Origin of the sequence: Stenotrophomonas sp. TWI1409, from assembly GCF_039673015.1 — a bacterium.
Taxonomy (GTDB): domain Bacteria; phylum Pseudomonadota; class Gammaproteobacteria; order Xanthomonadales; family Xanthomonadaceae; genus Stenotrophomonas; species Stenotrophomonas maltophilia_A.
On sequence record NZ_JBDJKU010000032.1, the window covers coordinates 1 to 49,890 of the forward strand.

General features: G+C 66.9%; 48 protein-coding genes and 1 tRNA gene. 34 read left to right on the forward strand and 15 right to left on the reverse strand.

Annotated elements, in window-relative coordinates; translation table 11 throughout:
* Positions 1 to 127: 127 nt before the first annotated feature.
* Positions 128 to 697 carry a Maf family nucleotide pyrophosphatase gene (locus tag ABE423_RS11960; protein ID WP_180838179.1) on the reverse strand — a complete coding sequence of 190 codons (570 nt, stop codon included), beginning with the start codon at positions 695 to 697 and terminating at the stop codon, positions 128 to 130.
* Between the two features lie 113 nt (positions 698 to 810).
* Between ABE423_RS11960 and ABE423_RS11965 the strand changes: the two genes are divergently transcribed.
* The 14 genes from ABE423_RS11965 to ABE423_RS12030 all read left to right on the forward strand — a co-directional run bounded on the left by ABE423_RS11965 (position 811) and on the right by ABE423_RS12030 (position 12,252).
* Positions 811 to 1,320, forward strand: a complete 510-nt coding sequence (locus tag ABE423_RS11965) for a YceD family protein (protein WP_032127767.1) — start codon at positions 811 to 813, stop codon at positions 1,318 to 1,320.
* Positions 1,321 to 1,427: 107 nt separating this feature from the next.
* Positions 1,428 to 1,622 (forward strand): 50S ribosomal protein L32, encoded by a 195-nt coding sequence (gene rpmF, locus ABE423_RS11970; RefSeq protein WP_004154640.1) that lies wholly within the window; start codon positions 1,428 to 1,430, stop codon positions 1,620 to 1,622.
* 91 nt (positions 1,623 to 1,713) lie between these two features.
* Positions 1,714 to 2,691 carry a beta-ketoacyl-ACP synthase III gene (locus ABE423_RS11975; RefSeq protein ID WP_032127766.1) on the forward strand — a complete coding sequence of 326 codons (978 nt, stop codon included), beginning with the start codon at positions 1,714 to 1,716 and terminating at the stop codon, positions 2,689 to 2,691.
* 77 nt (positions 2,692 to 2,768) lie between these two features.
* Positions 2,769 to 3,551: a serine/threonine protein phosphatase gene (locus ABE423_RS11980; RefSeq protein WP_125895270.1), complete on the forward strand. Its 783-nt coding sequence runs from the start codon at positions 2,769 to 2,771 to the stop codon at positions 3,549 to 3,551.
* A gap of 135 nt (positions 3,552 to 3,686) precedes the next feature.
* Entirely contained in the window at positions 3,687 to 4,631 is a 945-nt protein-coding gene (gene fabD, locus ABE423_RS11985; RefSeq protein WP_032127764.1) for an ACP S-malonyltransferase, read from the forward strand.
* An 82-nt stretch (positions 4,632 to 4,713) separates the two neighbouring features.
* Positions 4,714 to 5,457, forward strand: a complete 744-nt coding sequence (fabG, locus tag ABE423_RS11990; RefSeq protein ID WP_004146899.1) for a 3-oxoacyl-ACP reductase FabG — start codon at positions 4,714 to 4,716, stop codon at positions 5,455 to 5,457.
* Positions 5,458 to 5,609: 152 nt separating this feature from the next.
* On the forward strand, positions 5,610 to 5,849 hold the full coding sequence (gene acpP, locus ABE423_RS11995; protein ID WP_005415509.1) for an acyl carrier protein: 240 nt from the start codon (positions 5,610 to 5,612) through the stop codon (positions 5,847 to 5,849).
* Positions 5,850 to 5,992: 143 nt separating this feature from the next.
* A complete protein-coding gene (gene fabF / locus ABE423_RS12000) occupies positions 5,993 to 7,255 on the forward strand; it encodes a beta-ketoacyl-ACP synthase II (RefSeq protein ID WP_049463472.1) in 1,263 nt (420 codons plus the stop codon).
* A gap of 135 nt (positions 7,256 to 7,390) precedes the next feature.
* Positions 7,391 to 8,755 carry an aminodeoxychorismate synthase component I gene (locus ABE423_RS12005; protein ID WP_253143543.1) on the forward strand — a complete coding sequence of 455 codons (1,365 nt, stop codon included), beginning with the start codon at positions 7,391 to 7,393 and terminating at the stop codon, positions 8,753 to 8,755.
* A 261-nt stretch (positions 8,756 to 9,016) separates the two neighbouring features.
* A complete protein-coding gene (mltG, locus tag ABE423_RS12010) occupies positions 9,017 to 10,078 on the forward strand; it encodes an endolytic transglycosylase MltG (protein WP_049400647.1) in 1,062 nt (353 codons plus the stop codon).
* On the forward strand, positions 10,075 to 10,740 hold the full coding sequence (tmk, locus tag ABE423_RS12015) for a dTMP kinase (RefSeq protein WP_049400648.1): 666 nt from the start codon (positions 10,075 to 10,077) through the stop codon (positions 10,738 to 10,740). The genes mltG and tmk overlap by 4 nt, the downstream gene beginning before the upstream one ends.
* Positions 10,737 to 11,693: a DNA polymerase III subunit delta' gene (locus ABE423_RS12020; protein WP_346486149.1), complete on the forward strand. Its 957-nt coding sequence runs from the start codon at positions 10,737 to 10,739 to the stop codon at positions 11,691 to 11,693. The genes tmk and ABE423_RS12020 overlap by 4 nt, the downstream gene beginning before the upstream one ends.
* On the forward strand, positions 11,690 to 12,043 hold the full coding sequence (locus ABE423_RS12025; RefSeq protein WP_004146965.1) for a PilZ domain-containing protein: 354 nt from the start codon (positions 11,690 to 11,692) through the stop codon (positions 12,041 to 12,043). The genes ABE423_RS12020 and ABE423_RS12025 overlap by 4 nt, the downstream gene beginning before the upstream one ends.
* 134 nt (positions 12,044 to 12,177) lie before the next feature.
* Positions 12,178 to 12,252: transfer RNA gene (locus ABE423_RS12030), tRNA-Val, on the forward strand.
* Positions 12,253 to 12,336: 84 nt separating this feature from the next.
* On the opposite strand, the gene ABE423_RS12035 is transcribed toward ABE423_RS12030, so the two are convergent.
* The gene (locus ABE423_RS12035) at positions 12,337 to 12,900 is read right to left on the reverse strand and encodes a hypothetical protein (RefSeq protein ID WP_049463479.1); all 564 of its coding nucleotides are present in this window, start codon (positions 12,898 to 12,900) and stop codon (positions 12,337 to 12,339) included.
* Positions 12,901 to 13,188: 288 nt separating this feature from the next.
* On the opposite strand from ABE423_RS12035, the gene ABE423_RS12040 reads away from it, so the two are divergent.
* The 4 genes from ABE423_RS12040 (at position 13,189) to ABE423_RS12055 (ending at position 17,942) form a co-directional block, all read left to right on the forward strand.
* Positions 13,189 to 13,569, forward strand: coding sequence for a tautomerase family protein (locus ABE423_RS12040; RefSeq protein ID WP_336685094.1), 381 nt, complete (start codon positions 13,189 to 13,191; stop codon positions 13,567 to 13,569).
* 191 nt (positions 13,570 to 13,760) lie between these two features.
* A complete protein-coding gene (locus ABE423_RS12045; RefSeq protein ID WP_346486152.1) occupies positions 13,761 to 14,156 on the forward strand; it encodes a DUF2946 family protein in 396 nt (131 codons plus the stop codon).
* A 130-nt stretch (positions 14,157 to 14,286) separates the two neighbouring features.
* Positions 14,287 to 16,425, forward strand: coding sequence for a TonB-dependent receptor (locus ABE423_RS12050; protein WP_346486153.1), 2,139 nt, complete (start codon positions 14,287 to 14,289; stop codon positions 16,423 to 16,425).
* 11 nt (positions 16,426 to 16,436) lie between these two features.
* Positions 16,437 to 17,942 carry a PepSY domain-containing protein gene (locus tag ABE423_RS12055; RefSeq protein ID WP_346486155.1) on the forward strand — a complete coding sequence of 502 codons (1,506 nt, stop codon included), beginning with the start codon at positions 16,437 to 16,439 and terminating at the stop codon, positions 17,940 to 17,942.
* Positions 17,943 to 17,951: 9 nt separating this feature from the next.
* Here the strand turns inward: ABE423_RS12055 and ABE423_RS12060 are convergent, their stop codons facing one another.
* Both ABE423_RS12060 and ABE423_RS12065 read right to left on the reverse strand, forming a co-directional pair.
* Positions 17,952 to 19,085, reverse strand: coding sequence for an MFS transporter (locus tag ABE423_RS12060; RefSeq protein WP_125895247.1), 1,134 nt, complete (start codon positions 19,083 to 19,085; stop codon positions 17,952 to 17,954).
* Between the two features lie 11 nt (positions 19,086 to 19,096).
* Positions 19,097 to 19,873: a DeoR/GlpR family DNA-binding transcription regulator gene (locus ABE423_RS12065; RefSeq protein WP_049400656.1), complete on the reverse strand. Its 777-nt coding sequence runs from the start codon at positions 19,871 to 19,873 to the stop codon at positions 19,097 to 19,099.
* A 160-nt stretch (positions 19,874 to 20,033) separates the two neighbouring features.
* Here ABE423_RS12065 and smqnr point away from each other — a divergent pair, with 160 nt between their 5' ends.
* A complete protein-coding gene (smqnr, locus tag ABE423_RS12070; RefSeq protein WP_125895243.1) occupies positions 20,034 to 20,681 on the forward strand; it encodes a SmQnr family pentapeptide repeat protein in 648 nt (215 codons plus the stop codon).
* Between the two features lie 3 nt (positions 20,682 to 20,684).
* Here the strand turns inward: smqnr and ABE423_RS12075 are convergent, their stop codons facing one another.
* On the reverse strand, positions 20,685 to 21,359 hold the full coding sequence (locus ABE423_RS12075) for a class I SAM-dependent methyltransferase (RefSeq protein ID WP_004147038.1): 675 nt from the start codon (positions 21,357 to 21,359) through the stop codon (positions 20,685 to 20,687).
* A gap of 99 nt (positions 21,360 to 21,458) precedes the next feature.
* On the reverse strand, positions 21,459 to 22,838 hold the full coding sequence (locus ABE423_RS12080) for a PLP-dependent aminotransferase family protein (protein ID WP_180838198.1): 1,380 nt from the start codon (positions 22,836 to 22,838) through the stop codon (positions 21,459 to 21,461).
* A 133-nt stretch (positions 22,839 to 22,971) separates the two neighbouring features.
* Between ABE423_RS12080 and ABE423_RS12085 the strand changes: the two genes are divergently transcribed.
* The 3 genes from ABE423_RS12085 to ABE423_RS12095 all read left to right on the forward strand — a co-directional run bounded on the left by ABE423_RS12085 (position 22,972) and on the right by ABE423_RS12095 (position 25,792).
* Positions 22,972 to 23,835 carry a DMT family transporter gene (locus tag ABE423_RS12085; RefSeq protein ID WP_012510256.1) on the forward strand — a complete coding sequence of 288 codons (864 nt, stop codon included), beginning with the start codon at positions 22,972 to 22,974 and terminating at the stop codon, positions 23,833 to 23,835.
* 158 nt (positions 23,836 to 23,993) lie between these two features.
* The gene (locus tag ABE423_RS12090; protein WP_180838200.1) at positions 23,994 to 24,875 is read left to right on the forward strand and encodes an SDR family NAD(P)-dependent oxidoreductase; all 882 of its coding nucleotides are present in this window, start codon (positions 23,994 to 23,996) and stop codon (positions 24,873 to 24,875) included.
* A gap of 38 nt (positions 24,876 to 24,913) precedes the next feature.
* Positions 24,914 to 25,792, forward strand: a complete 879-nt coding sequence (locus ABE423_RS12095) for a LysR family transcriptional regulator (RefSeq protein WP_180838201.1) — start codon at positions 24,914 to 24,916, stop codon at positions 25,790 to 25,792.
* A 157-nt stretch (positions 25,793 to 25,949) separates the two neighbouring features.
* Here ABE423_RS12095 and ABE423_RS12100 read toward each other — a convergent pair whose 3' ends face one another.
* From ABE423_RS12100 to ABE423_RS12110, 3 genes are all read right to left on the reverse strand, one after another.
* On the reverse strand, positions 25,950 to 28,040 hold the full coding sequence (locus ABE423_RS12100; RefSeq protein ID WP_346486159.1) for a TonB-dependent siderophore receptor: 2,091 nt from the start codon (positions 28,038 to 28,040) through the stop codon (positions 25,950 to 25,952).
* Between the two features lie 99 nt (positions 28,041 to 28,139).
* Entirely contained in the window at positions 28,140 to 29,525 is a 1,386-nt protein-coding gene (locus tag ABE423_RS12105) for an ATP-binding protein (RefSeq protein WP_125895232.1), read from the reverse strand.
* Positions 29,503 to 30,186, reverse strand: a complete 684-nt coding sequence (locus ABE423_RS12110) for a response regulator transcription factor (RefSeq protein ID WP_032969121.1) — start codon at positions 30,184 to 30,186, stop codon at positions 29,503 to 29,505. Before ABE423_RS12110 ends, ABE423_RS12105 begins: the two co-directional genes overlap by 23 nt.
* A 153-nt stretch (positions 30,187 to 30,339) precedes the next feature.
* Between ABE423_RS12110 and ABE423_RS12115 the strand changes: the two genes are divergently transcribed.
* On the forward strand, positions 30,340 to 31,518 hold the full coding sequence (locus ABE423_RS12115) for an efflux RND transporter periplasmic adaptor subunit (protein ID WP_125895230.1): 1,179 nt from the start codon (positions 30,340 to 30,342) through the stop codon (positions 31,516 to 31,518).
* Between the two features lie 4 nt (positions 31,519 to 31,522).
* Positions 31,523 to 34,624 (forward strand): efflux RND transporter permease subunit, encoded by a 3,102-nt coding sequence (locus tag ABE423_RS12120; RefSeq protein ID WP_180854080.1) that lies wholly within the window; start codon positions 31,523 to 31,525, stop codon positions 34,622 to 34,624.
* A 269-nt stretch (positions 34,625 to 34,893) separates the two neighbouring features.
* Here ABE423_RS12120 and ABE423_RS12125 read toward each other — a convergent pair whose 3' ends face one another.
* On the reverse strand, positions 34,894 to 35,298 hold the full coding sequence (locus ABE423_RS12125; RefSeq protein ID WP_049421554.1) for a GFA family protein: 405 nt from the start codon (positions 35,296 to 35,298) through the stop codon (positions 34,894 to 34,896).
* A 171-nt stretch (positions 35,299 to 35,469) separates the two neighbouring features.
* Here ABE423_RS12125 and ABE423_RS12130 point away from each other — a divergent pair, with 171 nt between their 5' ends.
* Complete coding sequence (locus tag ABE423_RS12130; protein ID WP_125895274.1) at positions 35,470 to 36,444, forward strand: DUF4105 domain-containing protein; 975 nt, start codon at positions 35,470 to 35,472, stop codon at positions 36,442 to 36,444.
* Complete coding sequence (locus ABE423_RS12135) at positions 36,444 to 38,465, forward strand: alpha/beta hydrolase (protein WP_032127736.1); 2,022 nt, start codon at positions 36,444 to 36,446, stop codon at positions 38,463 to 38,465. Before ABE423_RS12130 ends, ABE423_RS12135 begins: the two co-directional genes overlap by 1 nt.
* Positions 38,466 to 38,552: 87 nt before the next feature.
* Here ABE423_RS12135 and ABE423_RS12140 read toward each other — a convergent pair whose 3' ends face one another.
* Positions 38,553 to 39,974, reverse strand: a complete 1,422-nt coding sequence (locus tag ABE423_RS12140; RefSeq protein WP_346486163.1) for an MFS transporter — start codon at positions 39,972 to 39,974, stop codon at positions 38,553 to 38,555.
* Between the two features lie 29 nt (positions 39,975 to 40,003).
* Here ABE423_RS12140 and soxR point away from each other — a divergent pair, with 29 nt between their 5' ends.
* Positions 40,004 to 40,438, forward strand: coding sequence for a redox-sensitive transcriptional activator SoxR (soxR, locus tag ABE423_RS12145; RefSeq protein ID WP_032127734.1), 435 nt, complete (start codon positions 40,004 to 40,006; stop codon positions 40,436 to 40,438).
* Between the two features lie 72 nt (positions 40,439 to 40,510).
* On the opposite strand, the gene ABE423_RS12150 is transcribed toward soxR, so the two are convergent.
* Entirely contained in the window at positions 40,511 to 41,113 is a 603-nt protein-coding gene (locus ABE423_RS12150; RefSeq protein WP_125895221.1) for a short chain dehydrogenase, read from the reverse strand.
* Between the two features lie 100 nt (positions 41,114 to 41,213).
* Between ABE423_RS12150 and ABE423_RS12155 the strand changes: the two genes are divergently transcribed.
* Entirely contained in the window at positions 41,214 to 42,089 is an 876-nt protein-coding gene (locus ABE423_RS12155) for a LysR family transcriptional regulator (RefSeq protein WP_049421550.1), read from the forward strand.
* A 59-nt stretch (positions 42,090 to 42,148) separates the two neighbouring features.
* Here ABE423_RS12155 and proC read toward each other — a convergent pair whose 3' ends face one another.
* Both proC and ABE423_RS12165 read right to left on the reverse strand, forming a co-directional pair.
* Positions 42,149 to 42,970, reverse strand: a complete 822-nt coding sequence (gene proC / locus ABE423_RS12160; protein ID WP_125895219.1) for a pyrroline-5-carboxylate reductase — start codon at positions 42,968 to 42,970, stop codon at positions 42,149 to 42,151.
* 18 nt (positions 42,971 to 42,988) lie between these two features.
* Complete coding sequence (locus ABE423_RS12165; protein ID WP_125895217.1) at positions 42,989 to 43,666, reverse strand: YggS family pyridoxal phosphate-dependent enzyme; 678 nt, start codon at positions 43,664 to 43,666, stop codon at positions 42,989 to 42,991.
* Between the two features lie 87 nt (positions 43,667 to 43,753).
* Between ABE423_RS12165 and ABE423_RS12170 the strand changes: the two genes are divergently transcribed.
* The 3 genes from ABE423_RS12170 (at position 43,754) to ABE423_RS12180 (ending at position 47,197) form a co-directional block, all read left to right on the forward strand.
* Entirely contained in the window at positions 43,754 to 44,791 is a 1,038-nt protein-coding gene (locus ABE423_RS12170; protein ID WP_006422551.1) for a type IV pilus twitching motility protein PilT, read from the forward strand.
* Positions 44,792 to 44,869: 78 nt separating this feature from the next.
* Complete coding sequence (locus ABE423_RS12175) at positions 44,870 to 46,033, forward strand: PilT/PilU family type 4a pilus ATPase (protein WP_049400675.1); 1,164 nt, start codon at positions 44,870 to 44,872, stop codon at positions 46,031 to 46,033.
* A 180-nt stretch (positions 46,034 to 46,213) separates the two neighbouring features.
* Positions 46,214 to 47,197, forward strand: coding sequence for an aldo/keto reductase (locus ABE423_RS12180; protein WP_182267359.1), 984 nt, complete (start codon positions 46,214 to 46,216; stop codon positions 47,195 to 47,197).
* A 40-nt stretch (positions 47,198 to 47,237) separates the two neighbouring features.
* Here ABE423_RS12180 and ABE423_RS12185 read toward each other — a convergent pair whose 3' ends face one another.
* Complete coding sequence (locus ABE423_RS12185; RefSeq protein WP_293799554.1) at positions 47,238 to 48,137, reverse strand: LysR family transcriptional regulator; 900 nt, start codon at positions 48,135 to 48,137, stop codon at positions 47,238 to 47,240.
* Positions 48,138 to 48,230: 93 nt separating this feature from the next.
* Between ABE423_RS12185 and ABE423_RS12190 the strand changes: the two genes are divergently transcribed.
* From ABE423_RS12190 to ABE423_RS12200, 3 genes are all read left to right on the forward strand, one after another.
* Positions 48,231 to 48,443: a DUF4287 domain-containing protein gene (locus ABE423_RS12190; protein ID WP_005408372.1), complete on the forward strand. Its 213-nt coding sequence runs from the start codon at positions 48,231 to 48,233 to the stop codon at positions 48,441 to 48,443.
* A gap of 96 nt (positions 48,444 to 48,539) precedes the next feature.
* Positions 48,540 to 48,989 (forward strand): GNAT family N-acetyltransferase, encoded by a 450-nt coding sequence (locus ABE423_RS12195; protein ID WP_100437447.1) that lies wholly within the window; start codon positions 48,540 to 48,542, stop codon positions 48,987 to 48,989.
* A gap of 93 nt (positions 48,990 to 49,082) precedes the next feature.
* Positions 49,083 to 49,790: a YitT family protein gene (locus tag ABE423_RS12200; RefSeq protein WP_012510275.1), complete on the forward strand. Its 708-nt coding sequence runs from the start codon at positions 49,083 to 49,085 to the stop codon at positions 49,788 to 49,790.
* Positions 49,791 to 49,890 lie beyond the last annotated feature (100 nt).

Consider the following 49,890-nt stretch of genomic DNA (forward strand, 5'->3'; position numbering starts at 1 on the left):
GTGGGGTCGTGTGTTTTGTTGGTGCCCGCCTCCCCCCCCTTTCTCCCACCCCCCCCCCCCCCCCCCCCCCGACTCTACAAAAAGGGCAGCCGAGCATGGGCTCGGCTCTACAGGTTGGCGGAAGCCCTCAGGGCACCGCGTATCCCGCCCTGCGCAGCAATCCGCATACCGCAATCAGCGGCAGGCCGACCAGCGCGGTCGGGTCGCGGTTGTCGATGGCGTCGAACAGGCTGATGCCCAGGCCCTCGCATTTGAAGCTGCCGGCGCAGTCCAGTGGCTGCTCGGTGGTCACGTAGCGGGCGATCTCGTCCGGTTCCAGTGCGCGGAAGCAGACTTCGGTCAGATCGACGGCCGTGAATGATTCTCCATCACGGCTGAGACAGACGGCGGTGTGGAAGCGCACGGTCTGCCCGGACATCGCTGCCAGCTGCGCACAGGCGGCCTCGACCGTACCGGGTTTGCCCAGCGGCTGGCCGTTCAGGTCCGCGACCTGGTCCGAGCCGATTACCCAGGCGCCCGGATGGCGGGCAGCCACCTCGGCGGCCTTGGCCGCAGCCAGGCGCGTGGCCAGAGCCCGCGGCGCTTCGCCATTCAACGGGGTTTCATCCACCTCCGGGCGCGCGCAGTCGAAGGCAAGGCCCAATCGCTGCAGCAGCTCGCGGCGGTAGCGGGAGGTGGAGGCCAGGACCAGTGACATGCGAGAATACCGGGGCAGGGCGCGGCAGTCTGGCGTGTCCGCAGCGCCAGCGGCAAGTCCTGTATGGCGGGCATTTGACAGCCGCCGCCCCGATCCTTAGTATTCAGCGGCTTATGTCCGCGAACGTGCCCGAAACGCTGGATGCCTGGCGGATGGTTGTAGCGCGAAGGCGCTTCGACGGTCAGGTGTCCCTGGCTGAATTGACCCGCCTGCAGGGGTTGGTCGCAGATACCGACGGTGAGTGCAATTACTCGCTTGAATTCGGTCGCGACGACGTCTTGCGGGTATCCTATGTGGAATTGACCATCGACACCGCGTTGCCGCTGACCTGTCAGCGCAGCATGCAGCGATTCCTGTTGCCGGTGAAGATGACCCAGAGGCTTGGCCTGATCCGCGACGAGGACGAGGAATCGTCCCTGCCGGAGGAGTACGAGGCGTTGCTGGTGCCGGAAGACGGCCAGCTGCGTCCGCTGGACCTGGTCGAGGACGAGCTGGTGCTGGCAGTGCCTGTGGTGCCGCTGTCGCCCGACGGTGAAGCAGTCGACAAGGACTGGGCGCCGAGCGAAGAAGAAACAAAGCAGGCCAACCCGTTCGCGGCGTTGGCGGCACTGAAGAAACAATAGCAGCCGGATTGTCGTCGGCGGCTGCGGCGAAAGCGAAAGTGTGCTGGGCGCTGGCGTCCTGCGCGACGATACGACGAAGCAAAACGAACCGAGTTTGGAGCAATCCCATGGCTGTGCAGAAATCCCGTGTCACCCCGTCCCGCCGCGGCATGCGTCGTGCGCATGACGCCCTGAGCGCCAAGCAGCTGTCGACCGACCCGACCACCGGCGAAGTGCACCTGCGTCACCACATCACTGCCGATGGTTTCTACCGCGGCAAGAAGGTCATCCAGACCAAGACCTCGGCCGTCGAAGAAGATTGATGTGCCGGGAAGGCCGCTGCCCCCGGGCAGCGGCCTTTGCCTTCTTTCCCGGGTGTGCCGGTGATCGGCGGCCCGCGCAACAGGAAACATGATGAGCAAGCGGATCTACTCGAGGATCGCGGGCACCGGTAGCTATTTGCCGGAAAAAGTCCTGACCAACGCCGACCTGGAAAAAATGGTCGAAACCTCGGATGAGTGGATCCAGTCGCGCACCGGCATTCGTGAGCGGCACATCGCGGCCGAAGGCGAAACCACCAGCGACCTTGGTTACAACGCCGCCCTGCGCGCGCTTGAAGCCGCAGGCATCGACGCCTCGCAGCTCGACATGATCGTGGTCGGCACGACCACCCCTGATCTCATTTTCCCGTCCACCGCGTGCCTGATCCAGGCAAAGCTCGGTGTGGCCGGGTGCCCCGCCTTCGACGTCAACGCCGCCTGCTCGGGCTTCGTGTTCGCGTTGGGCGTGGCCGACAAGTTCATCCGCTCCGGCGACTGCAGGCACGTGCTGGTGATCGGCACCGAAACGCTGACCCGCATGGTCGACTGGAACGATCGCACCACCTGCGTGCTGTTCGGCGATGGCGCCGGTGCTGTCGTGCTCAAGGCCGACGAAGACACCGGCATCCTCAGCACCCACCTGCATGCCGATGGCAGCAAGAAGGAGCTGCTGTGGAACCCGGTTGGCGTTTCGACCGGCTTCAAGGACGGCGCCAATGGCGGCGGCACCATCAACATGAAGGGCAACGACGTGTTCAAGTACGCCGTCAAGGCGCTGGACTCGGTCGTGGACGAGACTCTGGCTGCCAACGGCCTGGACAAGTCCGACCTGGATTGGCTGATTCCGCACCAGGCCAACCTGCGCATCATCGAAGCCACCGCCAAGCGCCTGGACATGTCGATGGACCAGGTCGTGGTCACCGTCGACAAGCACGGCAATACCTCGTCCGGCTCGGTGCCGCTGGCGCTGGACGCCGCCGTGCGCTCGGGCAAGGTCGAACGTGGCCAGCTGCTGCTGCTGGAAGCCTTCGGCGGCGGCTTCACGTGGGGTTCGGCTCTGCTGCGCTATTGATAGTGCAAGTTACGACAACGTGAAGCTTTGTCGTTGCGGCCCCTCTGGGGCCGTAACGCGTTTAAGGAGGACCTGTCATGGTTGAGCCCATCGTCATCGAAGGGCAACGTGCCTGGCTGAAGCAGTACGGCAAGGGAAGCCGCGCGCTGGCCCTTGGCCTGCTCAATTTTGTTGCCCGTCGTTTTCATCTGGATGCCCTGCGCCCGCCGCCGCACCGTGGTGGTGACGCCGCGCGCGAAACCGAAGCCCGTCGCCTTGCAGAACTGCAGGCGCAGGGCGTGAACGTGCCCGATGTGCTGGGCACCGGCCATGCTGCGCTGGTGATCGGCGACAACGGCAGTTCGTTCAATACCTGCCTGCGCGAAGCCGACGAGGCCGGTCGCGACCGCCTGGTGATGGCGGCCATGCTGGCCATTGCCGCAGCGCATGCGCGCGGCGCCTATTTCGGCCAGCCGTTGCCGCGCAATCTCACCTGGGATGGCGAGAGGGTCGGTTTCATCGACTTCGAGGAAGATCCGCTGGAAGTGATGGATCTGTCCGAAGCGCAGGCCCGCGACTGGCTGATGTTCGGCTATGGCGTGGCCAAGTACTACGCCGACCGCCCCGAGCACCTGCAGGCGATGATGGCCGAGGCGATGGGCGATGCGCAGGCGCCGGTGCGCGAGCACGTGCACGCGGTCACTGGCCGCCTGCGCAGCCTGGCCCGGGTCTGCATGAAGCTGGGCCGCTCGGCGCGCGCGCTGGCCCACTCCATCTTCATCGCCCATGGCGCCAGCACCGCTGGCGTGCTGATGCTGGTGGGCCTGTGCGTGGATTTCCTCGCCGACGGCGATCTGGACGTCCTGCAGCTGTTCTGCTGACTGTGCGTCCGTCGGGCCATGCCCGGCGGCGTTCCGCGGCTGGCCCACCATACGCGTGCATACGCGCACGTACAGACGACACGGCATGTTCCCCCTTATCATGGCCCGCTTCGATTGCAACAAGCGGATGACCGCGTGACCGTATCCACCCTCGCTTTTGTCTTCCCCGGCCAGGGCTCGCAGTCTGTGGGCATGGTGGCCGAGCTGGCTGAACTGCACCCGCAGGTGCGTGAAGCCTTCACCGAGGCATCCGATGGTGCCGGCGTGGACCTGTGGGCGCTGTCCCAGGGTGGCCCGGAGGAAATGCTCAACCGCACCGAATACACCCAGCCGGCCCTGCTGGCCGCAAGCATCGGCGTGTGGCGCGCCTGGAACGCCGTGGGCGGTCCGCGCCCGTCGGTGCTGGCCGGTCACAGCCTGGGCGAGTACACCGCCCTGGTTGCCGCTGGCGCGCTGAGCCTGCATGACGGTGCGCACCTGGTGCGCCTGCGCGGCCAGCTGATGCAGGAAGCCGCACCGGCCGGCGTCGGTGCCATGGCCGCCGTGCTCGGCGCCGAAGACCAGCTGGTGCTGGACGTCTGCGCCGAAGCCGCAGGCAGCCAGGTGGTGGTGCCGGCCAACTTCAATTCACCGGGCCAGATCGTGATCGGTGGCGACGCCGACGCGGTCGACCGTGCGCTGGCGCTGCTGGCCGAGAAGGGCGTGCGCAAGGCGGTCAAGCTGGCCGTGAGCGTGCCCTCGCACACCCCGTTGATGCGCGAAGCCGCCAACCGCCTGGCCGAAGTGATGGCCGGCCTGGCCTGGCAGGCGCCGCAGCTGCCGGTGGTGCAGAACGTCGACGCGAAGGTGCATGACGGCATTGACGCGATCCGTACCGCGCTGGTCCAGCAGCTGTACCAGCCGGTGCAGTGGACCGGGTGCGTGCAGGCGCTGGCTGGCCGTGGCGTCACTCGGATCGCCGAGTGCGGCCCGGGCAAGGTGCTGACCGGTCTGGTCAAGCGCATCGACAAGGCCATCGACGGCCGTTCGCTGGCCACGCCAGGCGACTTCGAAGCCGCCCGCGAGGCATGGTCGGCCTGATCCCCCTTGTTCCTGCCGACCGTACCGGTGGCCGCTGCAAGCGGTACGGGTACGGCGGCCGTCCCAGCCTGAGGAAAACATCATGAGCAAGCCCCTGCAGGGTGAAATCGCACTGGTCACCGGCGCCAGCCGTGGCATTGGTGCCGCCATCGCCGATCTGCTGGCCGCCCAGGGCGCCACCGTCATCGGCACCGCCACCACCGAATCCGGCGCCGCCGCGATCGGTGAGCGCCTGGCCGCCCACGGTGGCCACGGCCGCGCGCTGAACGTCACCGACGCAGCTGCGCTGGACAGTGTGCTCGATGGCATCGCCAAGGAATTCGGCCCGATCTCGATCCTGGTGAACAATGCCGGCATCACCCGCGACAACCTGCTGATGCGCATGAAGGACGAGGACTGGGCGTCGATCATCGACACCAACCTGACCAGCGTGTTCCGCACCAGCAAGGCGGTGATGCGCGGCATGATGAAGGCGCGCAAGGGCCGCATCATCAACATCGCATCGGTGGTGGGCGTGACCGGCAATGCCGGCCAGGCCAACTACGCTGCCGCCAAGGCCGGCATCATCGGCTTCAGCAAGTCGCTGGCCAAGGAAATCGGTTCGCGCGGTGTCACCGTCAATGTTGTCGCACCCGGCTTCATCGACACCGACATGACCAAGGCGTTGCCGGAAGAAGCGCGTACCGCGCTGATCAACGACATCGCCCTCGAACGCCTGGGTTCGCCGGAAGACATCGCCCATGCGGTGGCCTTCCTGGCCGGCCCGGCTGCCGGTTACATCACCGGCGAAACCCTCCATGTGAACGGTGGCATGTACATGCCGTAAGCAAGGGGCGCAGGGATTGCGCCGCAAGTGGTTGATCTGCGGAGGTTTTTGCTGCGATGCAAGGCCGCGCCGGTTTCCACTACACTATCCCACGGCCATCGCCTTTGATGGCGACCACTTTTGAACCACAACTCCATCTGGAGCGAGATCCCATGAGCACCATCGAAGAACGCGTCAAGAAAATCGTCGTCGAACAGCTTGGCGTCAAGGAAGAAGAAGTCACCAACAGCGCATCGTTCGTCGATGACCTGGGCGCTGACTCGCTGGACACCGTCGAGCTGGTGATGGCCCTGGAAGAAGAATTCGAGTGCGAGATCCCGGACGAAGAAGCCGAGAAGATCAGCACCGTGCAGGCCGCCATCGACTACATCAAGGCCCACGTCAAGGCCTGATGTCAGACGGCAGTGCGCGCGCGGGCCCATGCTCGCCGCGCACCGCACCCCATGGGGCCGCTGTTGCGGCCCCGTGTGTTTGAGCATCACACCGAAGCAAACCGAGTTGCCCGTTGAAATCATCCGGGCCAGGAGAATCAGCAATGAAGCGTCGCGTCGTCGTAACCGGCCTGGGTATCGTCTCGCCGTTGGGCAATGATCTGGCCAGCAGCTGGGAAGGCATCACCCAGGGTCGTTCGGGCATCGGTCCGCTGACCAACGTTTCTGATGCCTATCTGGATCGGTTCACCACCAAGATTGCAGGTGAGGTCAAGGGATTCGACATCACCGCCGACAATGAACTGTTCGGCAAGTTCCGGGTCAGCGGCAAGGATGCCAAGAAGATGGACCCGTTCATCCATTACGGCCTCGGTGCCTCGTTCATGGCCCTGCATGACTCGGGCCTTGAGATCACCGACGCCAATGCCGAGCGCATCGGCGCCATCGTCGGTGCCGGCATCGGCGGCCTGCTTGGCATCGAAGAGCAGACCATCGAGTTCCACGAGGGCAAGAAGATCTCGCCCTTCTACGTGCCCAAGACCATCATCAACATGCTGCCGGGCCAGCTGAGCATCATCACCGGCCTGAAGGGCCCGTCGTTCTCGGCGGTGTCTGCGTGCGCGACCTCGAACCATTCGATCGGCACCGCCATGCGCATGATCCAGTACGGCGATGCCGACGTGATGGTGGTCGGTGGTGCCGAGCGTGGCTCGTCGCCGACCGCACTGGGCGGCTTCTGCGCGATGAAGGCCATGAGCACCCGCAACGACGCCCCGGAACAGGCCTCGCGCCCGTGGGACAAGGACCGTGACGGCTTCGTGCTGGGCGACGGCGCCGGCATCCTGATCCTGGAAGAGTACGAGCACGCCAAGGCACGTGGCGCGAAGATCTACTGCGAACTGGCCGGCTTCGGCGCCAGCTCCGACGCGTACCACATGACCGCACCGAGCGAGAACGGCGAAGGCGCCGCGCGCTGCATGGTCATGGCCATGAAGGACGCCGGCGTGACCCCGGAACAGGTGGGCTACCTCAACGCGCACGGCACCTCCACGCCGCTGGGCGACCTGGGCGAGACCATGGCGATGAAGACCGCCTTCGGCGACCACGCCTACAAGATGATGGTCAGCTCCACCAAGTCGATGACCGGCCACCTGCTCGGCGCTGCCGGTGGCGTGGAAGCGATCTTCTCGGTGATGGCGCTGCAGGACAACGTCATCCCGCCGACCATCAACCTGCAGCAGCCGGGCGAAGGCTGCGACCTGGACTACGTGCCCAATGAAGCACGCCAGGCCAAGGTCGACGTGGTGATGTCCAATGGCTTTGGCTTCGGCGGCACCAACGGCACGCTGATCTTCAAGCGCGTCTGACCGACGTTGTAGCGTCGGGCCACGCTCGACTCCGCCGTTGTGTAGAGTCGAGCCATGCTCGACTGAACGTGCGTTACGCACGAGGAGGCCGCCGCAAGGCGGCTTCCGTGCATCTGAATCCCCGAACTGGCTGCCATGACCCACGCACCGCTGATCCACCCGCTGCCGCACCCGATCGATCTGCTGGCCCTGCAGCAGCACGACCCGTCGCGCTTCCCGCTGCTGATGGAATCCACCGCCTCGGGCACTGCCCAGGGCCGCTGGAGCCTGCTGCTGGCGGCGCAGGGCGATAGCCTGCGGCTGGATGCCGATGGCCAGGTGCGCGACCAGCACGACGCGGTGCAGGCCGGCAGCTTCCTGCAGGTGCTGGACCGCGCCTGGCAGCAGGAACGCCTGCCGCATGACGGCAGCCACAGCCTGCCGTTCCGCGGCGGTTGGGCGTTGATGCTGGACTACGAAGTGGCCAGCCAGATAGAACCGGTGCTGCCGGCGCGCGCACGCGAGGACGGCCGCCCGACCGCGCTGGCGCTGCGCTGCCCGGCCGCGGTGCTGCACGACCACCACAACGAGGCCAGCTTCGTCATCGCCGAAGCCGGTGAGCAGGCGTTGCTGGATGCGCTGGTGGCACTGGCCTCGGCCGTGCTGCCCGAAGCCGGGCAGGGCTGGCAGCCGCCGCAGTCGGTGGGCGAGGATGCGCCGCAGCGCTTCACCGACGGTGTGCGCCGGGTGATCGAGTACCTGCGTGCCGGCGATGTGTTCCAGGTGAACCTGTCGCGGCGCTGGAGCGCGCAGTTCGCCGCGCCGGTCAGTCCGCAGGCGCTGTACGCGCAGCTGCGCCGTGCCAACCCGGCACCGTTCGCCGGCCTGTTCAGCGCGCACGGCCGCCATGTGGTCAGTTCCTCGCCGGAACGGCTGGTGTCGGTGCATGCCGGCCACGCGCAGACCCGCCCGATTGCCGGCACGCGTCCGCGCTTCGAGGGGGATGATGATGCCGCGCGCATCCAGGAGCTGGTCGGTCACCCCAAGGAGCGTGCCGAGCACGTGATGCTGATCGACCTGGAACGCAACGACCTGGGCCGCATCTGCCTGCCCGGCACCGTGGTGGTCGATGAGCTGATGACCGTGGAGAGCTACGCGCACGTGCATCACATCGTCAGCAACGTCAGCGGCCATCTGCGCCCGGAGGTCACCCCCGGCGAGGTGATCGCCGCCACCTTCCCCGGCGGCACCATCACCGGCTGCCCGAAGGTGCGCTGCATGCAGATCATCAGCGAGCTGGAGCAGGTGCCGCGTGGTGCCTACACCGGCGCGTTCGGCTGGCTGAACCGCGATGGCGACCTGGACCTGAACATCCTGATCCGCACCGCCGAAGTGGATGGCCACGAGGTGAGCTTCCGCACCGGCGCCGGCATCGTGGTCGACTCGGACCCGGACAAGGAACTGGACGAGACCTGCGCCAAGGCCCGCGGCCTGCTACGCGCGCTGGGCCAGCAGGGGTAGGCATATTCCGGTAGTGGGGGGGGGGGGGGGGGGGGGGGGCGAGCACACGGATCACCCCCCCGAGGCCGCGCCGGGCCCCCCCCCCCCCCCCCCCCCTCCCCGGGCGCCGCCCCCGCCCGCCCCCCCCCACTACCGGTACCGGTGGGTGCCATTGTTCGGGTGGGTGCCGACCGTCGGTCGGCACAGGCGCATGCCCCCGGTCATGACCCCAATCCACCGGCACGGTATCCTGCACGACGGAATCGAGTTCAGAGGTAGTCCATGGCGGGAGCCAAGCGCGGGTGTCTGTTCGTGGTAACGCTGGTGGTGGTGCTGGCCGCCGTCGTGGCCGGCGCGGGCGCATGGTTCTTCTACCAGCAGACCCGGTTCGCCGACGCCCCGATCACCCCGTCCGCCGAGAGCGTGGTCATCGCCAGCGGCGATGGCATGAACAGCGTGCTGCGCAAGCTGCGCGACGCCGGCGTGGACGAGGGCCAGGACGCGCAGTGGCAGCTGCTGGCGCGCCAGCTCGATGCAGCCGGCAAGCTGAAGGTGGGTGAGTACGCGCTCAGCAGCGACCTGACCCCGCGTGATCTGCTGCTGCGCATGCGCGCCGGCAAGGTGCTGCAGCACCGCGTCACGATCATTGAAGGCTGGAACATCCGCCAGTTGCGTGCCGCGCTCAAGCGCGCCGAGCCGCTGCTGCACACCACCGACAACCTCGATGACGCCGCGTTGATGCAGCGCCTCGGTTTCGGTGGCCAGCATCCGGAAGGCCGCTTCCTGCCGGAGACCTACGTCTACCAGCGTGGCGACAGCGATCTGGATGTGCTCAAGCGTGCTCACGCTGCAATGCAGGACGCACTGGATGAAGCCTGGGAAAGCCGCGCGCCGGACCTGCCGATCAACACGCCCTACGAACTGCTGACGATGGCCTCGATCATCGAGAAGGAAACCGCGCTGGCCAGCGAGCGTCCGCAGATTGCCGGCGTGTTCATGCGCCGCCTGAAGATCGGCATGCGCCTGCAGACCGACCCGACCGTGATCTACGGCATCGGTGCTGCGTATGACGGCAACATCCGCCGCCGCGACCTGACCACCGATACGCCCTACAACACCTATACCCGCGCCGGCCTGACCCCGACCCCGATCGCCATGCCCAGCCGCGATGCGCTGATGGCAGCCGCGCAACCCGCAGCGGGCGACGCGCTGTACTTCGTCGCCGTCGGCGATGGTAGTGGTGCGCACGTGTTCTCGCCCAGCCTGGACCAGCACAACGCCGCAGTGGCCCGCTACCTGCAGCAGCTGCGCCAGCAACGTACCAAGGAGACCCCGGCGCAATGAGTCCCGCGCTGCTTCGCCACCCGCGTTTCGTCAGCCTGGAAGGCGGCGAGGGCGCAGGCAAAACCACCGCCATCAATGCCATCCGTGACTGCCTGCGCAGCCACGGTCATGAGGTGGTGCTGACCCGCGAGCCGGGCGGTACGCCGCTGGCCGAGCGCATCCGTGGCCTGGTGCTGAAACCCGATGCCGAGATTGCTGCCGAACCGCTCAGCGCCGAAGCCGAGCTGCTGCTGGTGTTCGCTGCACGCGCGCAGCATGTGCGCCAGGTGATCCAGCCGGCACTGCAGCGCGGCGCCTATGTGCTGAGCGATCGCTTCACCGATTCCAGCTATGCCTACCAGGGCGGTGGCCGTGGCCTCGATCCGCAGTGGATTGCCGATCTGGAACGACGCGCGGTGGGCCTGCTGCCGGGCCTGACCCTGCTGCTGGACGTGGACGTGGCAGTGGGCCGCGCGCGCGCCAATGGCCGCGACCTGTGGCCGGACCGCATCGAGAGCGAACAGGATGATTTCTTCCAGCGCGTGCGCGAAGTGTTCCGCAGCCGCGCGCAGCAGGACCCGCAGCGCTTCGCGCTGATCGACGCCGGCCAGGTGCAGGCGCGTGTAGCGGCCGATGTGGTCGCGCAGGTCGAGCGCTGGCTGCAGGACGGGGAGGGCGCATGAGCACATTCTCGCCGTGGCAGCAGCGCGCGTTCGACCAGACCGTGGCAGCGCTCGATGCCGACCGCCTTGGTCATGGCCTGCTGATCTGCGGCCCGGCCGGGCTGGGCAAGCGCGAGGTGGCGTTGGCGCTGGCCGACCACGTGCTGGCGCGCGGTGATGCCGCGCATGCCACGCGCACGCGCCAGCTGATCGCCGCCGGCACCCATCCTGACCTGCAGCTGGTCAGCTTCATTCCGAACAAGAGCGGCGACAAGCTGCGCACCGAGATCGTCATCGAGCAGGTGCGCGAGATCACCGACAAGTTGGCGCTGACCCCGCAGTACGGCGTGGCGCAGGTGGTGATCGTCGACCCCGCCGATGCGATCAACCGCTCGGCGGCCAACGCGCTGCTGAAGACGCTGGAAGAGCCGCAGCCCGGCCGCTACCTGTGGCTGATCAGCAGCGACCCGGCGCGCCTGCCGCAGACCATCCGCAGCCGTTGCCAGCGTCTGGAATTCAAGTTGCCGCCGCAGCACGAAGCGCTGGCCTGGCTGCAGCAGCAGGGCCACAGCGAAGCATCGGCGCGCGAAGCGCTGGACGCAGCGCGCGGCCATCCCGGCCAGGCCGACAACTGGCTGCGCGAAGATGGCCTGAGCCTGCGCCGCGAAGTGGGCCGCGAGCTGGAACAGCTGGCCGCCGGCAAGACCGGCGCGGTGGAGCTGGCGCAGAAGTGGTGCGGTGATGACAACGCGGCGCTGCGCCTGCGCTTCGCTGCCGACCTGGCACTGGCCCAGGCCAGCACCGGTGCCTTGACCACGCCGGAGCGATTGCACAAGCTTGCAGCCTGGTTCGATGCGGCCAACCGCACCCGCGACCTGCTGCGTACCACGGTGCGTGCAGACCTTGCCGTGGTCGAGTTGCTGCTGGCCTGGAACAAGGTGAACGAGCGGCCTGCCGCAAGGGGAAATCGATGAGTGCCAGCAACGCCCGCCAGGGCATCCTGTCCCTGGCCGTGAAGGACAAAGCCGCGCTGTACAGCGCGTACATGCCATTCGTGAAGAACGGCGGCATCTTCGTGCCCACGCCCAAGCGCTACTTCCTGGGTGACGAAGTGTTCCTGCTGCTGACCCTGCCTGATTCCAGCGAGCGCCTGCCGGTGGCCGGCAAGGTGATCTGGGTGACCCCGGCCGGCGCGCAGGGTAACCGCACCGCCGGCATCGGCGTGCAGCTGGCCGATGGTGCCGAAGGCGAGGGCGTGCGCCACAAGATCGAGACCCTGCTGGCCGGCCTGACCAGTTCGGACAAGCCGACGCATACGATGTAACGGCGCGCGGATTGCCGCCCTCGGTAGCGCCGGGCCATGCCCGGCGGCGCCCCTCGAAATGCCCGTGAACACCCATGTGAAAAGTGTTGACGGCCTCTGAAAAGCCCCTATAATGAGCGGCTCAGCAACACACCGGGCGGTTAGCTCAGCGGTAGAGCATTGCCTTCACACGGCAAGGGTCACAGGTTCGATCCCTGTACCGCCCACCATGTTGCAGAACGAAAGAAGCCTCCAGCAATGGGGGCTTTTTTGTTGCCTGTGATTCCGTAGTGCCCGCCGAAGCGATCACCGTTTCAGCCGAGGTCCTCCAGCAGTTCGCGCGCGATCATCGCCGTTGCATCCAGCAGGTCGTGACCGCTGCCGGCCCGCACCACCACCGCCAGCAGGCTACGGCCCACATCGGCATTGCCGCCGCTCAGTTCCATCTCGCCTTCAAAGCACAGATCGGCCAACCATTCATGGGCCTGCTGCAGCCCGCGCTTGCGGACGCGGCGGAACTCCGCGAGCAGCTTCGCCTGGCCGGCCTCCTGCTCACCATCGGCAAGCAGGCCGATGGCACCGCCGTGCGCCGCGCGCCAGATGGCCGGTAGCGGGCGACCGTTCGCGTCCACCACGTCCGCCGAGAACTGCGCGCAGTACATTTCGTAGCGCTTGCCCGCTGTGCTGCAGGGCACGATGCCGGCCTCGGCCAGCAGGCGTTCGGCTTCATCCAGTTTGCTGAACTTCAAGCGCAGCAGTGCAGGACGGCTCAGGTGTTGTGCCAGCGCCTGCTGGTTGGCGGTGAACCAGACGTTCCAGCCCACGCTTGCGCGGCCTTCCAGTGCGGCCTTGAAGTACTCCAGGTGTTCGGCGTCCATTGCGGTCTCCTGCGCTCCCTGCTCGATTGTAGCGGGCGCATATCCGGGCCGGTCAGGCGTCGCCGCCGGAGAGGCAATGATGTGCCTCGCGTACCAGCTGTCGCGCGGCCACGATCAGCCCGTCGGTGTGGAAGGCGCCCAACTGTTCGTCCGGACCGCCTTCGTTGCGCGCGTGGGCGGGCCCATGCCACGAATGGAACCAGAGGATTCCATTCCTGCGCTGTCCCACCGCCCCGGGCAGGCGTAGTCTCGGCCCGTTGCCGTGCCCATCCACTCTGGAGTGCCACCATGCCGCTCGCCCGCATCGATCTTCGCAAAGGTAAATCCGCCGACTACCTGCAACGCGTCGGCGAAACCATCTACCAGGCCATGCGCGCGGTGGGCGTGCCGGAGAACGATCGCTTCCAGATCTTCCAGCAACACGAGCCGGGCACGTTGATCTATGACCCCGGCTACCTGGGGGTGGACCGCACCGACGATTTCATCTGCATCCAGATCACCTGGAACGAAGGGCGCACGTTGGAGCAGAAGAAGGCGCTGTATGCCGGCATCGCCGATGGACTGCACGCGGCGGTGGGTATCCGCCGCGAGGATGTGTTCATCAACCTGGTGGAAGTGAAGCGGGAAAACTGGTCGTTCGGTAATGGTGCGGCCCAGTACGTGAGTTGATGCGCGAAAAGCATCCACGCATGGCGTGGATCTACTGAATGAAGGGCGTGCGCGGAGGAGGGCAGCCCTGCGTCACCGTGTCGCAGGGGGTAAACCCTGAACGGGGTCCAAGGTTGGCTGCGGGTCCGTAGAATGGCCGGGTGCGTCAATCTGTCCTCCACCGCCGGTTCCAGGCCCTGGCATGGCTTGCCATGCTGCTGGTGCTGCTCGCCCCGCTGGTGAGCCGCTGGCTGGCGCACGGTCACGTGGCTGCTGCAGTGCCGGCGGCGGCGATGGATCACGCGATGCACGCAGAGCATGCGCAGCACGCGATGGAAGGGCACCACGACCATCACGCGATGGCGATGCCGCATGGCGACGCCGCAAAGAAGCCGCCCGCCGATCCACACGCCGATCATGAGATGGGTGTGGACTGCGATTACTGCCTGATCGCTGCACGGCTGATCAACCTGCTGGTGGCGGCAGTGCTGCTGTTGGCGCCGATGGCACCGGTGTGCCGCGCACTGCGCGGTGCGGTGCAGACGTTGCCGCAACGGATCAGCGGCACATTGGGAGCGCGTGGGCCGCCAGCCTTCATGGCCGCCTGAGCCGCACGCGTGTTGCATTGAACATTTTTCCATGAGGTTGCCGGCCACGGCCGGTGCCCGCACGCGCGTGTTTGTCCCTTTCTGATTGCTGCCCTGCCATTGCGGGGTGGCCTTGCATGCCGTGAAAAAAATGAAAACGAACCCCAACTCCGCGCACCTGCGCCGGGCGACGCTGCCTGTCCTGTGCGCGTTGCTCCTGCACACCGCCCCCGTACTTGCCGCCGATGCGGCACCACCGACCACGCTGGACACCGTGCGGGTGGTCGATACCCGCAGCGGTGAGCTCTCGTCCACCGCCAACGCCGGTTCCGCGCTGGGCCTGAGCGTGCTGCAGACACCGGCCAGCCTGACGGTGATTTCGCGCGAACAACTGGAGCAGCGTGGCGACAGCAACCTCAACGATGCGATCAGCCGGGCGGGTGCGATCAGTGCGATGCCGCACCCGGGCAACGGCCTGAGTGCGCTGTCCAGCCGCGGCTTCACCGATGGCGCTTCGGTGATGCGCCTGTACGACGGGCTGCGCCAGTACGGTGGCGTGGGTATCACCTTCCCGTTCGATACCTGGTCGATCGAGCGCATCGAAGTGCTGCGCGGCCCGGCCTCGGTCATCCATGGCGACGGTGCGATCGGCGGCGTGATCAACATCGTGCCGAAGAAGCCCACGCGTGGTGCGATCGAGAGCGAGATCAGCGTAACCGTGGGCAGCGAGGACACCGCGCGCCTGGGCTTCGGCAGCGGTGGCGCGCTGACGCCCGAGCTGGCCTACCGGCTGGACGTGAGTGGCAACTACAGCGGTGGCTGGGTCGATCGTGGGCGCAACAGTGACGCGACATTCTCCGGTGCGTTGCTGTGGCAGCCGCGCGCGGACCTGCAGCTGACCCTCACCCATGCGCAGGGCTACCAGCAACCGACGCGCTACTTCGGCACGCCGCTGGTCGAGGGCCGCCAGCTGGAGGCGCTGCGCCACCGCAACTACAACGTGGACGACAGCCAGATCCGCTATCGCGACCGCTGGACCCAGCTCGATGCGCTGTGGGCGCCGAACGCGAACGTGGAATGGCGCACGCGCCTCTACCAGATCGACAGCCAGCGCGATTGGCGCAATGCCGAAGCCTATGTCTACAACCGCCCTACCGGCTTGATCGATCGCTCGGGAAACACCGAGATCACTCACAACCAGGACCAGACCGGGCTGACCTCGACGCTGCGTGTGCAGGGAACCGCGGGTGGCCTGCAGAACAGCTTCGCGGTGGGCCTGGATGCCAACCGCGCCCACTTCAAGCACACTAACAACACCTATGCTGGCAGTTCGGGCCCGGTCGATCCGTTCGATCCGGTGCCGGGCCAGTTCGTCAGCGACGCGCCGAACCTGCCGCGCTACCGCAATCGTGCCGAGCAGTACGCGCTGTTCGTGGAAGACCGGTTGGCGCTGAGCGAGCGCTGGTCGGTGCTGGGTGGGCTGCGCCACGACCGCGCGCGCATCGACCGTACCGACCTGATCAGCGGCCAGAACGCGTTCTCGAAGACCTACAGCAGCACCGGTTGGCGTGCAGGTACGGTGTTCGCGTTGCAGCCGACGCTGAGCCTGTACGCGCAGTATTCGCAGGCGGCGGACCCTGTCAGTGGCCTGCTGATGATCAGCCCGGCCAACGGTGCCTTCGATCTGGCCAAGGGCCGGCAGATCGAAGTGGGCCTGAAGCAGGCCTTCAATGGCGGCGAGTGGACGCTGGCAGCGTATCGCATCCGCAAGACCGGGCTGCTCAGCCGCGATCCGCTGGTGCCGGACCGCCGCGTGCAGGTGGGCGCGCAGACCTCGCGCGGTATCGAGGCATCGCTGAGTTGGAACGTCGCGCCGCACTGGACGCTGGATGCCAACGCCACGGTGCTGAAGGCCGAGTTCGAGGACTTCCTGGAAACCACGGGTTCGCCGGCGATGCTGGTGTCGCGTGATGGCAACGTGCCGCCGAACGTGGCCGAGCGCCTGGCCAGTGTGTGGTTGAGCTGGCAGTTCGCACCGGACTGGAGTGCGGCGGGTGGCGTTCGCTACGTCGGCAAGCGCTATGCCGACAACGCCAACACATTGGAGCTGCCCGGCTACAGCACGACCGATCTGGCACTGACCTGGCAGGCGGCACCGCGCACGCGATTGTCAGCGCGCCTGTTCAACGTATTCGACAAGGCGTACTTCGCCACCGCGTACTACACCAGCACGCAGTGGCTGCTGGGCGCGGATCGTCGCGTCGAGTTCACCGTCGACCATCGCTTCTGAGGACACGCACCATGTCGCTGCGATCCACTGCCAAGCGCTGGACCTACCTGGTGCACCGTTGGCTCGGCATCGGCGGATGCCTGCTGATGCTGTTGTGGTTCGTCAGCGGCATGGTGATGTTGTTCATTGGCTACCCGAAGCTGACGCCCGGTGAACGTCTGGCGGCATTGCCGGTGCTGGGTGAGGCCCGCGACCTGCAGGGGCTGTCGATACTGCCTGCGGCTGTGCAGGCCGAGCCGGAGGCTGTGGCGTTGACCACGCTGCGTGGCGAGCCGGCGTATGTGGTGCGAAGTGGCAGCAGCGTGGGCGCCTGGTCGGCGTACACCGGCCAGGCCCTGCTGCCGGTGTCGGCACAGCGCGCCGAAGCATCCGCTGCACAGTTCGCCGGTGGCCAGGCCTTCGTGGGTGCGACGCGCGTGGACGAGGACCGCTGGACGCATTCGCGCGCGCTGGACGTGCACCGGCCGCTGTACCGGGTGGAGGTGGGGGGCGCGGAGCCTGGTGACCTGTATGTGTCTTCGCACACTGGCGAAGTGGTGCTGGACGCACCGCATGTGCAGCAGCGCTGGAACTATGTGGGGGCCTGGCTGCACTGGCTGTATTTCCTGCGCATGCAGTCGGTGGATCCTGTGTGGACGTGGGTGGTGATCGTATTGTCCGCGCTGTGCACGGTGGCGGCGGTCAGCGGCATCGTGGTGGGCGTGTGGCGCTGGCGCTTCCGTGGGCGCTATCGCTCCGGCGCGAAGACGCCCTATGTCGAACCATGGATGCGCTGGCACCATCTGATCGGGCTGGCGGCTGCGGCTTTCGTGTTCACCTGGATCTTCAGCGGGCTGATGTCGATGAATCCGCTGGGCGTCTTCAGCAGCACGCGTGAAGCGATCGATGTTGAACGCTATCGTGGCGGCGCGGTGGCGGTGGATGGCGCGCTGGGTGAGCCGGCGAAGCTTCTGGCGGTGGCCGATGCTGAGCGCTTCCAACCGGTCGAGATCCAGTGGCGCCGCATCGGGGGCGAGCTGTTCGCGGTGCTGTTGGATGGGAAAGGCGATACCCGCATCGTGTCTGGCAGCGATGGGCATTTGCAGGTGGCGCGGTTGCTGCCGGCCCCGTGGCTGCAGCAGAAGGTGCGTGCGCTGTCCGATGCGCCGATGCAGGAGTTCGTGGTGCAGCAGGCAGCGGATGCCTACTTCTATCCGCGTGCACCGGAAGCCATGAACGGCGCGGCGGTGCGGCGCTTCCCGGTTGCGGTGGCGGATTTCGGTGATGCCGAGGCGACGCGCGTCTATCTCGATCTGGCTACCGGCGATCCGTTGCTGACGATGGGGCATCGGGAACGAGTGGGACGCTGGCTGTTCTACTTCCTGCACAGCTGGGATCTGCCCGCGATGCTGCGCCAAGAGGGTGCCCGGCTGGCGGTGTTGCTGCTGCTGAGCGCTGCTGGCACCGCGTTGTGTGCCACGGCGACGGTGATCGGCTATCGGCGATTGCGGATGAAGCTGCGGCGCAGGCGGCGCTGATGCCTTGGGTTACACCCGCAGCCAGCGCGTGGACATCGCCACCAGCAACAAGGCCATGGCCACGCCGATGAAGGCGGCGATCAGGCCGAAGTGATTGGCAGCGAAACCGATCAGCGCCGGTCCGGCAAGGATGCCGGCGAAGCCCAGCGTGGAAACGGCGGTGATTGCCAGTGCGCCGGGCATGCGGGTCTGGTGGCCGGCCAGCGAGAACAGCGCCGGTGCGATGTTGGCGCAGCCAAGGCCGACCAGCACATAGCCGAGCAGTGACGCCTGCCACGGCGTGACCAGGGTCAGCACGAGCACGCCCGCGGCGGCCAGCAGCGCGCCGAACACGATCGCGCGCTCACGGCCAACGCGCTCCACCAGTGCGTCGCCGAACAGGCGCGCGACGGTCATGGTCAGGGTGAAGGTCACATAGCCGATACCGGCGAGGCTGGCATCGACGCGACGCACATCGCTGAGGAAGACCGCGCTCCAGTCCAGCATCGCGCCTTCACCGAGGAAGGCAACGAAGGCCAGCACGCCGATGAACAGCACGATGCCGTGCGGCAGGGCCAGCATTGGTGTGTCGTGTGGCATGCGTTCGCTGTGCCAGTGCGCTGCCGACAACAGCATCACCAGCAGCATGGCGCCAACGCCGATCAGCACCGATGCCAGTGGCGGCAGCTGTGCGGACAACAGCACGGTCATGGTGGCCGCGCCGAGGAAGCCGCCGATGCTGAAGAAGGCATGGAAGCCGGACATCATCACGCGCCGTGCTTCGCGCTCGACGATGACGGCCTGCACGTTCATCGTGCAGTCCATCGCGCCCACGGCGGCGCCGAACACGAACAGCACCAGCCCCAGCGTCCAGGCCGAACCGGCCAGCGCCAGGCCGGGCACGGTCAGGCAGATCAGCAGGCTGCTGGCCACCATCACCCGGCGGCAACCGAGGCGCGCGGCCAGCACGCCGGACAACGGCATCGCCAGCAGCGAACCGGCACCGAGGCAGAGCAGCACCAGCCCCAGCGTGGCGTCATTGATCTCGGTGCGTGCTTTGGCGAATGGCACCAGGGTGGCCCACAACGCCGTGGCGAAGCCGGGAATGAAGAACGCAGCGCGGGTCGCGTGCTGTTCGGCACGCGCGCGGTTGGCAAGGGACATGGGCGGTACGGTCAGGGCGGAGTGGGGTGTACCGCGATGCCGGCTGCGCGGAAGCGCGCGGCCAGCGCCGGCGGAGCCGAGGTGGTCAGCACCAGATCGTCGATTTCATCGAGGCTGGCGATCTGCCAGTTGCCGCGGGCACCGAGCTTTTCAGTGGTGGCGGCGACGATGACGCGGCTGCTGCAGGCCACCATCGCGCGTTTCAGCGTGGCTTCTTCCGAATCCATTGCCCAGACGCCGGTGTCGCCGTCCACCGCGCAGGGGCCGGGCAGGTATACGTCGGCGCGCAGGCGCTGCACCTGCGCCAACGCTTCAGCGCCGACCGCGCCGCCACCGCTGGCCAGGCGGCCGCCGATCAGCTGCACCGAGGTGCCTTCAAGCATGCTGGCGGCGGTGGCGATCTGCGGAGCATTGGTGATCACCGTCAGGCCGAGAGCGGTCGGCAGCTGCTGGGCGATCGCCAGGTTGGTCGACCCGGCGTCGAGCAGTACGACCTGGCCGGGCTGCAGCAGCGCGCAGACGCGGGCGGCCAGCTCGGCCTTGTCGCCGCGGTCGCGGGTCAGTCGCTCGCGTAGCGGGCGTTCCTTGGGGGGCGGCAGCACGGCGCCGCCGTAGACACGCTGGCACAGGCCTTGGGCGGCCAGCTCGCGCAGATCACGGCGGATCGAGTCTTCGGAGACGGCATAGCGGCGCGCCAGTTCGGCGGCGACCACGCGGCCCTGCTGGCGTAGTTCCTCGAGGATCTGCAGGGTGCGCTGGGCGGGGAGGGGGCTGGGATCGGAGCTCATGCCGCAAGTCTGCACATTCGTGCATTAACGTGCAACAACGTGCATCCGGCATTGGGGGGACACAGGGCGGCTGGACTGCTGGTGAATTCGCCCGCGTCCACGTCTATGGATCGCCCTCGCGGCCCGGCATGATGGCGGGGCACCTGGCATGGAATCCCTGATGTCCTCCACCGTTCACCGCAAGCTGCGCATCGGCGCGGACCAGTACACCGGCCAGAAAGTGGTCGACCAGCAGTTCTACGAATGCGATTTCTCCGGCGCTGACCTCACCGCCACCGAGTTCATCAACTGCAGCTTCTACGACGCTGAAAACCGCGCCGGTTGCCGCTTCAACGGCGCCACATTGAAGGAAGCCAGCTTCCGTAGTTGCGACATCAGCATGTGCCACTTCAGTTTCATCAAGGCGCTGGGCCTGGAGATCAGTGAGTGCCGTGCGCAGGGCGCGGACTTCAGCAACGCCAGCTTCATGAATCAGATCACCACGCGCAGCTGGTTCTGCAGCGCGTTCATCAAGAAGTCGAACCTGCGCTATGCCAATTTCTCGCGAGTGACGCTGGAAAAGTGCGAACTGTGGGAGAACCGCTGGGACGGCGCCAACGTGAGCGGTGCCAGTTTCGCAGGATCGGATCTGTCCGGGGGCCAGTTCGAGGGTATCGACTGGAACAGCGCCAACTTCACCGACTGCAACCTGACCAACTCGGAGCTGGGCGAGCTGGACCTGCGCAGCACCAATCTGCGCGGCGCCACGCTGGATGTGCAGCAGGTGGCGCTGTTGATGCAGCGCATCGGCATTACCGTGGTGCCGTAGACATCATCCGGCGTACGCCACCCAGCCCTTGAAGCTGAAGCCGGCATAGAACAGCTCCACGTCGTTGAAGCCGGCCTCCTGCAGCAGCGCGACTTCCTGCTCGGGCGCCAGCAGCGGCAGCCGCTCCGCAATTGCTTCGATCGCGCGCTGCGCCTCGGCGTGGGCAACCCCCGAGGCTTCGGCGAACGCCGCGTAGCGCTGCAACCAGCGCAGCTTGCCGACCGGATCCTGCGGCACGCTGTGGTGGGCGACAACCAGAGGGGCACCCTGGCGCAGTCGCTTGTGTAGTTCACGCAACGTATGCAGGCGTTGCGTGGCGTCGAGGAAGTGCAGGGTCAGCAGGCAGCTGGCACCATCGAAGCGCACATCCGGGGCATCGTCGATGTAGCCTTCCAGCAGCTCAACGCGTGCGTTCAATGTGCCCAGTGTCTGCTCGGCCAGGGCCAGCATCGGCGCGGCCGGGTCCACGCCCAGCAACTGCCAGCCCGGCTGCGCCTCGGCGAAGGCCTTCAGTTCCAACCCGCCACCGGCACCCAGCACCAGCACGCGGCCCTGCGCAGGGACACGTTCGGCCAGCAGCAGCCGGCTCATCTGCTGCAGGGCGAGGAAGCCGGGCACCTGGCGCAGCGGTGCTTCGGCATAGCGGGCCACCGCCTGCGGATCGGAGAACGTGGACATGCGCGGATTCCTGCAGCGGGGGACATACCACTGTAGCGCGGCGCGCAAGCGCCTTTGCGGCTGGATACTGCCGCCTGCGCGGGCCGGTTCACAACCAGCTCAGCGCAGTTCCCGCGCCAGTACCTGCCAGATCCTCGGGTCCTGGCACTGCGAAACGTTGAAACGTACATAGTCGGCCGCGCGCTGCGACTGACTGAACGCGTTGCCCGGTGCCAGCACGATGCCCTCGCGCAGGCATTGCCGGGCCAGTGCGGCGGCATCGCGGCCATCGGGCAGCTGGCACCACAGGAAGAGCCCGGCTTCCGGCTGCAGCCACGGCGTGATGCCCAGCGCCTGCAGCTTCCGCAGCGTGTGCCGGCGCGCATCGGCCAGGCGCGAACGCACCGACTGCATGTGGCGGCGGTAGCCGCTGTCGGTCAGCGCGATGTGCATCAACTGCATCGCCAGGTGACCGCCACCGAAGCTGGTGGCCAGCTTCAGGTCGGTCAGCGCCTCGATCCAGTCGTGGCGGGCAGCGATGTAGCCGCAGCGCGATGCAGCCGACAGTGTTTTGGAGAAGCTGCCGACGTGGATCACCCGCGACAGTCCATCGAGCGCGGCCAGTCGCGGTGCAGGCTGCAGTTCAAAGTCGGCGAAGATGTCATCCTCAACGATGATCAGTTCGCTGCGTTCGGCCAGGCCCAGCAGGCGGTGTGCGGTGCTCGCGGAAAGCACCGCGCCGGTCGGGTTGTGCAGGCCGGAATTGGTGATGTACAGCCGCGGCGAATGCGCCTGCAGTGCCTGCGCGAACGCTTCCAGGTCCGGGCCGCTGTGCGTGTAGGGCACACCGATGGCCTGCACCTGGTGTGCCTTCAGCAACGCGTGGTAGTTGAAGTAGCTGGGGTCATCGACCAGCACGCAGTCGCCGGGCTTGAGCAGGAAACGGCAGATCAGCTCGACCGCATGCGTGCCCGATTCGGTCAGCAGGATCTGTTCCATCGGCGCATCGATGCCCACTGCGGCCGAACGCCGTTGCAGCAACTGGCGCAGCGCAGGCAGGCCGAGCGGCCCGGCGTAGTCGACCAGTTGTGATGCATCGGCGCGCGCCAGCCGGCGCAGGCCACGACGCATGCCGTCGTGGTACAGCCAATTGCTGGGCATCCAGCCGCAGCCCGGCTTGAGATGGCCGGCCGGTGTTTCCAGCGATTGCCGCGACACCCACAGCGGATCCACCGCGCGGTCCAGCCGCGGCTCCATTTCAGCCAGCGCCAGCGGTGCGGCCGGCCCACTGACGTAGAAGCCGGATCCTGCGCGCGCACTGATCAGGCCTTCGGCCGCCAGGCGCTCGTAGGCCTCGACCACGGTCGAGACCGACACCCCCATCGCCGCCGCCTGCGCACGTACCGAGGGCAGGCGGGAGCCGGGGCCATCCACTCGCGCACCGATGCGGGTGCGGACGGACTGGATGACCGATTCGATGCGGGTGGGCGAACGTGGCATGGCGGAACCGTAGTGGAAGTGTGGGCAGTACAGTTACTTGCGACTGTACTGGATTGTAGCTGGGGTCGTTCCGCGCTGGATGCTTCCATACAGGTCCAGCCGGGCATCGTCCGGCACCTTCAGGAGTACAGGCGTGGAACGGTCGGCGAGTGGTTGGATCAATGGCTTCATCGGCGTGGTGATTTTCGCGGGCTCGTTGCCGGCAACCCGTCTGGCAGTGCTGCAGCTGGACGCCGGGTTCGTCACCGCTGCACGTGCCACCATTGCCGCCGTGCTCGGCGTCAGCCTGTTGCTGCTGCTGCGCCAGCCGCGTCCGCAGCGCACCGATCTGGCGGGCCTGGCCGTGGTCAGTCTCGGCGTGGTGGTCGGTTTTCCACTGCTGACCGCACTGGCCCTTCGCCACGCTTCATCGGCACACACCATCGTGTTCCTCGGCCTGCTGCCACTGAGCACTGCTGTGTTCGGTGTACTGCGCGGTGGCGATCGGCCGCGCCCGGCGTTCTGGTTGTTCTCGCTGCTGGGCAGTGCCTGCGTGGTCGGCTATGCGGTACGCAACGGCATCGAGGCCTCGCTTCAGGCTGACCTGCTGATGCTGGCGGCGATCGTGGTGTGTGGGCTGGGCTATGCCGAAGGTGGTCGACTTGCCCGCCATCTCGGCGGTTGGCAGGTGATCAGCTGGGCGCTGCTGTTGGCGCTGCCAGTGATGTTGCCGTTGGCGGTGCTGATGCGGCCGGCGTCATTCGCGGCGGTCGGGGCATCCGCGTGGTGGGCGCTGGGCTATGTCGCTGTGTTCAGCATGCTGATCGGTTTCCTGTTCTGGTATCGCGGGCTGGCCCAGGGCGGGATTGCCGCAGTTGGCCAGCTGCAGCTGTTGCAACCGTTCTTCGGCCTGGCCCTGGCTGCGCTGCTGCTGCACGAGTCGGTCAGCCTCAGCATGGTGCTGGTGACCGTGGTCGCGGTGATCTGCGTGGCAGGCGCGCGCCGCTTCAGCCGCTGAGCGAAAAAGGGGACGGAGGGGATTAAGTCGTAATCGGCCCTACTGTGCCTGAAACGACTTAATCCCCTCCGTCCCCTTTTCGACGATAGCGTGCGCGTATCGTGGAGGGCGGTGAACGGTATTGGCTGCGGCCTGCGTGCTTGGTTGAAGCTGGGCGCATGAAGCCGATCTCGCGTATTTCCTTCGAAGGCCAGGTGGGCCTGGTGACCGGTGCCGCCGGTGGACTGGGCCTGGCCTACAGCCGCCTGCTGGCCGAGCGTGGCGCGCATGTGGTGATGCATGACGTCGGTGCCGGCACCGATGGTCGCGGTGTGGAACCGCAGCGCATCCAACGCAGTGTCGAAGCACTGCTGGCGCGGGGGCTATCGGTGCAGGCCGTCAGTGATCCCATCGACCATCGCGCCGGTTGCCGCGCGCTGGTGCAGAATCTGCTGCAGCAGCACGGCCGCATCGATTTCCTGATCCACAACGCCGGCTGGGTCGAGTACCAGACGCTGGAAGCGATCGAGGACAACGCGCTGGAGCAGATGCTGTCCCTGGCCGCGAAGACGCCGCTGTGGCTGGCGCAGGCGGCGTGGCCGGCAATGCGCGCGGCGGGCGGTGGGCGCATCGTCATCACCACCTCCGATCGCGCGCTGTATCCGCAGTACGCACAGCGCGGGCTGTCCGCTTACGCGATGGGCAAGTTGGCGGCGTTGGGCCTGGTCAATGTGCTGGCGCTGGAAGGCGCCGAGCATGGCATCGTGGTCAACGCGGTTTCGCCGGTGGCAAAGACGCGCATGTGGGGCATCGACGGCGAGCCCGACGAACTGCATCCGGACGCGGTCGCGCAGGGCGTGGCCTATCTGGCGTCCACGCGCTGCCAGGACGGCGGATGGGTGCTGCGCGCAAGCAATGGCCAGTTCCACGCACTGCGCCTGCAGGAGGCCGAGCATGTGGCGTATCCGCGGGATCTGCGCGCGGTCAGTGCCGACAGCATCGAGTCGGTGGCGCTGCAATGGCCAGCCATTGCCCGCGCCAGCGTGGACGCGCGCAGCTGAGGGCGTACCCTAGGCGGGTTCCCACTGCCTGCATCGAGATGATCGACCTGCGCCTGCTGCGCCAGTTCGTGGCCGTAGCCGAAGAGCTTCATTTCCACCGCGCCGCAGCCCGCCTGCACATGTCGCAGCCGCCGCTGACCGCGGCAATACGACGCTTGGAAGACGAACTCGGAAGCGAGCTGATCGTGCGCGGCAACCGTACCCTGGGCCTGACCGTGGCCGGGCAGACGCTGCTGGTGGAGGCGCGGGCAACGCTGCAGCAGGCCGAGCAGGCATTGCAGCGCACGCGCGAAGCCGCCGCCGGGCAGTCTGGCAGCCTGCGCGTGGGTTATGTGGGCAGTGCGCTGTATGGCCGGTTGCCGGGCCTGATCCGCCGCTTCCGCCAGCAGTACCCGCAGGTGCAGCTGCATCTGCAGGAAGCGACCTCGCGTCAGCAGCAGCTGTGGCTGCGTGAGCAGCGCATCGATGTCGGCGTGTTGATCCCACCGATTCCCGCCGCCGAGCTGGTGCTGTACGGCTTCGACCACGACCGCCTGGCGATTGCGCTGCCGCGTGCACATGCGCTGGCCAACGCGCCGGAGGTCAGTGTGGCGATGCTCGCCGATGAGCCGTTCGTTTCATGGCCGGCGGGCGAGGGCATCGGCTTTCATGCGCAGGTGCTGGGCCTGTGCACCGCAGCAGGATTCACCCCGCGCGTGGTGCAGGAAGCGCAGGGCATGCACGCGGTGCTGTCGCTGGTGGCGGTGGACGCCGGCGTGGCGATCGTGCCGGCCAGCATGGCCAGTTTCCGTTCGCAGGAAATCGTCTATCGCCTGTTGGCCGATGACGCAGCGCGCTTCGCGCTGCAGTTCTGCGCGCGCCCGGAAGCTCCGTCGCCAGTGCTGCGCAATTTCCTGGACGCCGCGACCGCGAGCTGATCCGGTGGATCAGCTGGGCCTGAGCACTACGGAGCAGATGCGCAACGGCGTCGTCGATGACGCCTGCGGGCGTATGCCAGGCCACCGTGGCGGGACCTGACCGCCGCATGCGCTGTGCTGTTGCACCTGCTGCTGCGGCGGCCAGCGTTGGCCGTGATCAGAACCGATAGCTGATGGTGCCGGTCACCACGCGCGGGTAGCCGGCGAAGCAGTCGCCAAAAGTGCGGCACGGCGCGTAGTAGCGCTTGCCGGTGAGGTTGGTGATGTTCAACGCCATCGTCCAGTCGGTTACCTGCACTTCCAGCAATGCATCGGCCAGCGTATAGCTGGGCGTGATGATGCGCCCGCCATTGCCCAGCGACACCGTATTGCCCACATCGCGCACGCCCAGCCCCAGGCGCAGGCGTGCGGCATCATCCAGCTGGAAGCCCTTCGAGACCCAGGCCGAGGCCAGGTCCTGCGGGGTGTCGTTGAGGCGCTGGCCCACTTCCAATGCGAAGTTGCTGCGGCTGACCTCAGCCTCGTTGCGTGCAACGGCAGCGGTGACCGTCAGGTCGTTGGCAAACTGGAACTGGCCTTCCAGCTCCACGCCCTTGGAGCGGATCTGGCCGGTCTGCACCACGTTCAGCACGTTGTCCGGATCGTTGGTCTGGCGATTGGTTTCGGTGATGCGGTACGCCGCAAGCGTCAGCAGCAGGCTACGCGCGGGTTGCCACTTGATGCCGGCCTCGGACTGCCGTCCGCGCATCGGCTTGAAGGCGTTGCCGAACAGATCCTGGCCCGACACCGGCAGGAACGATTCGCTGTAGCTCAGGTAGGGCGATACTCCGCCGCCGAGGTCGCCGATCAGGCCGGCGCGGTAGGTGGTGGCGTTGTCGGTCTGGCTGGGTTGGCCTTCGGTCTTCGAGCGTGCATGGTCGCGGCGCGCGCCCAGCACCAGCGAGACGCGGTCGGCCCAGCGGATCTGGTCCTGCACATAGACACCCAGCTGGGTGGAGGTCTGGTCTGGCTGACGATCCCAGCCACGCACGATCGGTGCGACCGATACCGGAGTGTAGATGTCGATCGGCGTGCCGGTGGCGTCCAGCCGCTGCAGCTGCTCTTTGTACTGGCTGTAGTCCACGCCGGCCAGCAGCAGATGCTGGAAGGCACCGGTGGCGAAGTCGAACTGCAGCGCATTGTCGGCGCTGAAGATCTGCACGTCGGGGCGGGTGCCGTAGGCGGTGCGGTTGACCACGCGCCGCTCGGCGTCGATGAAGGGATCAGCCGGATTGCTGTAGCTGTCCACGTACATCTGCTGCAGGGTGGTCCTGCCATCGATGTAACGCACTGCCGAGCGCAGGCTGAGCGTGTCGTTGAAGCTGTGGTCGAACAGCGCGGTCAGGCTGTACACACGCGAGTCGATGCGGTCGAAGCCGGGATCGCCTATGAAGGTGGACGGGTCGAGGCGGCGTCCGGGCGGGGCCAGCAGGGTCGCAGCCAGCGGCAGGAACTGCTGGCTGGAGCCGGTCTTGTCATGCTGATAGCTGGCCAGCAGGGTCAAGGTGCTGCGTTCACCGCGCCAGCTGATCGACGGTGCCAGATAGACGCGGTCATCCTTCAATACATCGGTCTGCATGTTCGATTCACGCACCAGCCCGACGAAGCGGCCGGCAAGCGTACCGGCATCGTTCAATGCGCCGCCGATGTCACCCTGCAGCTGCCTGCGGTCGAAACTGCCGAGCTGCACGCCGACCTCGCCGTTGAGGGCGCCGAAGGTCGGGCGCTTGCTCATTGCATTGATGATGCCGCCGGTGGCGCCGGCACCATACAGCACCGAGGACGGGCCGCGCAGCACTTCCACCCGCTCCAGGCCATAGATTTCCGGGCGGGCGAGGGGGCTGAAACCGTAGCTGCGGCGCAGGCCATCCTGGTACTGCACCGGGTCCAGCCCGCGCACCGAGGTCGCATCGTTGCGGGTATCCAGCCCCCATGCATCGGCGGTGACGCCGGCGCTGTAGCGCAGCACTTCCTGCAGGTTGTGCGCGCCGCGATCGGTGAACAGCTGCTGGGTGACCACGCTGATCGCCTGCGGCGTCTCGGTCAGGGCGGTGTCGGTCTTGGTCGCGGTGCTGGCCCGCTCGGCCACCACCGTTACCTTGTCCAGGGTGCGCGCCGCCGGGGTGTCCTGGGCCTGGGCGATGGCCGAGGCCAGCAGGGTGGGCAGGGCGAGCGTGTACAGCAGCGGACGCGACGGCAGAGCGGGCATCGGGAGTGATCCGGGAAGGGCGGTGACGGCGGATTATCCGGATGCCCGCCCTCAAATACAAATGATTCCCAAGTGCGATTGGGGCGCCCTGGCCCGGCGTCAGGGCAGGCCGTCCGTCGCGCCGCGGATGCTCATCCAGGCGCCACCACCGGGGGCGCTGCCGGCGCGGACACGGAAGCCGTGCAGGCCGGCAATGGCGGCCACGATCGACAGGCCCAGGCCGAATCCCGGTCCTTGGCCGGCACTGCTGCTGCCGCGGAAAAAGCGCTGGTAGATCAGCGTGCGGTCCTGTGGCGGAATGCCCGGCCCGTTGTCGATCACATCGATCCTGGGGACGCCCTGGTCATCGACCGCACGCAGCAGGATGCGGCCCTGCGCCGGCGTGAACTGCAGGGCGTTGGACAGCAGGTTGGCCAGCGCTTCGAACAGCAGTTCGCGGTCGCCACGAAGTTGCCCGAGCTTCGGGTCCACCTGCAGTTCCAGCAGCTGTTGCTTCTCTTCGGCCAGCGGCAGGTAGAACTGGTGAAGTTCCTGCAGCAGATCGGCGATGTCCACCGCGTCGAAGGCCGAACGCCGCTGGTGGCTCTCCAGCTCGGATACCCGCAGCAGCGCGGCGAAGCGCGCCATCAGCATGTCGGTCTCGGCCAGCGCCTTGTCCAGTGGATCGGCATGCGGGTTCTGTTCGTCCAGGCCCACGCGCATGCGGTACAGATGCGCGCGCAGGCGGGTCAGCGGGGTGCGCAGATCGTGGGCGATGCTGTCGCAGACTCCTTTGACTTCGGTCATCAGCTGTTCGATGCGTTCCAGCATGGCATTGACGATGCTCGACAGCCGATCGATCTCGTCGCGACGGCTGGAGACCGGCAGGCGCTGGCCGAGGTCGCCGGCAACAATGCGGTTGGTGGCCGCTTCGATCTGCTGGATCCGTTTCAACGGGCGCCGGCGCAGCAGATGCCAGCCCACCAGGCCGGGAATGACGGTCAGCGACACGCCCCACAGCAGTGCATCAAGGATGATGCTGTTGACCGCCATGAGCTTGCCGTTCTGGCGCACAAATACCAGCGTGCGGCCATCGCGGGTCACCACGCCGAGCGCACTGCCGCCGTTGTCGTGGCGGCCATCAGCCAGCGTCCAACCGTCCACCGCATGCGAGTTGCCATCCAGCGGCAGTCCCGCGGGGATCGCTGTCAGCGGGCCTGCCATCGGCATGCCGGCCTTGTCGAACAACCCATAGGTATAGACCTGGTGCAGATCGAAGCGCTGGCTGTCGCGCAATGCTTCATCCAGTGCCGGCCCGTCGAAGCTCATGAACAGGTGGGCGCGCTGCTGCAGGCCCGATTCGGTCAGGTCACTGAGGTAGTCCGAGATGCGCCAGTACATCACGCCCAGCAGCAGGCTCGACCACGCTACGAACAGGATGCAGTACAGGCCCAGCAGCCTGCTGCTGGAGGAACGCCAGTGGTCAGGATTGCGCGTCGAAGACATAGCCGGTTCCACGGACGGTCATGATCGGCTGCGGCCGGCCGGGTTGTTCGATGCGTTTGCGCACGCGACCGATATGCACGTCGATCAGGTTGGTACCCGGATCGAAGTGGTAGCCCCAGACTTCCTGGAACAGCATGCTGCGGGTGACTACCTGGCCGGCGTTGCGCACCAGGAATTCGAGCAGCTTGAACTCGGTCGGCAACAGCGCGATTTCATGCCCGCCGCGTCGCGCCGAACGGGTCATCAGGTCCAGTTCCAGGTCACCGGCGCGCAGCACGTTATCGATGGCGCCAGTCGGGCCCTGGCGCCGGATCAGCACTTCCACGCGTGCAGCCATCTCATCGGAGGCGAAGGGCTTGGTCAGGTAGTCGTCGCCACCGGCGCGCAGGCCACGCACGCGTTCATCCACGTCCGACAGCGCACTGATCATCAGTACCGGCGTGGTGATGCCTTCACGGCGCAGCGTGGTGACCAAGGCCAGCCCGTCGATGCCGGGCAGCATGCGGTCCAGGGTGATCACCGCGTAGTCGCCTGCACGTGCCAGCGCCAGGCCGTTGCTGCCGTCGCTGGCCAGGTCCACGTCGAAGCCGTGGCTGCGCAGTTCGGTGGCGATCTCCTCGGCGGTGACAAGATCGTCCTCGATGGTGAGTACGCGCGGCATGGGCCAGTGTGCAGAGTGGGACAGGGGCATCCTCGCAATCGTGGGCAGCGACTGCAAATGAAAAATGTTTCATGCGCGATTTAGCAGGATCGTGCCGCCACGTCTTCTATATTCGGCGCCGAACGCTCCCCCACGCGTGGAACCCTGCAGCCGATGATCCTTCCGAACCCCTCCCGTCCGTACCGTGCCTGGCGGCTGCCGCGAACCGCGGGCCTGCCGCTGCTGGCGCTTGCCCTGGCGGGCCTGCTCAGCGCCTGCGGCAAGGACGCGCCCAAGCCCGGCGCCGCGGCACCGGAGGTGACCGTGCTGACCCTGCGCAGCCAGCCGCTGGCACTGCAGCAGGAACTACCCGGGCGCAGCGTCGCCTCGCAGGAATCGGACGTGCGCCCGCAGGTCGATGGCGTGCTGGTGAAGCGGTTGTTCGAGCAGGGCCAGTGGGTGAAGGCCGGGCAGCCACTGTTCCAGATCGAGCCCGCGCTGTACCAGGCGGCGCTGAACGAGGCGCAGGCCAACCTGAAGACCGCCGAGGCCGCTGCGGTGACCGCGCGCCTGCGGGCGCAGCGCATGCAGGCGTTGGGCAAGGACCAGCTGGCCGCGCGCCAGGACGTGGACGATGCGATCGCCAGCGACCAGCAGGCTGCCGCCGCGGCGCAGGCCGCACAGGCCGCGCGTGACACGGCCAGCACACGGCTGGGGTTCGCCACGGTGACCTCGCCGATTGCCGGGCGCATCGGCCGCGCGCTGTTCACGCCGGGGGCGCTGGTCACCTCGGGCCAGGCCGATCCACTGGCACGGGTGCAGCAGATGGACCCGATGAACGTGGACATCACCCAGTCCAGCAATGAGTACCTGGCACTGCGCCGCGCCATCGCCGACGGTGGCGTGCAGGCCGACACAGCACCGGTGCGGCTGCGCTTGTCCGATGGCACCGACTACCCGCTGCCCGGCACGCTGGAATTCGCCGACGTGGACGTGCAGCAGGAGACCGGCAGCATCACCCTGCGGGCGCGTTTCCCCAACCCGGATGGGCAGCTGCTGCCAGGCATGTACGTGCGCGCGCTGGTGGGACAGGGAATCCGCCAGCAGGCGCTGCTGGTGCCACAGGCTGCGGTCGACCGCAGCCCCAAGGGCGAGGCACAGGCGTGGCTGGTGGACAAGGACGGCAAGGCGCGGCTGCGGCTGTTCCGCACCGCGCGTGCGATCGGCGACCAGTGGCTGGTCCTTGATGGCCTGGCCGCCGGCGAGCAGGTGGTGGTGGCCGGCGCGCAGGGCCTGGCCGATGGCATGACGGTGCGGGTGAAGCCTGCACCGGCACCGGTCGGGAAGGACTGAGCAGATGCTGCCGCGCTTCTTCATCCATCGCCCGGTATTCGCCTGGGTCCTGGCGATCTGCATCATGGCCTTCGGCACCATCGCGGTGACCCAGCTGCCGGTGGAGCAGTACCCGGACATCGCGCCGCCGCAGGTCAACATCACCGCCAACTACACCGGTGCCTCGGCGCAGACGGTGGAAGACAGCGTCACCCAGGTGATCGAGCAGCAGATCAAGGGCATCGACCACCTGCTGTATTTCTCGTCCACCAGTTCCTCGTCCGGGCAGGCGCGCATCACGGTCACCTTCGACCAGAGCGCCAACCCGGATATCGCCCAGGTGCAGGTGCAGAACAGCGTCAATCAGGCGATCAACCGGCTGCCGCAGGAAGTGCAGCAGCAGGGCGTGACGGTCGCCAAGTCGCAGGGCGATTCGCTGATGGTGGTCTCGCTGTACGACACCAGCCGGCGCATGGAGCGCGTGGACGTCTCCGATTTCCTTGTCAGCAATGTGCAGGATCCGATCAGCCGCATTCCCGGTGTCGGCGAGATCAACGTGTTCGGCTCGGCCTATGCGATGCGGGTGTGGTTGGACCCGCACAAGCTGCGCGCCTACGACCTGATGCCGTCGGACGTTCGCGCTGCGATCCAGGCGCAGAACACCCAGGTGACGGCGGGTGAGCTGGGCGCGATGCCGTCCAGCCCGACGCAGAGCCTCAACGCCACGGTCACCGCGCAGTCGCGCCTGCAGACGCCCGAACAGTTCCGCGCGATCATCCTGCGCACGCTGCCCAATGGCGCGGCGGTGTTGCTGGGCGACGTCGCACGGGTCGAGATCGGCGCGGAGAACTACCAGACCAGCAGCTATCTCAATGGCTATCCGGCGGCTGGCTTCTCGGTCACTCTGGCCTCCGGCGCCAATGCGTTGGCCACGGCCGATGCGGTGCGCGCGGAGATCGAGCGGCTGCGGCCGACTTTCCCGCCCGGCCTGCAGGTGGCCTACCCGCGTGACAGCACACCGTTCGTGCGGGTCTCGATCGAGGGGGTCATCCATACCCTCATCGAAGCCATCGTTCTGGTGGTGGTGGTGATGTTCCTGTTCCTGCAGAACCTGCGCGCCACGCTGATTCCGGCGATCACGGTGCCTGTGGTGCTGCTGGGCACGTTCGGCGTGCTGGCCGTTGCCGGATTCACCATCAACACACTGACCCTGTTCGCGATGGTGCTGGCGATCGGGCTGCTGGTCGACGATGCGATCGTGGTGGTGGAGAACGTGGAGCGCATCATCCACGACGAGCATCTGCCGCCGCGCGAAGCGACCGAAAAATCGATGGGCGAGATCACCGGCGCGTTGATCGGCATCACCGTGGTGCTGGGCGCGGTGTTCCTGCCGATGGCGCTGTTCGGTGGTTCCACCGGCATCATCTACCGGCAGTTCTCGATCACGATTGCATCTGCCATGGCATTGTCGGCGCTGGTGGCGCTGACGCTGACCCCGGCGCTGTGCGCGACCCTGCTCAAGCCGTCTTCGGCGCAGAAGCCACAGGGTCGTTTCTTCCGGGCGTTCAACCGGGGCGTCGAGCGCAGCCAGTTGGCCTACCAGGGAAAGCTCGGTGGCGTCGTTACCCGGCCGCGGCGCTGGATGGCGTTCTACCTGCTGCTGGTGGTCGCCATGGTCGCGCTGTACGCGCGCATGCCCACCGGCTTCCTGCCGGTGGAAGACCAGGGCCAGGTAACCTTCCAGTTCTCCACGCCGGAAGGCACGCCGATGGCGCGTACCGAAGCATTGGGCGAGCAGATCAGCCGCTACTTCATGGAGCACGAAAAGCAGAACCTGGATGTGGTGTTCGTGGTGGTCGGCCGCAACAATGCCGGCACCGGCCAGAACGCGGGGCAGGGCTTTCTCGCACTGAAACCCTGGGATGAGCGCACGGGCGACAACACCGCTGCAGCGATCATCACACGCGCCAATGCCTACTTCCGCAGCTTGCCGGATGCCAAGGTCAATGTACTGGCACCGCCGGCGGTGCGTGGACTGGGCCAGTCCAGCGGCTTCGAACTGTGGCTGCAGGACACCAGCGCGGCCGGGCGCGTGGCCCTGCAGTCAGCGCAGGAACAGGTGGTGCGTGCGGCCGGCGAAGACGACGGGCTCACCTCGGTGCGCCTGAACGGTCTGGGCGACAAGGCCGAGCTGCGGCTGGACATCGACCATGCCCAGGCCAGCGCGCTCGGCCTGGCCCAGGCCGACATCAATTCAACGTTGTCCGCGGCCTGGGGCGGAAGTTACATCAACGATTTCCTCGACCGTGGCCGGGTCAAGCGGGTCTACATGCAGGGCGACCAGCCCTACCGCAGCGTGCCCGACGACATCGGCCAGTGGTATGTGCGTGGTGGCAACGGCCAGATGGCGTCGTTCGCCAGTTTCGCCAGCAGCCATTGGGCACGCGGGCCGCAGCTACAGCAGCGTTTCAATGGCCTGCCGGCAATGCAGATCCAGGGCAGCGCCGCTGAAGGGCGCAGCTCGGGCGAAGCGATGCAGCGCATGCAGGCGCTGGTTGCCGATCAACCCGGGTTCGACCTGCAGTGGAGTGGCCTGTCCTACCAGGAACAACTGGCCAGCAACCAGACGTTGTGGCTGTACACCGCCTCCATTGCTTTCATCTTCCTGTGCCTGGCGGCGCTCTATGAGAGCTGGACGGTGCCGGTGGCGGTGGTGCTGGTGATCCCGCTGGGCGTGATTGGTACGGTGCTGGCGACTACCGCGGCCGGGTTCGTCAACGACATCTACTTCCAGGTGGGGCTGCTGACCACCATCGGCCTGTCGGCCAAGAACGCGATCCTGATCGTGGAGTTTGCCGAGGCCCGCTATCGTGCCGGCAGTTCAGCGGTGGAAGCGGCCCTGCAGGGCGCACGCCTGCGCCTGCGCCCGATCGTGATGACGTCATTGGCCTTCGTGGCCGGTGTGATTCCGTTGGCATTGGCGACCGGTGCGGGCGCAGTCAGCCGCCGTGAAATCGGCATGAGCGTGATCGGCGGCATGGTCTCCGGCACGGTGCTGGCGGTGGTGCTGGTGCCGTTGTTCTTCGTGCTGGTGCGTCGCCTGGGCCGGTCACGGCCGCAGGACTGAGGGGGGCGCGGCTGTCATCTGGCTGCCGCAGCACCCTCACCCGTTCTTTGCCCAGGTGCCGCTAGCGTAGGTCGTCCCCGTCCCCCACGGAGACCTGCCATGTGGCTGCTCGATCATCTCTGGCCCGGCCGCAGACCTGTTCCTCCCCCGGTCGTCACCGAACCGCAGGCGACGCCCCGCCGGCCCTGGCTGAAGCGCCCGGTGCGGGCAGGCCGCAGCGGCATGGCCCCCTGGCAGAAGGTTGCCGCACCGCCACGGCGCACGCGCCACTAACCGGTGCGGTCGGCGGGATGGTTGACCCCATCGTTGACCGGGATCACACCCAGCGCGAACGGGTCGATGCCTTCCAGGCAGGCCACGTTGTAGCCGTACTGTTCCGGGTTGGAGCGGCGCCGGTGATGGGTGTAGATGCCGCACACGCCACAGAAATAGTGCTCGGCCACATGGGTGTTGAACTGGTACCGCTGCAGGTGGTTCTGCCCGCGCACCACCTGCAGGCCCGCGCGGCTGACGCTGGCGGCAATGGCCCCCCGGCGCCGGCACATCGAGCAGTCGCAGCGGCGGGGTTCGACAATACCGTCCGGCAGGTCCAGCAGCAGTTCGACCGTGCCGCAGTGGCAGGTGGCTCGGTGCCGGGGTTGGACCGGAACGCCGGCCACGGAAGTGATGCCCATCGTTGCTCCTGTGAAGTGAACCTGGCCGCAGAGGCCGCCGCCGACGGTGCGCTGCCCAGCCTGAACGGTCCGTAGATGCCACGGTGAACCCGCTTGTGGCTAACTATGCGGCTTCAAGACCGCGACAGGATGCCAGTGAACGCCGCAGGACGTTGGATGACAGGGAGTGCCATGGCGCTGGCGGCGCTGTGGGTGAGCGGGCTGCTGGCCTACCAGCTGCCGGGGCCGGATTGGCTGGCCACCGGCGTGGCCGTGCTGTGGCTGCTGGTGGCGCTGTGGGCGTCCTGGCGGGGCGCGCGGGGACGTGCCTCGCGCCGCCTGGGCACGGCCTTCGGTGTGGCGCTGGCGTTGGCCGGCCTGTGGTGGCTGCTGCTGACCCCGCGCCAGGACCGCGTATGGGCCGACGACGTGGCCCAGCGCCTGCATGTGGTGTCCTTCGACGGGCGCCATGTGGTGCTGGACAACGTGCGCGACTTCAGCTGGCGCAGTGAAACCGACTACGACGCGCACTGGGTGCGCCGCGAATACGACCTGGACCAGCTGCGCTCGGCCGACCTGGTGCTGTCGTACTGGATGGGCCCGGCGATCGCCCACACGCTGATCTCGTTCGGTTTCGAGGATGGTCGCCACGTGGTGTTCTCGCTGGAGATCCGCAAGGAGCGCGGTGAGTCGTTCTCCGCGCTGGGCGGCTTCTTCCGCAAGTTCGAGATGACCCTGGTGGCTTCGGAGGAGACCGACATCATCCGCACCCGCACCAACGCGCGGGGCGAGGATGTCTACCTGTACCGTCTGCATGGCATGGACCGCGCGCAGCTGAAGGAACTGTTCGCTGCGTACATCGAACAGGCGCGTGAACTGGATGCCAAGCCGGGTTTCTACAACACGCTGACCAGCAACTGCACGACCATCGTCTTCGACCTGGCCCGCCACATCGCACCGCGCCTGCCGTTGGACTACCGCCTGCTGCTGTCCGGCTATCTGGCCGAGTACGCGCAGGAGGTCGGTGCGCTCACGCCGGGCATGCCGTACGCCGAGCTGCACGACAAGGGCCGCATCACCCAGCGCGCATTGGACCTGGGTGATGGCGAGCATTTCTCCACCGTGATCCGCCAGGGCGTGCCCGGCACCGAGCAGGACCCGCAGTAATGACCCAACTCTTTCTGACCCGCTGGCAGCGCCTGCTGCCGGTGTTGTTCGCCGCCTTCCTGCTGCTGGGCAGCAGCGGCTGCGCGATGGTTACCGTCAAGCAGGTCAAATCCAGTGATTCACTGGTCAACAAGCGCGCGGATGTGCTCAACACTGGCAAGCTCAGCCCCGCCGCGCGTGAAACGCTCAGCGCAGCGGGCCTGGACGAATCGCAGTGCGAGAAGGACTTCCTGGTCTGCCGCAGCACGTTGCTGATGACCGACGACCTCAATGTCGAGCAGCGGCTGTCGGCGCTGTCCGAGCTGTGGGTGAAGGCTGCATTGGCGATGACGCCGAAGAAGACCGCCGCAGGCGATCCGCCGATGAGCGATGCGGCATTGGATGCCTGGCTGGAAGCCGCGCGCTATGCCTATGCCTACCTGTTCTACAGTGGCCGCTCACCGTCCGACCGGGCCTTCGAGGACCGGCAGACGCAGGTGCGCGACTACTACAACTACGCGGCCGAGAAGGCGGCGGTGGTGTTGTTCGTGCGCGCACGCGCCGCTGCGCTGGCCGGCGAGGACTATACGAAGCCGCTCACGGTCGGTAGCTGGTCGCTGGCCTCCAACTACCAGCAGCTGGGTCTGAAGAGCATTCCGGCGCAGCTGGTGCCAGCGGGAACGGTCAGCTTCGTTGGCCTGCGCAGCACCTATCGCCGCGATGGCTTCGGTGCCGAACTGGTGATGGTGATGGACCCGCCGAAACTGGTCGCGCCAGTGATCGCGCCCGACGGCCCGAAGGCTGAAACCGCGCAGGACGACGAGGACGACGAGCGTCGTGGCCGCCGCCACCGCCATGACGATTCGGTGCCCGAGTTCAGTGAGATGTCCTCGATCAACGTCACCGCACTGCTGCGGTTCGAGGGCAGCAGCCTGGAAGACGTGATGCGCACGCGCCGGGTCGAGCTGGATGCCTATTCGCCGGAAGCGACCGAGCGCATCACTCTGCACGGTGAGCAGGTACCGCTGGCCGGCAACTTCACTGCCGCCTACGGCCTGTGGCTGGCGCAGAGTGGCTTCGCCCGGCAGTCGCTGCGTACCCTGTTCGGCATGAGCGAGGGCATCGGCGAGCCGCACATCTACCTGATGCAGCCGTGGGACCCGAACCGCCGCATCATCTTCATGCTGCACGGCCTGGCCAGCAGCCCGGAAGCGTGGGTGAACCTGGCCAACGAGATCATGGGTGACCCCGAGCTGCGCCAGCAGTTCCAGGTGTGGCAGGTCTATTACCCGACCAATGCGCCGATCGCGCTGAACCGCTACGAGATCGCCAATGCATTCAACGACACGCTGAAGCATTTCGATCCCAACGGCAGCACGCGTGCGTCGAAGGACATGGTCTACATCGGTCACAGCATGGGCGGCGTGCTGGCCCGCCTGCTGGTGAGCGATTCCGGCGATGTACTGTGGAACGACCTGCTGGCCAACTACGACCTGAAGGGGGAACGGCTGAAGCGGGTGCAGAACAAGCTGGGCCCGCTGCTGCATTTCAAGGCACAGCCGAACGTGGAGCGTGCGATCTTCATCGCCGCGCCGCACCAGGGCACCGACATTGCCGGCAACAAGGTCGGTCGCCTGATCGGTCGCCTGGTACGCCTGCCGCTGACCATTCTCGGCAAGTTCGAGGACGTGTTCATGGCACTGGCACAGGCCGAGCAGCAGGTCGATGGCACCGCCAAGCCGAAGATCCCGAACAGCATCGACAACCTCAAGGCCAGCGATCCGTTCGTGAAGGCCGCCGCACAGCTGCCGATTGAGGCGGGCCTGAAGTACCACTCGATCATCGCCCAGCGCAAGCCGGAGCTGCCGGTGGAGAAATCCGATGATGGGCTGGTGCCGTACTGGAGTGCGCACCTGCCGGGTGCGTTGTCGGAGAAGGTGATCATTTCCGGTCACAGCGTGCAGGAGACCCCGCAGGCGGTGCTGGAAGTGCGGCGCATCCTGCACCGGGATATCGATGACATGGGGACCGGCAGCCGGTAGTGCCGGCCGCTGGCCGGCATCATCACGGGATTCCCGAGTGCGCGGAGGTTGCCGGCCAGCGGCCGGCACTACCGCAATGCGGCGGTGCTACACCCGTCGTGCGATCACCGTGGCCAGCAGCGCCAGGCCGAAGGTGATCGCCAGGCACAACAGGTAGCCGGTGTGTGGCGCGGCTTCCACGAACAGCGCGAACAGCGCACCGGAAACCGCCAGCGCGGTGGTCACCGACAGCGCCTCGCTCAACTGTAGCGCCGAGGTGTTGGCACCCTGCTCGTGCGGTGCGGACAACGACAGCGTCAGCACCGACAGGCTAGCGTAGATCATGCCCATGCCGAAGCCGGTCATGGCCCAGCCGACCAATGCCACCGGCAGCGGCACTGCGTTGAACAGCACGGCCAGTGTGGCGGCGATACCGATCGTCATCAGCGGTGTGCCAACGCGCAGCAGCTGCTGGCGTGACCAGCCGCGCTGCTGGTGGCCCTGCAGCCATGAACCGGCGAACCAGCCCAGTGCACCAAGACTGAGCACCGCGCCGGCCCAGCTGGGCGAGAGTCCGCGTTCGCGCTGCAGCAGCAGCGGCAGATAGGCTTCGCAGGCGAAGAAGGCCGCAGCGGCGATGCCGCGCAGCGCGATCACGCTGGGCAACCCGCGGCGCAGCAGCAGCGTGCCGGCCGGCAGCAGGCGGTGCACGCAGAACAGCAGCGCCAGCAGCGCTGCGCCAATGCAGAGCAGGGCGGGCAGGCCGCGCTGCTGGCCACCGAAGTACAGCAGCAGCGCCGCCAGCGAGGCGCCGCTGGCCCAACGCACCACGTTGCCGCGACCATCGTCGCTGTTTCCTGCATCGGTCGGTTGCATGCGCGCCAGCGCCGGGCGCAGCAGCAGCGCGGCCGGGACCGCCAGCAGGGGTACCGCCAGGAACACCCAGCGCCAGCCGAGATGCTGCACGATCAACCCGCTCAGCGCGGGGCCGATCATCGACGGCACCACCCAGCCGGCCGAGAACGCGGCGAATACCTTCGGGCGCAGGTGCTCGGGATAGCTGCGCCCGACCATAACGTACAGTGAAACCGAGATCGCGCCCGCACCCAGGCCCTGCAGCAGGCGCCCGGCCACCAGCATGCCCATGCGCATGGCGAAGCCGGCCAGCAGCAGGCCCAGCACGAAGCAGCCCAGGCCATACCACAGCGGCCGAGCTGGCCCATGGAGGTCGGCCCAGCGTCCGGCCAGGGTCATGCCGATGACACTGGTGGCCAGGGTGCCGCCAAAGGCCAGCGCATACAGGCGCAGGCCATCCAGCGCCTCGGCCACGGTCGGCATGGCGGCGGCCACCGCCAGGGCCTCGAAGGCATGCAGCGCCACCAGTGCCACCATGCCGATGGTGGTGGCGCGATAGCGGGGAGACAGGATCGACGTATCAGCCGGCGCACGGGCGTCGGCGGGCGAAAGAGTGGGGGACATACGAGTCAGATGCGGGCCGCGCTTGTCAACTGGCGGCGAAGATAGCAGCATGCCACCTCAACTGCAGTTTAGGTCAAGCAATGGTTTCCCAGGAACTCAGCGTTGGCGAAGTCTCCCAGCGCAGTGGCGTGGCGGTTTCCGCGCTGCATTTCTACGAGCGCAAGGGGCTGATCAGCAGCCTGCGCACCTCGGGCAACCAGCGGCGCTACAGCCGTGATGTGCTGCGACGGTTGGCCGTGATCCGCGTCGCGCAACGGGTGGGCATGCCACTGGAAGCTGTCGGCCGTGCCTTCGAAAGCCTGCCCGAGGGCCGCGCGCCGACCAAGGCCGACTGGGCCAAGCTGTCCGCGCGCTGGCGCACCGAGCTGGAGGAGCGCATCCACATGCTGGAACTGCTGCGCGATGAACTGACCGGCTGCATCGGCTGCGGCTGCCTGTCGCTGCAGCGCTGCCGCCTGGCCAACCCCGAAGACGTCCTCGGCGAACGCGGCGACGGCCCGATGCGCTGGGAGTGACCGACAAAAAGGGGACGGAGGGGATTAAGTCGCAAGTGCACAAACGACTTAATCCCCTCCGTCCCCTTTTTCTTACCAGACCGTGATCGTCTCGCCGCTCTGGATGCCTTCCACCGCGCGCTGGAAGGCCAGTGCCGCGCGCTGTGCGCTCACCGCTTCAAAGCCGGGGAAGTAGGGCCCGTAAGCCGCCATCGATTCGATCAGCACGTTCGGGCTGACCACGTTGATGCGCAGGCCACGCGGCAGCAGCTCCAACGCGGCGGCACGCACGAAGCCTTCCAGCGCGGCATTCACCGAGGTGGCGTTGGCGCCATCGCGGATCGGCTGTGCGCTGACGATGCCGCTGGTCAGGGTGATCGAGCCGCCGGCGTTGAGGTGGTGCTGGGCGACCAGTGCCAGCCGCACCTGGCCCAGCAGCTTGTCCTGCAGGCCGAGGTTGAACTGCTCGGGTGTCATGTCCTTCAGCGGACCGAAGTGCAGCTTGCCAGCGGTGGAGATCACTGCATCGACCGGACCGGTGCGCGCGAAAAGTTCGGCGACGCTGGCGTCGTCTGTCAGGTCGACGCGCAGCTCACCGCTGTTGCGGCCGGCGGCGAGGATCTGATGCTGCTGGCCGAGCTGGTGGGCGACTGCCTGGCCGAGGGTGCCGCTGGCACCGACGAGGAGGATCTTCATGGCCGTTCCTTGCGAGAGGGGGAATGGGCGCAGTCTGCGCCCTCACAGTGGGGTTAGGTAAGCGGCGTATGCTTCGCAGATTCCTAACTCTGGATTAGCAATGGATACGCTTCGCTGCATGCAGGCCTTCGTCGCCGTGGCCGAGTGCGGAAGCTTTGCAGGCGCCGCCGAACAGCTGCAGGTGTCGGCGGTGATGGTCGGCAAGTACATCCAGCAGCTGGAGGCGCACCTGGGTACCGCGCTGCTGCAACGGAACACCCGCCGCCAGCGCCTGACCGAAGCCGGCAGCGCCTACCTGGCCGGGTGCCGGCAGGTGCTGGAGCAGGTGCAGCAGGCGGAGGCGGACGTGGCCGGACTGCAGGTACAACCCCGCGGGCTGCTGCGGGTCAGCGCGCCGACTACCTGGGGCAGCTGCGTGCTGGCGCCGGTACTGTCCGGACTATTGCGTGAGCAGCCGTTGCTGAACATCGAACTGGACCTGAGCAACCGCCGCGTGGACCTGATCGAGGATGGCTTCGACGTGGCAATCCGCGTTGGGCCGCTGCCGTCACAGGAAGTGGTGGCGCGGCCGTTGCCGCCGTACGCGATGAGCCTGTGCGCGGCACCGTCCTATCTGCGCCGGCGTGGCACGCCGCGCACCCCTGGGGATCTGGCCGGGCATGACTGCCTGAGCCACCTGGCCTGGCGCGGCGGCCATGGCTGGCAGCTGGCCAACGGCGAACAGGTGGACTGGGAAGCGCGCCTGACCTGCAATGATGGTGTCGCGTTGCGCGAGGCCGCCGTGGCCGGCGCAGGGCTGGTGCTGCAGCCGACCGCGCTGCTGGCCGGCGAAATCGCGGCCGGGCGGTTGAAGCCGCTGCTGCGCGACTACCTGCCCGAACCGCGACCGATGCACCTGATCTACCTGCCGGATCGACGGCCGCGCCCGCGCCTGCAGTGCTTCGTCGATTTCGTCATGGCCACATTGGGGCAATGAACATCCACGCCATGCGTGGATGATGGTAGGTGCCGACCGTTGGTCGGCACACATCGGGATCAATCATTCGCCGCAGACAGTTCCTGCCCACGTACCTGCGCGGCGCGCAGCGCGGTGTCCACCAGCGCCTCGAAACCACCGGCCTGGAAGCTCTCGATCGCGGCCTGGGTGGTGCCGTTCGGCGAGGTCACGCGACGGCGCAGCTCGGCCGGGCTTTCACCGGCCTCATCAAGCATGCGCGAGGCTCCCAGCAGGGTCTGCACCACCAGCGCACGCGCAGCGTCGGCCGGCAGGCCCTGGGCTATGCCCGCCGCTTCCATCGCTTCTGCCAGCAGGAATACGTAGGCGGGGCCGCTGCCGGACACCGCAGTGACCGAATCCATCAGCGATTCGCTGTCGATCCACACCGTGCGCCCGGCACTGGCCAGCACCTGTTCGGCGCGCGCGTGCTGCTGTGCATCCACCGATGGCGTGGCATACAGGCCGGTCACGCCGGCGCCAAGCAGGGCCGGGGTGTTGGGCATCGCGCGCACCACCGGAAGATTGCCGCCCAGCCAGCGTTCCAGCTGCGCGCTGGTGATGCCGGCGGCAATGGACACCACCAGCGGCTGGTTCGCCTGCGCCAGCGCCTGCAGCGACTGGCACACATCGCGCAGCACCTGCGGCTTCACCGCCAGCAGCCAGGTGCGGCCGTGCGCGGCGGCATCGGCGGCGTTGTCGTGCACCTGCACGCCGAAGTCCGCCGCCAGTGACTCGCGCAGTGCTGCAATCGGTTCGGCCACGTGGATGTGTGCGGCAGGCACGCCCTGGCGGATCAGGCCGGCGATCAGGCTGCGGGCCATGTTGCCGCCGCCGATGAAGGTGATGGAATCAGCTGCCATGGAAGTCTCCTTGGAAAATCAGGCCGGGCGCGGGCGGGCGCCGAACAGGGCGGTGCCGATGCGTACCAGGGTGGCACCCTCGGCGATGGCTTCGGCGTAGTCACTGCTCATGCCCATCGACAGCGTGTCGATCTGCGCGTGCTGGGCAGCCAGCGACTGGAAAAGTGTGCGCATGCGCACGAATGCATCCCGACGGCGCTCCGCTTCCGGCCACGGTGCGGGAATCGCCATCAGGCCACGCAGGCGCAGGCTGGGTTCGGCGGCAATCGCGGCGGCCAGTGCATCCACTTCTTCCGGTGCACAGCCATGCTTGCTGGATTCATCGTCGATGTTGACCTGGATCAGTACGTTCAGCGGGCCACGCGCGGCCGGGCGATGGCGTGCCAGCGCGGTCACCAGCTTGGAACGGTCCACGCTCTGCACCCAGTCGAAATGGCTGGCCACGGCATCGGCCTTGTTCGACTGCAGGTGGCCGATCAGGTGCCATTCCAGCGCCAGGTGCTGCAGCGCCTGCATCTTGGCCAGTGCTTCCTGCACGTAGTTCTCGCCGAAGGCGTGCTGGCCCTGTGCGGCCAGCGCGGCCACGGCCTCGGCCGGCTGGGTCTTGGACACCGCCAGCAGGCGTGGGTCGGGCCTGCCAGCGGCCTCGGCGGCGGCGTGCAGGTTGCTCAGGATCTGGGGCAGGGGAGTGGCCACGTAACGCGTTCCGTTGAATCAGGAGGCTATACTGCCGCCCGGGGAAAGATCCTTCCAGTCGAAGCCGTTATTGGGGAGTAGCCGCTCATGGATATCGCCGAGCTGTTGGCGTTTTCCGTAAAGAACAAAGCGTCCGACCTGCACCTGTCCGCAGGCCTGCCGCCGATGATCCGCGTGGACGGCGACGTGCGCCGGATCAACATCCCAGCCCTGGACCACAAGCAGGTCCACGCGCTGGTGTACGACATCATGTCCGACAAGCAGCGCCGCGATTACGAGGAATTCCTCGAAGTGGACTTCTCCTTCGAGATCCCGTCGCTGGCGCGCTTCCGTGTCAACGCGTTCAACCAGAACCGCGGTGCCGGTGCGGTGTTCCGTACCATTCCGTCCGAGGTGCTCACCCTCGAGGACCTGGCCTGCCCGCCGCTGTTCCGCGAAGTGATCCAGCAGCCGCAGGGCCTGATCCTGGTGACCGGTCCGACCGGTTCGGGCAAGTCGACCACGCTGGCGGCGATGATCGACTACATCAACAAAAACGAATACGGCCACATCCTCACCGTCGAGGATCCGATCGAATTCGTGCACACCTCGCAGAAGTGCCTGATCAACCAGCGCGAAGTGCACCGCGACACGCATGGCTTCAACGAAGCGCTGCGCTCGGCACTGCGTGAGGACCCGGACATTATCCTGGTCGGCGAACTGCGCGACCTGGAAACCATCCGCCTGGCACTGACCGCCGCGGAAACCGGCCACCTGGTGTTCGGCACTCTGCACACCAGCTCGGCGGCCAAGACCATCGACCGTATCATCGACGTGTTCCCGGCCGGCGAAAAGCCGATGGTGCGTTCGATGCTGTCCGAATCGCTGCGTGCGGTGATCTCGCAGGCGCTGCTGAAGAAGGTCGGTGGCGGGCGTACCGCTGCGTGGGAAATCATGGTCGGCACCCCGGCCATCCGCAACCTGATCCGCGAGGACAAGGTGGCGCAGATGTACTCGGCGATCCAGACCGGCCAGCAGTACGGCATGATGACCCTGGACCAGCACCTGCAGGACCTGGTCAAGCGCAGCCTGATCACCCGCAACCAGGCCCGCGACTACGCCAAGGACAAGCGCCTGTTCGAGTAAGGCGGGCAGCAACGGGGCGGCGGGCGCCAGTGCGCCGCCGTTTCCGCGCCGTTTCCGCCTCCGACCGTTTCCTGGTACATGCCCCATTGGGAGCCCGCCGTGAACACCACCGCGACCACCATCGATTTCACTTCGTTCCTCAAGCTGATGGCGCACCAGCGCGCCTCGGACCTGTTCATCACCGCAGGCATGCCGCCGGCGATGAAGGTCAACGGCAAGATCTCGCCGATCACCCAGACACCACTGACCCCGCAGCAGAGCCGCGACCTGGTCCTGAACGTGATGACCCCGGCGCAGCGCGAGGAATTCGAAAAGACCCATGAGTGCAACTTCGCCATCGGCCTGTCCGGTGTCGGCCGCTTCCGTGTCAGCTGCTTCTACCAGCGCAACCAGGTCGGCATGGTGCTGCGTCGCATCGAGACGCGCATTCCGACCGTGGAAGAGCTGAGCCTGCCGCCGATCATCAAGACGCTGGCGATGACCAAGCGCGGCATCATCCTGTTCGTCGGTGCCACCGGTACCGGTAAATCGACCTCGCTGGCGGCGATGATCGGTTACCGCAACCAGAACTCGACCGGCCACATCATCACCATCGAAGACCCGATCGAATTCGTGCACAAGCACGAGGGCTGCATCATCACCCAGCGCGAAGTCGGCATCGATACCGACAGCTGGGAAGCCGCGTTGAAGAACACCCTGCGCCAGGCGCCGGACGTGATCATGATCGGCGAGGTGCGTACCCGCGAAGGCATGGACCACGCCATCGCGTTTGCCGAAACCGGCCACCTGGTGCTGTGCACCCTGCATGCCAACAACGCCAACCAGGCGATGGACCGCATCGTCAACTTCTTCCCGGAAGACCGCCGCAACCAGCTGCTGATGGACCTGTCGCTGAACCTGAAGGGCGTGGTCGCGCAGCAGCTGGTGCCGTCGCCCGATGGCCGCTCGCGCAAGGTGGCGATGGAGATCCTGCTGGGCACGCCGCTGGTGCAGGACTACATCCGCGACGGCGAGATCCACAAGCTGAAGGAAGTGATGAAGGATTCGGTCCAGCTGGGTATGAAGACCTTCGACCAGAGCCTGTTCGAGCTGTACCAGGCGGGCGAGATCAGCTACGAGGACGCGCTGCGCTACGCCGATTCGCAGAACGAAGTGCGCCTGCGCATCAAGCTCAGCCAGGGCGGCGACGCCCGCACCCTGTCGCAGGGGCTGGATGGCGTGGAGATTTCCGAGATCCGTTGACCTGGGTGTTCCGTAGCGTCGAGCCTGCTCGACTGTTCTTTTCGAGTGGAGCAAGCTCGACTCTACGGGCGGGCGGCTGCGCGAATTGATGAATTCCAGTCATGACCAACTGCAACGCTGCCCATTCAATCGGTTGCCCTTGCAGGCGTATCGTCAACGCTCCCCCTCTGGAGCACGACGATGCAGACACGTGAACTCGGCCGCAGTGGCCTGAAGGTCTCCGCCCTGGGCCTGGGCTGCATGGGCCTGAGCCATGGCTACGGCCAACCGGTGGAGCGCAGCCAGGGCATCGCCCTGCTGCAGGCCGCCGTCGAGCGTGGCGTGACCTTCTTCGACACCGCCGAAGTGTATGGCCCCTACACCAACGAAGACCTGCTCGGCGAGGCGCTGGCGCCGTACCGCGACAGGCTGGTGATCGCCACCAAGTTCGGCTTCAAGGATGCGCGCGTCGATACCGGGCTGGACAGCCGTCCCGAGAACATCCGCGCGGTGGCGGAGGCCAGCCTCAAGCGCCTGCGCACCGACCATATCGACCTGTTCTACCAGCACCGCGTCGACCCCAACGTGCCGATCGAGGATGTGGCCGGTACCGTGCGCGACCTGATCGCCGAAGGCAAGGTCGGCCACTTCGGCCTGTCCGAGGCCAGTGCCGCCACCGTGCGTCGCGCCCATGCAGTGCAGCCGGTGGCCGCCGTGCAGAGCGAGTACTCGCTGTGGTGGCGTGAGCCGGAGCGCGAACTGTTGCCGACGTTGCAGGAACTGGGCATTGGTTTCGTGCCGTTCAGTCCGCTCGGCCGCGGCTTCCTGACCGGCGCGATCAACGCCGATACCACCTTCGACGCCAACGACTTCCGCAACAGCGTGCCGCGTTTCGAAGTGGAAGCGCGTCGTGCCAACCAGGCACTGGTTGATCGCATCAGCACGATTGCTGCGGCCCGTGGCGCCACCCCGGCGCAGGTGGCGCTGGCCTGGCTGCTGGCGCAGGCGCCGTGGATCGTGCCGATTCCGGGCACCACCAAGATCCATCGCCTGGAAGAAAACCTGGGCGCGGCCGACCTGCAGCTGGCGCCGGAGGAGCTGCAACGCATCGCGCAGGCGCTGGATGAAGTGTCGATTGTCGGTGAGCGCTACAACGCGCAGCGCGCCGCGCAGGCCAAGGGCTGATCACCAGGTGGGTGCGGACCGTTGGTCCGCACTCCTCAGCTCATCCAGCCATCGGCCCGCGCAACGCATCGAGCACCGTGCGCATCGCCACGGTGACGTGGCGGCGTGACGGGTAATACGCGTAGTAGCCATCGAAGTGCGGGCACCAATCGTCCAGCACCGACTGCAGCCGGCCATCGTCCAGCATCGGCTGCACCTGGTCTTCCGGCAGCCAGGCCAGCCCGCTGCCGGCCAGTGCAGCCGCGCGGGTCATGCCCATGGTGTTGAAGGTCCACTGACCGGTCACGCGCACGCTCAGTTCGTTGCCGTCCCGGCCGAAATCCCACGGCATCAGTCCGCCATGCGTAGGCAGGCGCAGGGTGATGCAGTTGTGGTTGGCCAGGTCGTGCGGATGCCGTGGCACCACATGCTGGCGGAAGTAGCTGGGCGCACCGACCACGCGCATGCGCAGCGGTGGGCTGACCGGTACCGCGATCATGTCGCGCGCCAGCCGTTCGCCGAGGCGGATACCGATGTCGTAGCGCTCGGCGACGATGTCGGCCAGGCCGTAGTCTGCAGCCAGTTCCACCTTCAGGTCCGGATACTGCTGCAGCAATGGCGCCAGCCGCGGCCAGGCGATGTATTCGGCGGCATGGCCGGTGGCATTGATGCGGATGGTGCCGGCCGGGCGTTCGCGGTACTCGGCCAGTGCGGCCAGTTCGTCCTCGATCTCGGCCAGGCGCGGGGCGAGGGTCTCGAGCAGGCGCGCACCGGCTTCGGTGGTGGACACGCTGCGGGTGGTGCGGGTCAGCAGGCGCACGCCGAGGCGCTCTTCCAGCCCGCGCATGGCATGGCTGAGCGCCGACTGGGAAACGCCCAGCTGGGCGGCGGCCCTGGTGAAGCTGCCTTCGCGGGCAACGTGGACGAAGGCCTGCAGGTCGTTGAGGTTTTCACGGGGCATGAAGGGATGATACGGCTCCCGGATTGAACGGATCTGTCGATTTCCGGCTCCCCGGTTCGTCGTACCCGTACATCCAATGCAAGGAGCTTCCACATGAGCACTGACACCAAGCCGAAAGGCCCGGCCTCGTACTTCCCCTCCATCGAGAAGACCTATGGGCAACCGGTGACGCACTGGTTCGGGCTGCTGGCGGGCAAGAAGGGCCTGAAACACATGGAACTGGTCAGCTTCCTGAAAAGCGAGCATGGGCTGGGCCACGGCCATGCCAATGCGTTGGTGGCGCACCATCTGGCCGGAAAGGGCTGAGCAGGCAACCCGGCGCTGAACGGTCGTGTGGGGGTCAGGCTACACGGCCTCCGGGGTCAGGCAGACTGGGCGTTCATCCCGAGGCAGGACGCCCTCATGCAGGTCACGCTGGACGCGATCACCGTCGACAACTACGAAGCCGTGTGCGATCTCGACGTCAGCGAGGCGCAGCAGGACTTCGTGGCCGGCAATACCTGGTCGCTGGTGCAGGCAGCATTCCATCCCGGCTACCAGACCCGCGCCATCCAGGCCGATGGCGAGCTGGTCGGGTTCTTCATGTGGGTGCCGGAGACGCCGCAGCGCATCTCGATCTGGCGCTTCATGGTCGATCAGCGCTGGCAGGGGCGTGGCATCGGGCGGCGCGCGCTGGAAGTGGCGCTGGCGCAGATCCGGGACACGCCCGGCCTGGCCGAGATCGAGATCTGCTACAACCCGCGCAATCCGGTGGCGGGCGCCTTCTATGGCAGCTTCGGTTTCGTCGAGACCGGCATGGACGATGATGGCGAGGACATGCTGGCCGTGCTGCCGGTGATGCCTCCGGAATAACCTGAATGGGCGAGCGCAGCTGAACGATTTCATCTGCAACTGTCATGCAGATCGTGTCTAATATCGCTCCCCACCTGCTGTTCCCCCACCCGTATGTCCCTTCCCGCCCATGGCTCTGCGCCGTGCGACGACGCTGACGGCCACCTGGTCACCGCTGGTCCGCTGACCCCGCCGCCCGACAGCGCCGGCACCACCGCCGACGAAAAAGCGCTTCGCCACTCGATTGCCGAGGACGTGCAGGGCATGGTGCTGGCTACGATGGTGGCCTCGCTGGGCCTGGCCATCTTCGCCAAGGGTGGGCTGATGATCGGCGGCATGGCCGGCATGGCCTTCCTGCTGCACTATTCGATGGGCTGGAACTTCGGCCTGGTGTTCGTGCTGGTCAATCTGCCGTTCTACTGGGTGGCGCTGCGGCGCATGGGCTGGGAATTCACCCTGAAGACCTTCGCCGCGGTCACCGCCTGTGGCGTGCTGACCGACCTGCTGCCGCGCTGGATCGACTTCTCGCACATCAACCCGTTGTATTCGGCGATCGTGGGCGGTGCGTTGTCCGGCCTGGGCATCCTGTTCTTCATCCGCCACCGCGCCAGCCTCGGCGGCATCGGTATCCTGGCGGTGTACCTGCAGCGCACCCGCGGCTGGAGCGCGGGCAAGGTGCAGATGTCCTACGACGCCTGCCTGATGGTGGCCGCGTTCTTCGTGCTGTCGCCGTCGAAGGTGCTGTACTCGGCGATCGGCGCGGTGGTGCTCAGCCTGGTGCTGATGTTCAACCACCGCCCGGGCCGTTACATGGGCGTGTGACGATTCGACGGTAGTGCCGGGCCCCGGCCCGCCCCACCAGAAGCGTTGCCCGGTTTGCGGCCCCCCCCCCGCGCGCCCGCGGGGGCGGCCACCCCCGCCG

What these genes read in the sequence shown, in the direction of transcription:
- ABE423_RS11960 (WP_180838179.1), bottom strand. Translation starts at nt 697, where the DNA reads ATGTCACTGGTCCTGGCCTCCACCTCCCGCTACCGCCGCGAGCTGCTG.
- ABE423_RS11965 (WP_032127767.1), top strand. Translation starts at nt 811, where the DNA reads ATGTCCGCGAACGTGCCCGAAACGCTGGATGCCTGGCGGATGGTTGTA.
- rpmF (WP_004154640.1), top strand. Translation starts at nt 1,428, where the DNA reads ATGGCTGTGCAGAAATCCCGTGTCACCCCGTCCCGCCGCGGCATGCGT.
- ABE423_RS11975 (WP_032127766.1), top strand. Translation starts at nt 1,714, where the DNA reads ATGAGCAAGCGGATCTACTCGAGGATCGCGGGCACCGGTAGCTATTTG.
- ABE423_RS11980 (WP_125895270.1), top strand. Translation starts at nt 2,769, where the DNA reads ATGGTTGAGCCCATCGTCATCGAAGGGCAACGTGCCTGGCTGAAGCAG.
- fabG (WP_004146899.1), top strand. Translation starts at nt 4,714, where the DNA reads ATGAGCAAGCCCCTGCAGGGTGAAATCGCACTGGTCACCGGCGCCAGC.
- acpP (WP_005415509.1), top strand. Translation starts at nt 5,610, where the DNA reads ATGAGCACCATCGAAGAACGCGTCAAGAAAATCGTCGTCGAACAGCTT.
- fabF (WP_049463472.1), top strand. Translation starts at nt 5,993, where the DNA reads ATGAAGCGTCGCGTCGTCGTAACCGGCCTGGGTATCGTCTCGCCGTTG.
- ABE423_RS12005 (WP_253143543.1), top strand. Translation starts at nt 7,391, where the DNA reads ATGACCCACGCACCGCTGATCCACCCGCTGCCGCACCCGATCGATCTG.
- mltG (WP_049400647.1), top strand. Translation starts at nt 9,017, where the DNA reads ATGGCGGGAGCCAAGCGCGGGTGTCTGTTCGTGGTAACGCTGGTGGTG.
- tmk (WP_049400648.1), top strand. Translation starts at nt 10,075, where the DNA reads ATGAGTCCCGCGCTGCTTCGCCACCCGCGTTTCGTCAGCCTGGAAGGC.
- ABE423_RS12020 (WP_346486149.1), top strand. Translation starts at nt 10,737, where the DNA reads ATGAGCACATTCTCGCCGTGGCAGCAGCGCGCGTTCGACCAGACCGTG.
- ABE423_RS12025 (WP_004146965.1), top strand. Translation starts at nt 11,690, where the DNA reads ATGAGTGCCAGCAACGCCCGCCAGGGCATCCTGTCCCTGGCCGTGAAG.
- ABE423_RS12035 (WP_049463479.1), bottom strand. Translation starts at nt 12,900, where the DNA reads ATGGACGCCGAACACCTGGAGTACTTCAAGGCCGCACTGGAAGGCCGC.
- ABE423_RS12040 (WP_336685094.1), top strand. Translation starts at nt 13,189, where the DNA reads ATGCCGCTCGCCCGCATCGATCTTCGCAAAGGTAAATCCGCCGACTAC.
- ABE423_RS12045 (WP_346486152.1), top strand. Translation starts at nt 13,761, where the DNA reads ATGCTGCTGGTGCTGCTCGCCCCGCTGGTGAGCCGCTGGCTGGCGCAC.
- ABE423_RS12050 (WP_346486153.1), top strand. Translation starts at nt 14,287, where the DNA reads ATGAAAACGAACCCCAACTCCGCGCACCTGCGCCGGGCGACGCTGCCT.
- ABE423_RS12055 (WP_346486155.1), top strand. Translation starts at nt 16,437, where the DNA reads ATGTCGCTGCGATCCACTGCCAAGCGCTGGACCTACCTGGTGCACCGT.
- ABE423_RS12060 (WP_125895247.1), bottom strand. Translation starts at nt 19,085, where the DNA reads ATGTCCCTTGCCAACCGCGCGCGTGCCGAACAGCACGCGACCCGCGCT.
- ABE423_RS12065 (WP_049400656.1), bottom strand. Translation starts at nt 19,873, where the DNA reads ATGAGCTCCGATCCCAGCCCCCTCCCCGCCCAGCGCACCCTGCAGATC.
- smqnr (WP_125895243.1), top strand. Translation starts at nt 20,034, where the DNA reads ATGTCCTCCACCGTTCACCGCAAGCTGCGCATCGGCGCGGACCAGTAC.
- ABE423_RS12075 (WP_004147038.1), bottom strand. Translation starts at nt 21,359, where the DNA reads ATGTCCACGTTCTCCGATCCGCAGGCGGTGGCCCGCTATGCCGAAGCA.
- ABE423_RS12080 (WP_180838198.1), bottom strand. Translation starts at nt 22,838, where the DNA reads ATGCCACGTTCGCCCACCCGCATCGAATCGGTCATCCAGTCCGTCCGC.
- ABE423_RS12090 (WP_180838200.1), top strand. Translation starts at nt 23,994, where the DNA reads ATGAAGCCGATCTCGCGTATTTCCTTCGAAGGCCAGGTGGGCCTGGTG.
- ABE423_RS12095 (WP_180838201.1), top strand. Translation starts at nt 24,914, where the DNA reads ATGATCGACCTGCGCCTGCTGCGCCAGTTCGTGGCCGTAGCCGAAGAG.
- ABE423_RS12100 (WP_346486159.1), bottom strand. Translation starts at nt 28,040, where the DNA reads ATGCCCGCTCTGCCGTCGCGTCCGCTGCTGTACACGCTCGCCCTGCCC.
- ABE423_RS12105 (WP_125895232.1), bottom strand. Translation starts at nt 29,525, where the DNA reads ATGTCTTCGACGCGCAATCCTGACCACTGGCGTTCCTCCAGCAGCAGG.
- ABE423_RS12110 (WP_032969121.1), bottom strand. Translation starts at nt 30,186, where the DNA reads ATGCCGCGCGTACTCACCATCGAGGACGATCTTGTCACCGCCGAGGAG.
- ABE423_RS12115 (WP_125895230.1), top strand. Translation starts at nt 30,340, where the DNA reads ATGATCCTTCCGAACCCCTCCCGTCCGTACCGTGCCTGGCGGCTGCCG.
- ABE423_RS12120 (WP_180854080.1), top strand. Translation starts at nt 31,523, where the DNA reads ATGCTGCCGCGCTTCTTCATCCATCGCCCGGTATTCGCCTGGGTCCTG.
- ABE423_RS12125 (WP_049421554.1), bottom strand. Translation starts at nt 35,298, where the DNA reads ATGGGCATCACTTCCGTGGCCGGCGTTCCGGTCCAACCCCGGCACCGA.
- ABE423_RS12130 (WP_125895274.1), top strand. Translation starts at nt 35,470, where the DNA reads ATGGCGCTGGCGGCGCTGTGGGTGAGCGGGCTGCTGGCCTACCAGCTG.
- ABE423_RS12135 (WP_032127736.1), top strand. Translation starts at nt 36,444, where the DNA reads ATGACCCAACTCTTTCTGACCCGCTGGCAGCGCCTGCTGCCGGTGTTG.
- ABE423_RS12140 (WP_346486163.1), bottom strand. Translation starts at nt 39,974, where the DNA reads ATGCTGCTATCTTCGCCGCCAGTTGACAAGCGCGGCCCGCATCTGACT.
- soxR (WP_032127734.1), top strand. Translation starts at nt 40,004, where the DNA reads ATGGTTTCCCAGGAACTCAGCGTTGGCGAAGTCTCCCAGCGCAGTGGC.
- ABE423_RS12150 (WP_125895221.1), bottom strand. Translation starts at nt 41,113, where the DNA reads ATGAAGATCCTCCTCGTCGGTGCCAGCGGCACCCTCGGCCAGGCAGTC.
- ABE423_RS12155 (WP_049421550.1), top strand. Translation starts at nt 41,214, where the DNA reads ATGGATACGCTTCGCTGCATGCAGGCCTTCGTCGCCGTGGCCGAGTGC.
- proC (WP_125895219.1), bottom strand. Translation starts at nt 42,970, where the DNA reads ATGGCAGCTGATTCCATCACCTTCATCGGCGGCGGCAACATGGCCCGC.
- ABE423_RS12170 (WP_006422551.1), top strand. Translation starts at nt 43,754, where the DNA reads ATGGATATCGCCGAGCTGTTGGCGTTTTCCGTAAAGAACAAAGCGTCC.
- ABE423_RS12175 (WP_049400675.1), top strand. Translation starts at nt 44,870, where the DNA reads ATGCCCCATTGGGAGCCCGCCGTGAACACCACCGCGACCACCATCGAT.
- ABE423_RS12180 (WP_182267359.1), top strand. Translation starts at nt 46,214, where the DNA reads ATGCAGACACGTGAACTCGGCCGCAGTGGCCTGAAGGTCTCCGCCCTG.
- ABE423_RS12185 (WP_293799554.1), bottom strand. Translation starts at nt 48,137, where the DNA reads ATGCCCCGTGAAAACCTCAACGACCTGCAGGCCTTCGTCCACGTTGCC.
- ABE423_RS12190 (WP_005408372.1), top strand. Translation starts at nt 48,231, where the DNA reads ATGAGCACTGACACCAAGCCGAAAGGCCCGGCCTCGTACTTCCCCTCC.
- ABE423_RS12195 (WP_100437447.1), top strand. Translation starts at nt 48,540, where the DNA reads ATGCAGGTCACGCTGGACGCGATCACCGTCGACAACTACGAAGCCGTG.
- ABE423_RS12200 (WP_012510275.1), top strand. Translation starts at nt 49,083, where the DNA reads ATGTCCCTTCCCGCCCATGGCTCTGCGCCGTGCGACGACGCTGACGGC.